The following is a 57,671-nucleotide window of genomic DNA, read 5'->3' as shown; positions in this document are numbered from 1 at the left end:
CCGGCTGAGCGGCCTCGTGCTCCACCACGAGGCGGACATCACCGAGAAGCGGGTGAGCGAGGCCGGCCTCGATCCGGACGACGTGCGCGTCCGGCAGGCCGTCCTGATGGCGAGCGCGCTGGAGGGCTTCCCGCGCCACCTCTCGATCCACGTCGGCGGCTTCGTGCTGTCGTCGGAGCCGCTCCACAAGGTGGCGCCGGTCGAGCCGGCCCGGATGGAGGGCCGCACGGTGATCCCGTGGGACAAGGACGACCTCGACGATCTCGGCTTCTTCAAGATCGACGTCCTGGCCCTCGGCATGCTGACGGCGATCCGCAAGGCGCTCGCGCTGATCCACGCGGACGGGTACGCCGCGCTCTCGGGGGCGCAGGCCCGCGCGGAGCCGGCGCAACGAGGCGCCGCCCCCGCGGGGGCAATGGGCCATGCGGCGCGGGACGCCGCGTTCGATCCGATCGCGGCGCTCGCGCGGATCCCGCCGGAGGATCCGGCCGTCTACGAGGCGATCTGCCGGGCCGACACGGTCGGCGTGTTCCAGATCGAGAGCCGCGCGCAGATGGCAATGCTCCCGCGGCTCAGGCCGAGCAAGTTCTACGATCTGGTGATCGAGGTGGCGATCGTGCGCCCCGGGCCCATCCAGGGCGGGATGGTGCACCCCTACCTGCGCCGGCGGACGGGGCAGGAGCCGCCGGTGTCCCCGCACCCGTGCCTGGATCCCATCCTGGAGCGCACGCTCGGCGTGCCGCTCTTCCAGGAGCAGGTGATGCAGATCGCGATGGTCGGCGCGGGCTACACGCCGGGCGAGGCCGATCAGCTGCGCCGTGACATGGCGGCGTGGAAGAAGCACGGGCGCCTGGAGCGGCACCGCGGGCGGCTCATCCAGGGCTTCGCGGAGCGGGGCATCCCGGCCAGGTTCGGGGAGATGCTCTACCAGCAGATCCAGGGCTTCGGGGAGTACGGCTTCCCCGAGTCGCACGCGGCGAGCTTTGCGCTGCTCGTCTACGCGTCGGCCTGGCTCAAGGTCCACCACCAGGCGGCGTTCACCTGCGCGCTGCTCAACGCGCAGCCGATGGGGTTCTATAGCCCGTCGGCGCTGGTGCAGGACGCGCAGCGCCACGGCGTGGAGGTGCGGCCGGTGTGCGTGGTGCACAGCGCGTGGGACTCGACCCTCGAGCCCGGCGCCGATCCCTCGGCGGGCGCGGCGATTCGGCTCGGGATGCGCCTCGTGAAGGGGCTCGGGGAGGCGGCCGCGGCGGCGCTCGTCGCGGCGCGGGAGGAGGCGCCGTTCACGAGCCTGCCGGAACTCGTGCGCCGCGTGGCGCTGAAGAAGAACGAGGTGGAGGCGCTGGCCGAGGCGGGCGCGCTCGCCGCGCTGGTGCCCGCGCGGCGGGAGGCCCTGTGGCGGGCGCGCGCGCCCCGCGTGGAGGGCCTGTTCGACGGCGTGCCCATCGAGAAGGACAGGGACGTGGGGCTCCCCCCGCTCAGGCCGCTGGAGCAGCTCGCGCTGGACTACGGCCGGGTGGGCCTGTCGCTGCACGATCACCCGATGCGGCACCTGCGGCCGGCGCTCAAGCGGCGGCGCGGGGGCGGGCGCGTGCGCACCGCGGAGGAGATCAAGGCGTCGCGCAACGGGGAGCGCGTGCGGGTCGCCGGGATGGTCGTCGGCCGCCAGCGGCCGGCCACGGCGAGCGGCGTGACGTTCATGACGCTCGAGGACGAGACCGGCGTGGTCAACGTCATCGTCCAGAGGCAGGTCTTCGCGGATCACGAGCAGGTGGCGCGGCACGCCGCGCTCCTGCTCGTGACCGGGCAGGTGGAGCGGCAAGGCGAGGTGATCCACGTGGTCGCGCGCGAGCTCGATCGGCTGGAGCTCCCGGACGGCCACGAGGTGTCGCTCAAGTCGCGCGACTATCACTGAAGGCGCGCGCAGCGGGCGGCGCGCGACGTCAGGGCGAGGCGACGACCTCGTCGATCATCGAGAGCAGCGTCGGCGCGTCGAACGGCTTCAGCAGCGTCCGGGCGCTGACCTGCTCCAGGAACGCCTTGCTCCGCTCCGTGAAGGCGCCGCCGGTCAGGAACACGATCCGGCGCTGCTGCTCGGGCGCGTGCTCCGCGAGCGACGCGTAAAAGTCCATTCCCGTCATGTCCGGCATCATGAGATCGCACAGGATGGCGTCGTAGCGCTCTCCGGCGCGGATGCGGGCGAGCGCGTCGCGCGCGCTCGCCGTCGCGATCGTCTCGTGCCGCGGCTCGAGCGTCCCCGCGATCGCCCGCGCGAGGAGCGGCTCGTCGTCGATGATGAGGACCCGCCGCCGCGGCGCCGAGCGCTGCTCGGGCGCGGCGGGCCCGCCGCCCTCGCGCAGCCAGCGCGAGGCGCCGGCGCCCGGCGCGGGCGGGGCGCGCTCGGCGCCGGCGCTGGCCGCGGGCAGGGCGACACGGAAGACGCTGCCCTCGCCAGGGCGGCTCTCCACCTCGATCCGACCCCCCAGCGCCGTGACGATGGCGTGGCAGATCGCGAGCCCGAGCCCGAGGCCCTCGCCCTCCCCCTTGCTCGTGTAGAACGGCTCGAAGATCCGCCCGAGCGACTCGGGCGCGATCCCGGTGCCCGTGTCGCGCACCTCGACGACGACCCAACCGGCGGGGTCGTGGCGCGTCGAGAGCGCGATCTCGTTCTGCTCGGCGAGCCCCTCCGGGATGGCCTGCGCGGCGTTCACGATGAGGTTCAGGAAGACCTGCGCGAGCCGCTGCTCGTTCGCCTCGACGGGCGGCACGTCCTGGAAGCTCCGGACGACGCGGGCGCGGTGCCGGATCTCGTTCATCGCCATGTGGACGCACGAGTCGAGCACCCGTCTGATCTCGACCGGGCCCCGGCGGTCGCCCTCGGCGCGCGAGAACGTGTGGAGGTCGCGCACGATGATCCGCACCCGCTCGGCGCCCTCCCGGGCGTCTTCCAGGAGGCTCAGCACCTCGGAGAGCTCGCCCGATGGCCCCCGGCCGTCGCCGTGGGAGCGGCCCCAGGGCCCGCCGCGCGAGGCGCCGCTCCGCCGCTCGAGCGCGCCGATGCGCCGGATGGCCGCGTCGACGTTCGTGATGACGAAGGCGAGGGGGTTGTTGATCTCGTGGGCGACGCCGGCGGCGAGCGTGCCGACGCTCGCCATACGACCGGCGAGGACGAGGCGGGCCTGCGTCTGCGCGAGCGCGCGGCGCGAGGCGGACTCGCGCGCGGCGCGCTCGCGGACGACGGAGAGCCGCGCCGCGGCGCCCGCGCCCTCGCCGCTCACGAGCAGGAAATCGCTCGCGCCCGCCGCGACGATGCCCTCGATGTCCGCGTCGCGCTCGGTGATCGCGAGGAGGAGCACCGCCTCGCCGCCCGGCTGAGCCCGCAGCCGGCCGCAGAACGCCGCGGCGCCGGCCGGCTCGCTCCAGTCCACGGCGAGCACCGGCGGCTGCTCGCGCAGGCAGCGCTCGAGCGCGTCCTCCGGGCTGGAGGCGACGCTGACGTCCGGCACATGGCGTCGCACCAGCGCTTCAACTCGATCGCTCGCCGCGGTGCGCCCGCGGAGGAGCAGGATGGCGGCCGGCTCCGCGCAGCCCATCGACGTCCTCTCAGCGTGTCCTTCGCGGACCTTTTACCGCATCTCCACGCCCGCGTGCAGGTGGGGTGATCCGCCGCCCTCCGTTGGCCTCGCCCACCTCACAGCGTCCCGGCTTCTCCGGGCTCACCCGCTTCGCGACGGGCTCGCGGTCGCGTCGTCGTCCGGGTCGCCGTCGTCGGCGACCCGCGACGCCCCGTCCGTGAGCGGCGGGTACAGGCTCTCGACGAACGCCGCGGAGAGCCGCTCCGCGATGCGCGCGTCCATCCGCGCCATCGCCTCGCGCAGCCGATCGATCTCCTCCGAGAGGCTCGCCTTGAGCGGCCGGCGCTGCGCCGCCTCCATCGCGGCGAGCGCCGAGCGCGCCTCCTCGAGGCGGGCGCGCGCCGCCTCGTCCGCGCCGGACTCCCGGAGCAGGTGCTCGGCCACGCGCACGCGCCCGCGGTAATGCACCCGCGTCCGCTCGAGGAAATCCCGGTACGGCTTCACGGCCCCGCTGAGTGCCTGCACCGAGGCCGCGAGCGCGCGCGCCTCGCCGCGGAGCGCCTCGCGATCGGCGTCGCCGAGGGCCGGGTTGTGCGCGACGTGCGCCTCGAGCGTCGCGAGCACCTCGCGGGCCCAGCGCAGGTGCCGTAGCCCCGAGGCGCCACGGGAGAGGCGCGGCCCGGGCGCCTCCTCCGGGGCCCGCCGCGCGCTCACGCCACCGCCGCCGCCGGCGCCGCCTCGCGCTCCGGGCGCTTCGCGGTCTCGTTGATCCGCACGCTGACGAGCTTCGAGACGCCGGGCTCCTGCATCGTGACGCCGTAGAGCACGTCGACCGACTGCATCGTGCGCTTGATGTGCGTGATCAGGATGAACTGCGAGTGGCTCGTCATGCTCCGGATCGCCTCGTTATAGCGGGCCACGTTCGCCTCATCGAGCGGCGCGTCGACCTCGTCGAGGATGCAGAACGGCGACGGCTTGAACTGGAAGATCGCGAAGATCAGCGACACCGCGGTGAGCGCCTTCTCGCCGCCGCTCATGAGCTCGATGTTCCCGAGCTTCTTGCCGGGCGGCTGCGCCAGGATCTCGATCCCCGTCTCCAGCATGTCGTCGGGGTTCGTCAGCCTGAGCTCCGCCTGCCCGCCGCGGAACATCTTCGGGAACAGCGCCTTGAAGCGCGCGTTGATGCCGTCGTACGTCGTCTTGAAGAGCCGCTTCGACTCGCGGTTCATCTGGGCGATCGCCTTCTCGAGGTCGTCGAGCGCCTTCTCGAGGTCCGCCTTCTGGCCCGAGTAGTACGTGTGCCGCTCCTCCGCCTCGGCGTGCTCGCGCACGGCGTCGAGGTTGACCGGGCCCATGCGGTCGAGCAGCTCCGTGAGCTCCTGGATGCGCGCGCGGTGCGAGGCGTCGACCGGCGGCCGCTTGTGGTAGTCGCCGACCACGCGGTCGAGCTCCAGCCCGCGGAAGCGCTCGCGCACCCCCTCGATGAGGTGGTTGTGCTCGACCCGCAGCCGCTCCAGCGCGAGCTCGTGCTTGCGGAGCCGCTCCGTGACCTCGGCGAGCTCCTGCCGCAGCCCCCGCAGGTCGGCCTCGCGCCCCGCGTGCGCCTGCCGCGCCTCGTCCAGCGCGCGCCGCGCCTCGGTCAGCGCGGCCTGCGCCGCGTGCGCCTCCGCGACCGCGCTCACCAGCGCCTCGCGCGCCAGGACGATCGTCGCCGCGGCCTTGCCGGCGGCCGCCGCGCTCTCCGTCCGCTCCTGGTCGAGCCGGGCGATCCGGCCCTCGAGCTCGGTGCACGACCGCGTGAGCCGCTCGATCGTGCCCCGCGCCGCCGCGGCGCGCTCGCGCACGCGCGCCAGCTTCACCTTGCGCTCGGTCACGACCGACTGCTGCCCGAGCACCCGCTCGCGCCACTCGGCCGCGACCTGCTCGGCGTGCTCCAGCCCGGCCGCCGCCGCCTCGCGCGCCGCGCGCCCCGCCTCGAGCTTGTCCCGCGCCGCCTGCTGCTCGCTCCCGCCGGCGTCGAGGTTGTCGGCGAGGTCCTCGAGCTCGCCGCGCACCACGCCCTCGCGCTTCTGCGCCGCCGCGAGCTGCTCCTCCGCGCGGCGGAGGTCCTTCTCGGCCGTCACGAGCGCGAGCTCCCCCTCGTGCGCCTCGCTGCGCGCCCGCTCCAGCGCCGTCCCCACCTCGGCGATGCGCTGGCGCAGCTTCTGCTGCGCGTCGAGCAGCGCCGTCACCTCCTCCGACCTGGCCGCGACGAGCTCGTGCAGCGCGCGCATCTCGCGCTTCTGCTCGATCATGCCGGCCGCGACGGCGTCGCCCGAGCCGCCGCTCACCACGCCGTCCTCGCGCACGACCGTGCCGTCGAGCGCCACGAGCGCGCACCCCGCGCCCTCCCTCGCGAGCCGCGCGGCGACCTCGGCGGACTCGACGACCACCGCGTCGCCCACGAGGGCCCGCGCGAGCGCCTCGTCCTCGGGCGCGAACACGAGCCGGTCCACGAGCGGCCCCAGCACCCCCTCGCCGCGCGGCGGCCGCCGCGCCGCGCCGGCCACGAACGCCGGCCGCGCCGCGATCACGCTGGCGCGCCCGCGGTTGTTCTTCGACAGATCCGCGAGCAGCGCGAGCCCGCGCTCGACGTCGCTCACGACCGCGCATTGCAGCCGGTCGCCGAGCAGCCCGGCGAAGGCCGCGGTCAGCTCGGCCGGCGCCTCGATCCGGTCGGCCACGAGCCCGAGCAGCGCCGGGTCCTTGGTCTTGAGCAGGTTCTTCACCCCGGCGCCGACGCCCTCCAGCCGGGCGTGCAGCTCCTCGAGCGCGCGCAGCCGGTTGCGGCGCTGCCCGAGCTCGTTCTTCGCGTGCTCCACGGCGCGATCGCTCGCGACCGCCTGCTCCCGGAGCGCCCGCATCTCCGCGTCGAGCCGCGCGCGCTCCTCCGCGGAGATCCGCTTGCCCTCCGCGAGCTCCGTCACGTGCCGGGCCAGCGACGAGCGCCGCCGCTCGAGCTCCTCGGCCTCGACCAGGAGCCGGCCGAGCTCGTCCTCGAGCTTCGTCCGTCGCTGGCTCATCTCCGCCATGCGCCGGTCGAACCCCGCGAGGGACGCCTCGGCGGCCGCGACCGCCGCCGTGGCGTCGGCGGCCCGCCGGCGCAGCGCGGCGACCTCGTGCTCGGCGGTGCGCTCGCCGTGCCGCAGCTCCTCGAGCCGCTCGTGCTGCTCCAGGGCGAGCTCGCTCTCCCGCGCCTCCTCCTCCTCGACGCCGGCGAGCTGCGCCTCGAGCTGCCCCTTCTCGGCCCGGAGCTCCTCGACCGTCTTCTCGAGCTCGGCCTGCTCCTTGGCCGCGGTGACGAGCCGCTCCTCCATGTGCCGGAGCCGGTCGCGCGCCCGTGCGATCTCGGCCTCGTGGGTGCGCACCTGGTTGTCGGCCGCGAACGCCTCGTTCTGCGCCCGCTCGGCCCGCTCCTCGCAGGCGAGGGCCTCGAGCCGGGTGACCTCGATCTCGGCCTCGCGCGCGGAGAGCGCCGTCCCGGCCGCCTGCGCCCGCTCCGCGTGCTCGGCCCTGCCGACCGACTCGTGCTGCGTGAGCACCGTGATCTCGAGGAGCTTGTGCGAGGCCTCGTGGAGCACGAGGTCCTCGAGCTCCTTGCGGTAGTTCACGTAGCGCTCGGCCTTCGCCGCCTGGCGCTTGAGCGACGCGAGGTTGCGCTGGATCTCGGAGACGATGTCCCCCACGCGGAGCAGGTTCTGCCGCGTCTGCTCCATCTTCTGCTCGGCCTGCTTCTTCCTGGCCTTGTACTTCGTGATGCCGGCGGCCTCCTCGATGAGCAGCCTCCGGTCCTCCGGGCGCGCCGAGACGATGAGCCCGATCTTGCCCTGCTCGACGATGGAGTAGGCCTTCGTGCCGACGCCGGTGCCGAGGAAGAGGTCGGTCACGTCCTTGAGCCGGACCTGGGTCTTGTTGATGAGGTACTCGCTCGTCCCGTCGCGGAAGAGCCGGCGGGTCACGGCGATCTCCGCGTAATCCCGATATTCCAGCGGTAGCTGCGACGCCGACGCCGGATCGCTGTTGTCGAAGGTGAGCGTCACCTCCGCCATGCCGTGCTGGGCGCGCGTCTCGGAGCCGTTGAAGATGACGTCCGACATCGACTTACCGCGCAGGTGCTTCGCGCTCTGCTCGCCGATGGCCCACCGGATCGCATCGACGATATTCGACTTGCCGCAGCCGTTCGGCCCGACGATGCCCACCACGTCGGTGTCGAAATGGACCACCGTCCGGTCGACGAACGATTTGAACCCGCTGATCTCGAGCTTCCGAATGCGCATGACGTCCCCGGGACCGGCCAGACGGACCTGAACGTATCGTCACAGCACGCCACGTACCGTCACGCCTGGCGTTCCTGGGTCTACGTGTACTGGCACCGGGCGGCAAGACCGGAAGCCGACCGTCCCCCCGCGGTTCGCGGACCAGGTCTTGCCCCTGCGCCGATGGCGCTTGCCGAGGATAACCCAGCATCGGGCGCGGTACGTGCTCTTTGGCAGCCACCTTGACAGGTGGCTAACGTGACCATATCCCTCGCGTTGTTCGAGGAGTACAACGCCATGCCCACTTACGAGTACGCCTGCACATCCTGCGCGCATGAATGGGAAGCTGAGCAATCCATCAAGGAGGCGCCGCTTTCGGAGTGCCCGGCGTGCAGCCAGGCGACGGCGCGCCGGCAGATCTCGCGCGGGACGGGGTTCATCCTGAAGGGCGGCGGCTGGTACTCCGACCTGTACGCCTCGAGCTCGAACAAGCCGGCGAAGTCGGATGGCGGCTCGGGGAGCGCCGGGTCGGAGGGGAAGGGCTCGGGCTCGGACAGCTCCTCGTCGGCCGCCGGCAGCACCAAGAGCGACGCCAGCGCCTCGTCCGCCACCGCGACAGCCTGACGCCGGCCCGGCCGGGCGCCGGCTCGGCGGGCACCGACGGGCGGCGGTGTGGTCAGCGCGGCGGCATCGCGCCGCCCGGCGGCGTCCTTGCGCCGTCCGTGGCGCTGCGCGCCCCGGGCGCTGCGTGTCCACCTGCGCCGGGGGCGGTGCTAGGGTGGCCGGGATGGATGAGAGAAAGCGACTTGAGGAGCTCCGCCGGCAGCTCACGGAGCTGGATCAAGAAATCCTGCGCACCATCGAGCGCCGGGCGCGCATCGCGCACGAGCTGGCCTGGCTGAGGACGGGCACGGCCCGCTTCGCCCCCACGGCAGACGCCGCGCACGTCCAGGCGCTCGAGCGGGCCGTGACGCCGCCGTTCCCGGTGCGCGCCGTCCGGCCCATCTTCGTCGCCATCGACGCGGCCTCCCGCGCCTACGAGGTCGCGCCCCGGGTCGCGTACCTGGGCGCCGAGGGCGACTATGGCTGGACCGCGGCGCACGATCACTTCGGGGTCGGCGGCGAGTTCGTCCGCGCGGAGAGCCCCCTCGCCGCCATCGAGGAGGTCGCGCGCTCGCGCGCGGACTTCGCCGTGGTCCCGTACGAGTCGCTCAAGGAGGGGCCGATCTTCCCGACGATCCAGGCGATCGGCGGCGCCGATCTCAAGGTGGTCGGCGAGCGCCACCTGGCGCAGGCGCTCGACCTCGTGAACCGGAGCGGCAACCTCGCCGACGTCGAGCGGGTCTATGCCTCGCCGCAGGATCACGTGGCGTGCGTGAACTACCTCGAGCTCCAGCACCCGCGCGCGCTGGTGCTCGACGTGCGGGGCCCGCAGGCGGCCTGGGAGCTCGCGGCCGAGGACGGCGGCAGCGCCGCCATCGTCCCCCGTGGTTTCCGCGGCGGGCAGGAGCTCCGGGTCGCCCGCGAGAACGTCGGCGACGAGGGGGAGGTCCGGATCCGCTACGCGGTGCTCTCGCGCCTCCCCTCGCCGCGCTCGGGCCACGACGCCACGGCGATCCTGTTCAGCGTCCAGGATCGCCCCGGCGCGCTCCACGACATCCTCCAGCACTTCAAGGAGCGCAGCTGCAACCTCCGGCGGGTCCACTCCCGGCCCGTCCCCGGCGAGGGCTGGGACTACGTCTTCTACGTCGAGGTCAGCGGTCACACGACCGATCGCGCGCTCGTCGCGGCGCTCGAGGGGGTGAAGCGCGAGACCAAGATGCTGAAGATCATCGGCTCCTTCCCCCTGGAGCGCCCCGACACGCCGCACGAGCGCGCTTGATGGCGAGGACGATGGTGCGGACGCTGCTGCATGCCCGGACCGCCGCGGCCCTGCGCCGCGCGGCGGGCGCGCTCGCGCTCGTCGCGCTCACCGCCCCGGCGCTCGCCGGCTGCGGCGGCGCGGACGACAGCCTCGCGCTGGTCGGCGGGGAGAAGATCGACGCGACGGCGATCGATCGCGATCCCCTCGCCGTCCTGCCGAGCGGCGCGGTGATGCTCGGCTACCTCGACGCGGCGGCGTTGTTCACCTCCAGCCTGGGAGGCGAGGTGAACCAGATCATCACGAGCCTGCTGCCGCTGGGCCCGGAGTCGAACTTCGTCCCCGCGCGCGACGTCGTGAAGATCCACGGCGGCCTCTATGCGATGCAGGGCGCGGACTTCTGCGCCGTGATGCAGGGCAACTTCGACGTCGACGCGATCCGCCGCGCCGCCGACGCGCGGACCGTCACCGTCATCGGCGCGCCGCTCGTGAAGACGCGCTACGCCGACAACGACCTCTTCACGGCCGGCAACGTCGGCTTCGTGGTGCTCACGCCCCACACGATCCTCACCGGCAACGAGACCGGCATGCGGCGGGCGCTCGACCGGCTCCGCTCCGGCAAGCTGGAGCGCTCCGTGCCCGCGTGGATGGTCGATCTCATCGGCACCAGGGGCGCGTCGTTCGCCGTGGCCGGCGACCTCTCGAGCCAGGCCGCCGTCGCGTCCGCGGCCGGGCAGCTCCCGTTCCTCGCGGGCCTGCAGTACGTGCGCATCATCGGCAACTTCCAGCCGCCCGGGGTGAATTTCGCCGGCGCGCTCACGTACGCCGATCCGCAGAGCGCGGCGAGCGGCGCGGTCGCGCTCCGCAACCTCGAGCAGATCGCCAAGATCGCGAGCGTGCTCTCGTCGTGGGGGTTCGGCTACGGCTCGGTCCCGCCCATGCAGGTCGCGCAGCGCGAGAGCGATGTCGCGTTCACGGTGCCCCTCGGCGAGGGGATCGTGCGCATGCTGCTCCGCACGACCGCCGAGACGGCGAGGAGCGTGGCGCTCCTGCGCTGACTCACGCCTTCCGGAGCGGCGCGCGCGACGGCGGCGCGGCGTGGGCGGGGTCGTCCGGCCACGCGTGCTTCGGGTAACGGCGGCGGAGCTCCTTCGCGATGGCCGGGTAGTGCCGGGCCCAGAACCCCGACAGATCGGTCGTGACCTGCACGGGGCGCTGGTTCGGCGCGCACAGGTGCAGCACCACGGGCACCCGCCCGCCGGCGACCCGCGGCCCCTCCGCCATGCCGAAGAAGTCCTGCAGCCGGGACGCGAGCGACGGCGGCGCGCGTGCGGTGTACTCCAGGCGCGCGCGCCGGCCGCCGGGCAGCGTGATCGCCTCGGGGGCGAGCTCGGCGAGCGCTCGCGCCTGCGCAGGGCTCAACGAGGCGTGCACGGCGCCCGACAGGTCGGCGTCGCGGAGCTCGGCGAAGCTCCTCCGGCCCTCGCAGAGCGCCTCGAGCGCGGTGAGCACGGCGTCCTCCCCGACGTCGGGCAGCCCGGCGTCCGGGCAGTGCGCGCGCACGAACGCGACCCGCGCGAGCCAGCGATCGAGCGCGTCGCCGTGCGCGAACGCCCGCCACCCCTTCGCCCGCGCCTGGGCGGCGAGCTCCCGCGCCGCCGCTTGCGACAGCGGCCCGCCCGCGTCCAGGGCCGGGCGCGCCTCGTCGAGCACCAGGGCGTCGTACGAGAGCCGGCGCACGACCTCGACGCGCTCCGCGGCGGCGCTCCACGTCGCCTCCGTGGTGTCGCGGATCGCGTCCGTGAACAGGTCGAGCAGCCAGTCCGCCTCGATCGCGCTCGCCGCCCGGACGACCGTGCGCGCCGAGCGCCCCTCGCTGCGCTCCTCGATGTCGACCGCGACCACGAGGTCGACGTCATCCACCGCGCTCGCCTCGGAGAGCGCGGCGGTGCCGCCCGCGGCGAGGACGATCTCCCGCCCGCTCCGCCCCGAGGCGTTCGCCGGGCGGCGCAGCCGGCCCACCCGGTCGGGGTAGCCGGTGAGGATCGCGATGCGCTGCGCGATCTCGCGGGCCTCCGCGGTCTCCGGCGGCGCCGCGCGCCGGGGATCGGCGAGCCGCGCGAGCTGCTTGCGCGTCCGCTCCACGGCGAGCGCGCGCGCCGGGTCGACGCCGAGCCACCGCAGCCGGTCCGCCGCGAACCGCGCGCGCGCCGCCTCCTCGAAGGTCTGGAGCGACGCGAGCAGGTCGGAGCTGTGCCGCGCGTCGCCCCTCCGCCCGTGGGCCTCCCGCGGGCCCCCGGGCGCGCCGAGGTCGCGCTCGGCGACGAGCGCCGCGAGGGCGCACCCGTCGTCGGCGACGCCGCGCCGCTCGGCCTCGACGATCATCCGCGCTTGCCGCGGGTGCGCCGGGAAGCGCAGCATCCGCCGCCCGGTCGGCGTCACGCGCCGCCGCTCGTCCAGCGCGCCGAGCCGCACGAGCAGCGCCTCGGCCGCGGTGAGCGCGGCCGGGGGCGGCGCCTCCAGCCACCCGAACCCCTCGAGATCGGCGACCCCCGCGGCGCAGAGCTCGAGCACCGTCTCCGCGAGATCGAGCCGGCGGATCTCGGGCGCCTCGTGCTCCGGCCGCGAGGAGAGATCGCCGCGCGTGTAGAGCCGCAGGCAGCGGCCGGGGCGCGTCCGCCCGGCGCGGCCCGCCCGCTGCGCGGCCGAGGCGCGGGCGATCGGCGCGACGCGGAGCGTCGGCAGCCCGGACCAGGGCGCGTGCGCGGCCACGCGCGCGAGCCCGCTGTCGATGACCGCCACGACGCCGTCGATGGTGACGGAGGTCTCGGCCACGTTGGTCGAGAGGATGATCTTGCGCCGATCCGCGGGGCGCACCGCGCGGTCCTGCTCCGCGGCCGACAGCGAGCCGTGGAGGGGGAGGAGCAGGAGATCCGCGCTCCTGGCGAGGGCCGCGCACGCCTCCATCGACCGCCGGATCTCCGCGGAGCCTGGCAGGAACACCAGCACGTCGCCGTCGAGACCCTCGTCGACGAGCTGCTTCACCGAGGAGGCGACCAGGCTCTCGAGCGTCCGGTCGCCCCAGTGCGCCGGGGCGCGGCGATCGCCGGCGAGGGCCGCCGCGCTCGCGCGGGCGCTCGGCAGGTGCTCGATCGCGACGTCGAACATCCGCCCCTCGGCGCGCACGACCGGCGCCATGGGGCCCGGGGCCGCCGGCGCGCCGTGCCCCTCGGCGGCGCCGGCGAGCGCGTCGGGCTGCGCCGGCGCGCCGCCGAGGAACGCCGCGATGGGGCCGGCGTCGAGCGTCGCCGACATGACCACGATCCGGAGATCGGGCCGCGCGCCGCGCTGCAGCCGCCTGAGCAGCGCGAGCGCGACGTCGCCCGCGAGGTGCCGCTCGTGAAACTCGTCGAGCACCACGGCGCTGACGCCCCGGAGCTCGCGATCGACGAGGAGCCGCCGCGTCAGCACGCCCTCGGTGACGAAGCGGATCCGCGTGGCCGGGCCGGCGGCCTCCTCGAAGCGCATCGTGTAGCCCACGGTCTCGCCGACGCGCTCGCCGAGCTCCTCGGCCACGCGGCGCGCCGACAGGCGCGCGGCGAGCCGCCTCGGCTCGAGCACCAGGATCTCGCCGCGCTCCGCGAACCCCGCGTCGAGCAGCGCGCGCGGCACGCGCGTCGTCTTGCCCGCGCCGGGCGGCGCCTCGAGCACCACGCTCGGGTGCGCGCGCAGGGTGGCGCAGAGATCGGGGAGGATCGGATCGATCGGCAGCGGCTGCATGGCTTCGGCGCGCGCCCCTCGCAGGGGGCGGGGCGCCCGGAGCCTAGCAACCCTGGGCGCGCGCGGACCTGTGATACTCGTCGAGGACCGTGAGCGCCTCGACCGATCCGACCCATCTTTCCGCCACCGCCCTCTCGGCGCTGCTCGCGGCGCGCGAGATCAGCGCCGAGGAGGTCGTGCGGGCGCACCTCGCGCGCATCGACGCGCTCGATCCGGAGGTCCGCGCCTTCACCCAGGTGTTCCGCCGCGAGGCGCTCGTGGCCGCCCGCGGCCTCGACGACGAGCGCCGCCGCGGGGACGTCCGGGGGCCGCTGCACGGGCTCCCGATCACGGTCAAGGAGTCGCTCGACATGGCCGGCATGGCCTCCACGCTCGGCGTCGCGGCCAGGAGCGGCCACCGGGCCGAGGGCGACGCGGGCGTCACCGCGCTGCTCCGCCGCGCGGGCGCGGTGATCCTCGGGCGCACGAACGTGTCGCAGATGCTCCTGTTCAACGAGGCGCGCAACCCCCTCTTCGGCCAGACGGCGAACCCGTGGGACCTCGACCGCAGCCCGGGGGGCTCGTCCGGAGGCGAGGCCGCCGCCATCGCCGCGGGGATGTCGCCGCTCGGCATCGGTACGGACATCGGCGGCAGCATCCGCGTCCCCGCGCACTGCTGCGGCATCGCCGGCCTCAAGCCCACGCTCGATCGCTGGACCAACAAGGGCAGCAACACGGCCCTGCTCGGGCAGGAGGCGATCCGCTCGCAGGTCGGCCCGATGGCCAGGAGCGCCCGCGACCTCGCGCTCGTCATGGCCGCGCTCGATCCGGCCGCCATGGCCGAGCTGGACGTGCGCGTGCCGCCGTTCCCGCTCACCGCGCCGGCGAGCGTCGAGGTGGCCCGGCTGCGCGTCGGGTTCTACTGCGACGACGGCCTGGTCCCCTCGTCGTCCGCGGTCGCCCGCGCCGTCGTGAAGGCGGCGTCGGCCCTGCGCGCGCGGGGCGCCACCGTCGTGCCGTTCACGCCGCCCGGCATCCCGGACGCGATCTATGCGTACTTCGCGGCGCTCTCCGCGGACGGCGGCTCGACGGCGCTGTCGCTCATGGAGGCGGGCGACGGCGCGGACGTCGACGTCTCCCTCCGGTCGCTCCGCACGCTGGCGTCGCTCCCGCCGTTCGCGCGGCGCGCCGCCGCGCGCGTCGCCGGCCTCGCGGGCGAGCGGAGGCTCCAGCGCCTGCTCGAGGTCAGCGGGGCGAAGTCCGTCTCCGAGCTCTGGCGCATCACGCACGCGCTCCGCGAGGCGCGCGCCGCGATCGCGTCGGCGATGCGCGCCGAGGCGCTCGACGTGCTGCTCTGCCCTCCGTACGCCACGCCGGCGCTGCCGCACACCGCGTCGCGGGACTTCGTCCTCGCGAGCAGCGCCGCGATGCTCTGGAACCTCGCGCAATTCCCGGCCGGCGTCGTCCCGGTGAGCCGCGTGCGGGCCGAGGAGGCGCGCCGGGAGCGGCCGCGCGACCGCCTGGAGAGGCGGGCCGCCGAGGTCGATGCGCGGAGCGAAGGGCTGCCCGTCGGCGTCCAGGTGGTGGGCTACCCGTTCTGCGACCACGTGGTGCTGGCCGCCATGATCGCCCTCGAGGACGAGCTCGCCGGCGAGCCGGATCGTCCCATCACGCCCGTCTCGCCGCCCTCGCCCGCCGGCTGACGCGCGAGCTCCGGGGCGCGCCAGCGACACCGGGATCCCATCGCGGCGCCGCGCGACGCTGCCACGATCCGGCTCAAATACAGGCCCTACAAAGCCGAAAGGTCCGCCGGAGAATCATCTCCGCCGGACCAGTCGGGGCGAGTGGATTCGAACCACCGACCCCTTGACCCCCAGTCAAGTGCGCTAACCAGGCTGCGCTACGCCCCGGGCCACTCCGCCGCCTCGTTTCGGTGCGGAGCGAGGGCGCACCGTAGTCGAAGCTTCGAGAATTGCAAGGACATCGCGACGCGCATCGCAAGGTCGCTCCGGACGGGGCGCCGGCGCCGAGCAAAACCGCGCGGGGCGGGCCCTGAAATGCTCCGGAGGAAGGCCGCGGTCCCTCAGGAGGACGGCGCGAGCGCGGGCGCGCGCTCCGAGCGGCGCGATGGGATCGTCCGGAGCGCGGCCGCGAGGCTGTCTCGGGTGCCCGCCGTGACGACGATCCCGTCGTCGCTCCTGGCCCATGCGGTCACGTCGCCGGCGTCGCACGCGATGACCGGCACGCCGAGCGCGCGCGCCTCGCGGATCACCGTGGGGGCGGCCTCGTGCGACGACGGGTGGAGCAGCACGTCCGCCGCCGCGATCCACGCGAGCGCCTCGCGCCTCGGGAGCGCGCCCGTGAAGCGCACCTCCGCGCCGACAGCGCCGCCGCCACCCGGCGAGCTCCCCTGGGCGCCGTCGCCTCGGCGCGCGAGGCGCTCGAGCGCGGCGCGCTCCGGGCCGTCGCCGATCACGACGAGCCGCAGCCCGGGGCCCACGGCGCGCGCCGCCTCGATCGCGAGCTCGACCCGCTTGGTCGTGATCAGCCGGCACGCGACGACCGCGAGGCGCTCTCCAGGGCCTCGCAGGAGCTCGCGCCGGAGCAGGCGCGCGCGCTCCGCGACGGGGGGCAGCGCGATCGCGGGGGGCTCGACGCGCGACGCGTCGACGAGCGCGCGGGCCTGCTCCGGCGCGAGCGAGCTCGCGAGCGCGTCGCGGAGCGCGCGCGCGGCGAAGGCGAAGCGCGCGCCGCGCCGGAGGAGCGCGCCCACCACCGCCGCGCGGAGCGCGCGCGGCGCGCGGAGCAGCAGCCGCACGTCGGCGCCGTGCGCGCACGCCTCGAGCGGCGCGCGCGACCCGGCGAGCAGGAGCGGCCACGCGCAGGGGACGATCCAGTGCGCCACCGCGCGATCGACGGGCCCGAGCGCGCGGAGCCGCTCGAGCACGCCGGCCGCGAACGGGGCCACGGAGAGCAGCCGGAGCGGCGACTCGAGCGCGCGCGCCGCGGCGCCCGGCCACGCGAACAGCGCGCCCCCGCCCGCGCGATGCACGGTGAGCCCGCCGTCCTGCGAGGGAGGGGAGAGGAGCGAGCCCCCGGCGGCGATCACATGGACATCGGCCCCGCCGCGCGCGAGCGCCTGCGCCGACGACCTCACGAAATGGCCCGAGGGATCCTCCGAGCCGGCTGGATAGGACGTCGTGACGACGACGATGCGCATCGGACCTCGGGGACCGGGGCGCGCCGTGCTCCACGCTCGGGTCGAGCCGAGGCGCAGCCGGTCACGCCGCTGAGCGTGGCTGCTGAAACAAGAAAGCCAGGACCCAGAGCCCACGCGATCCGCCTGAACAGGCGGACCCCGCGTCCTCTGCGTCCTGGCCGTAGCTCTGGCGAGGACGACGATCGCGTCAGGCTCTGTCCATCGAGCGACTGCGCGCCCCGGTCTACCGGTCGAGCTCGCTCGTCAAGCCGCAGGATCCCTCGCCCGCTCTCTCCGGGCGTGAGCCGCTCGCGATGTTCGTCCGCCGGAACCTAGGCGACCATGTCCATCTTGGACCGCTTCCGGCGGCGCCGCGCGGCCTCCGAGGCCTTCTTACGTCGCTTCACGGACGGCTTCATGTAATGCCGACGCCGCTTCAGCTCGCGGAGGATCCCCTCGGCGGCCATCTTCCTCTTGAGGTGTTTGATGGCGCGCTCGATACCCTTGTCGCCCACGGCGACCTCGAGCGGTTTGCACTGGATGGCGTCGGTCGGCATGTCTCGAAGCGTCCTCTTGATCAGATGAAAACGGGCCCAGTCTTGGAGGCCGGACTGAAATTGCAAGCCGGCAGGAGGCCGGCAGCGCGGGGCGCGCACTATGGCAGAGGCCCCCGAGCCTCGCAAGAGCCATCCCGGTGAGGCCGGCCTCATCTTCATCCTCATCGCCCTCGTCAATCGCCGCACCAGGCACCGTCCGGAACATCCTGATGCGACGCGTTGCCATGCCCGCCGTCGATTGTCAGGACTTGCAATTGAGAATCTTTCTAAGTATCTACCCCCCATGGCCGCCCCGCGAACGCCTTCTGCGAAGGGTTCCGCGCCCCGTCCCTCTCCCCGGGGGCGTGTGGGCAGCTTCGACCGCGAGGCGGTCGAGGAGGATGCCCGGGTCGCGTCCATGCTGGCGTGTGTCAGGTCCTCGGGGCTCAAGCTGACGCCGCAGCGCCTGGCGATCGTCCGCGAGCTCGCGGTCGATCCCACCCATCCGACGGCTCAGGAGCTCTTCGAGCGGCTCCGGCCGGCGCTGCCGACGATGAGCTTCGCCACCGTGTACAACACGCTGGACGCGCTGGCCTCCGCCGGGCTCTGCGCCGCGCTGTCGCTGTCGCCCGGCGCGGCCCGCTTCGATCCGAACATGGCGGCGCATCACCACGCGGTGTGCGACCTCTGCGGGCTCGTGCGCGACGTGCCGTGCGAGCCCCCGAGCGAGCGCGCGGCGGAGCCCCTCTCCGCGTCGCTCGCGGCCGCGCCCGGCTTCGAGGTGCGCGCGGTGGAGCGGATCTACCGGGGCGTTTGCGCCGACTGCGCGAGATCGGCCCCGGGCGAGGCGCGCGCGCACGCGCAGCCTCGAGGTGCCGGGCACGCCGGCGCGGGCGAGCCACGCCCGCGCGCGGGAGCGCGACGCGCGCGGCGCCCGGAACGTGTCTAGCGGAGCCCCCGCGCCGCCGAGCGGATCTGCGCGGGGCATCAGCGTCTCATCCCAGCCGTTCAACGAAGGAGAACGAACACGATGACAACCAAGCAGCTTACGGGCACCAAGACGCACCAGAACCTGAAGGACGCGTTCGCCGGCGAGTCGCAGGCGAACCGCCGCTACCTGTACTTCGCAAAGATCGCGGACGTCGAGGGCCGCCCGGAGGTCGCGGGCCTCTTCAAGGACACCGCCGACGGCGAGACGGGCCACGCGCACGGCCACCTCGACTACCTCAAGGCGGCGGGCGACCCGGCGACCGGGCTGCCGATCGGCAACACGGAGAAGAACCTGAAGGCCGCCGTCGCCGGCGAGACCCACGAGTACGAGACGATGTACCCGGGGTTCGCCAAGGAGGCCCGCGAGGAGGGCTTCGACGACATCGCCGAGTGGTTCGAGACGCTCGCGAAGGCCGAGAAGTCGCACGCGGGGCGCTTCACGAAGGCCCTCCAGTCGCTCGACTTCTGAGCGGATCCGGTGAGAGCGCAGGCGCCCAGGATCGGCCGAGCCGCCGGCGGCTCGATCCGGGGCGCCGGCGCGGCCGCTCGCTTCATCGCCTCGCGTCGAAGCCGCGCGGCAAGCGGCCTGTTCGCCACGAACCCCAGGTGATTCCCAGGTGATCACGAACCCCAGGTGATTCCCAGGCGATGTTGAGAGGAACCGACCCGTGAGCGTCATCCGGCGTGCCCCCGATCGTCCACCGGCGACGTCGCCGAACGACGAGCGATACCTCGATCCCCGCGATCTCGAAGCGGAGCTGCGGCGGACCTTCCAGATCTGCCACGAGTGCCGCATGTGCGTCGGCTACTGCGGCTCGTTCCCCGAGCTGTTCGCCCGCGTCGACAGGGACATCGAGGCCGGCGTCGCCGAGGGGGCCGAGGCCCTCACCTACGAGGACTTCAAGGCGATCGGCGACGAGTGCTGGCAGTGCAAGCTCTGTTATATCAAGTGCCCCTACACCGCCGACGAGCACGCGTACGAGCTGCTCGATTACCCCCGCGCGCTCGCGCGCGAGCGCGCCGTGCGGGCGCAGCGCGAGGGCATCCCGCTGGTGGACAGGATCCTCGGCGAGCCGCAGCTCATCGGCGAGCTCGGCTCCGGCGTCGTCGCGCCGCTCTCGAACCTCGTGCAGGCGAGCCGCCTGCTGCGCAAGGTGCAGGAGAAGGTGACCGGGATCTCGTCGGAGTTTCCGCTCCCGGAGCTCGCGCGCAAGCCGTTCTCGTCCTGGTTCGCGGAGCACAGCCCCGCGGCGGACGCCGGCAAGCACGGCTCGGTGGTGCTCTTCGCGACCTGCTACGGCGAGTACAACACGCCCGGGGTCCCCGAGGCAGCGGTCCGCGTCCTCGAGCACAACGGCTACGCCGTGCACGTCCCCGGCTGCTCCTCGACGGGGGGGGATCCGCGGGACGCCGAGACCGGCAGGCTGACGTGCTGCGGGATGCCGAACCTCGACGGCGGCGATCTCGACGCGTTCATGGCCAAGGTGAAGGAGAACGTCGCGCTCCTGCTCCCGCATGTCCGCATGGGGAGGAAGATCGTCGTGGTCGGCCCGACGTGCGGCTACACGATGAAGAAGGAGTGGCCGGAGTACCTGCAGACGGCCGAGGCGCGCGAGGTCGCGGCCGCGACGGTCGACATGATGGAGCTCCTCGTCCAGCTCGGGCGGGAGAAGAAGCTGAACCGCGAGTTCAAGAAGGGCCTCGGCACGATCGCGTACCACGCCGCGTGCCACCTGCGCGCCCAGAAGATCGGCTTCCCCGGCGCCCGGGTGCTCGGCGTCGTCCCCGACACCGAGGTGCGCGTCGTCGAGCAGTGCTCGGCCGTGGACGGCACGTGGGGGATGAAGGCGGCCCACTACGAGACCGGCCGCAAGTACGCGTCCAAGCTCGTGCGCGGCGTCGCGGACGCGGACGTCATCGTCAGCGACTGCACCCTCGCCGGCCTCAGGATGGTCAAGGAGAACGGCGCCACGGTGCTGCACCCGGTCGAGGCGCTCGCCCACGCGTACGGGCTCGGCCCGACGTCGTCCCTCGGCCCGAAGTCGTAAAGGAGAAGAGCAGTCATGCGCCCCATCGATCGCAACGAGGTGCTCGGGATCGGCGATTACGAGGCGATCCGAGAGCGGTTCCGCAGCCGCGTCATCGAGGAGAAGCGGCCCCGCCGCGTGCGGATCGGCGACCACCTGACCGCGGTGTTCGAGAACCGCGACTCGGTGCTGTTCCAGATCCAGGAGATGCTCCGCACCGAGCGGATCACGAGCGAGAGCGGCATCCTCCACGAGATCGAGACCTACAACGATCTCATCCCGGGCGAGGGACAGCTCAGCCTGACGCTCTTCATCGAGATCCCCGACCGGTCGCTGCGCGACCGGATGCTCGTCGAGCTCGCCGGGATCGAGGACACGGTGTCGATCGAGGTCGACGGCGTCGCTGTGCGGGCGGTCGGCAAGCGCGACGGGGCCGTGGAGGGGCGCACGACCGCGGTGCACTACCTCAAGGCGGATCTGCCGGCCGACGCGCAGGCGGCGATCAAGGCGAGGAGGGCGGCGGCGTCGCTCGTCGTCTCGCACCCGCGCTACGCCGTGAAGGTCCCGCTCGGGAGGGCGACGCTCGACAAGCTCGCCGAGGATCTCGCCTAGGCGCGATGGTCTCCTTCGAGCGCCCGATCCGGTTCGAGGAGGTCGACGCCGCGGGCATCGTGTTCTTCGCGCACCACCTCGCCTACGCGCACGAGGCGATGGAGCGGTTCTTCGCGCCGCTCGACGGCGGCTACGCGGGGCTCATCCTCGGGCGGCGGATCGGGCTGCCGGCGGTGCGGGTCGAGGCCGACTACGCGGCGCCGGCGCGGTACGGCGAGGCGCTCCGGATCGAAACGTCCGTGGTCCACCTCGGCGGGAGGAGCGCCACGCTCCGGTACCGCATGATCCGCGTCCATGACGGCGTGCTGTCGGCCGATCTCCGGCACACGGTGGTGACCACCGATCTCGTGCGGCTCGCGTCGGTCCCGATGCCCGAGGACGTCCGCGCCCTGCTCCGCGCGCACCTCGAGCTCGATCCGGCGCCCGCCGACGCCGGTCGGTCAGGGTGAGCGCGCGGCCGCGGCCGGCGCGGGCGCGCGCGCCCGCCGCCGCGCAGGTGGGCGAAGCGGCGCCCGGCGCGTCGCTCAAGCGGCGCGTCGAGCTGACGCTGCTCCGCGACAGGGCGCACTACGACGCGCTCGTGATGGGCGCCGTCGCCAGGGCGCGCGTCTCGGTGTGGATCGCGACGGCCAACGTGAAGGAGCTGCGGGTCGAGGCGCCCATCGGATCGAGGGCGCGCGCCCGCGGCAGGACCATGTCGTTCCTCGACCTGCTCGACGCGCTCGCCGCCCGTGGGGTCGAGCTGCGCCTCTTGCACGCGGGCGTCCCGTCGCGGGCGTTCCGCGCCGAGCTCCGCCGCCGGCCCCGGCCGCCGATCGAGCTGCGGCGCTGCCCGCGGGTCCACCTGAAGATGATCGCCGTCGACGGCGCGCTCCTGTACCTCGGCTCGGCGAACCTCACCGGCGCCGGGCTCGGCGCGAAGGGCGAGGGGCGGCGCAACTTCGAGGCGGGCGTGCTCACGGACGACGACCTCCTGCTCGACGAGATGCAGGCCGCCTTCGACGCCATCTGGACCGGGGCCGAGTGCAAGGGGTGCAAGCTCCGGCCGCTGTGCCCGGGGCCGCTCGATCTGCTCCAAAAATCCCGTTGCGCTGGCGGCCCCGATCGCCGATGAGCAACGCATGAGCACTCCGGGACCGGACCCCTCCGACCTCGATCGTGTCGCTGCCGCCGCGCTCGCGCGCGTGGAGAGCGGGATGCTGCTCGGGCTCGGCACCGGGCGCGCGTCCGAGGCGTTCATCCGCCGCCTCGGAGAGCAGGTCCGCCGCGGCCTGCAGATCCAGGGCATCGCCACGTCGGAGCGCTCCGAGGCGCTCGCCCGTCGCGAGAACATCCCGCTCGTGTCGTTCGAGCAGATCGAGCGCCTCGACCTCGCCGTCGACGGCGCCGACGAGGTGACGCCCGATCTCGGCCTCACGAAGGGCCTCGGCGGCGCGCTCCTCCGCGAGCGCGTCGTCGCCTACGAGGCGGAGCGCTTCATCATCCTCGTCACGCCCGAGAAGCTCGTCGAGAAGCTCGGCTCACGCGCGCCGATCCCGATCGAGGTGGTGCCGTTCGCGGTCCCGACGGTCACGCGTCACCTCGCGGCGCTCGGCGGCAAGCCGACCGTCCGCAAGAACGCGGACGGGTTCCCCTTCCAGACCGACAACCACAACTGGATCCTCCACACGGTCTTCGGCCCGATCGACGCGCCGGCGGCGCTCGACGCCGACATCCGCAAGATCCCCGGCGTCGTGGACAACGGGCTCTTCCTCGGCATGGCGAGCGCCGTGCTGGTGGGAGAGCCCGGCGGGGTCCGGGAGCTCACGCGGCGACGCTAGCGGCTCGCGCCAGGGATCCCGGAGGGGATCCCTGACGCCGCACGGCCGCGCTACCGCGCCTGCTGACCCTCCAGCCTGCGGGCCAGGTCGTCCAGCGCGAGGTTGCCCGGGGCGCCGAGCGACACGCGCGCGCGGAGGCTCGCGGCGGCGTCGCCGGCGGGGAGCGCCGCGATCTCCGCCGCGACCTTCCGGTACGCCTCGCGGAACGGGACGCCCTGCACGGCGAGCTCGACGGCGCGATCGGTCGCGAAGCACTCCGGCGTGATCGCGCGGGCCATGCGCTCGCGGTCGAGCTCGAGCCCCGCGACGAGCCGCGGCAGGAGGCGGGAGGTCGCGAGCGCCTCGTCGAGGCCGCGCATCGTGGGCCCCTTCGTGAGCTGGAGATCGCGGTGATAGCCCGACGGGAGCGCCACGATCGACTGCACCTCGGCGAGCGCGCCCTGCACGACGGAGCAGGCCGCGCGCATGAGCTCGACGACGTCCGGGTTGCGCTTCTGCGGCATGATCGACGAGCCGGTGGTGAACGCCTCCGGCAGCCGGACGAACGCGAGCTCGCTCATCGCGAACAGGCTGAGGTCCCATGCGAGCCGGCGGCACACCGCGACCACCTGCCACGCGGCGGCGAGGATCTGCGCCTCGATGAGGCCGCGCGACGTCTGGGACGCGAGCGGGTTCAAGGCCACGCCGGCGAACCCGAGCTCGCGCGCCACGCCGACGCGATCGAGCGGGAGGTTCACGCCGAAGCCCGCGGCGCCGCCGAGCGGGCAGCGGTCGACGAGCGCCCGCGTCGCGCGGACGACGTCGACGGCGTCGGCGAGCCCCTCGACGAAGGAGGCGGCCCAGTAGCCGACGGACGACGGCACCGCCCGCTGCAGGTGCGTGTAGCCGGGCATCGGCGTCTCCGCCTCGCGCCGCGCGAGATCGAGCAGCGCGCGGGCGCCGGCCGACGCGTGCTCGGCGAGCTCGTCCAGGGCGTCGCGCTCGTAGAGGCGCATCGCGACGAGCACCTGATCGTTGCGGCTCCGGCCCGTGTGCACCTTCTTGCCCGCGTCGCCGATGCGGGCGACCAGCGCGGCCTCGATCGCGCTGTGGCCGTCCTCGTCGTCCTCGGTGAGCCGCAGCGCGCCGGCCTCGTTCTGCGCCGCGAGCGCCTCGAGCTCGCGGACGAGCGCGTCCCGCTCCGCCTCGCTGAGCACGCCGATCCGCGCGAGCCCGCGGACGTGCGCGATCGTGGCCCGCAGGTCGTACGCGAGCAGGCGCTGATCCAGCTGCCAGTCGTCCCGCGACGTGTAACGGAGCATCTGGGCGTCGGTGGCGCCCCCTTTGTCCCACAGTCGTGCGCTCATTCAGCTCCCCAGGCTCTCGTCCACGAGAGCACGGATCTCCGCAAGCTTCTTGGCCTTGCTTTCGTCGAGCGGCCGCGGCCTCGCTGCCCCGGCGGCGCCCTCGTCCACGCGCGAGAGCTCTCGCTCGAGCGCTCGCAGATCGTCCTCCGGCGTCCGCGACGGCCGGCGCTTGCCGAGGCCGAGCGCGCGGGCCAGCCAGCTCCTCGACGCGCCGATCACGAAGTCGTCCGCGGCGATCCGCTCCGGCGCGGCGCGCAGCATGCGGACGAGCGCAGCGTTGGAGCTGGCCCAGACGGCCGACTCGTCGAAGTGGGCGCGCGGCGTCACGTCGAGGTGCCGCGCGGCGATCCGGTCGGGCACGCCGTGCAGCCGGCAGTAGACGGCGAGCGCCAGGGCGAGCTCGTCGACGGGCATCTTGGTCGCCGAGTGCACCTGCACGCCGCCGCAGCCCTTCGCGTACAGGTAAGAGCCGTTCGCCACGAGGACGCCGAAGCCGAGCATCACCGCGGCGAGATCCACGGCGGGCTCGCGGTCGGGCGGCACGAGCTCGTCGAAGGCACAGGCCTCGCTCAGGAACATGAACGACACGGCGCGCACGAGGGCGGTCGTGAGCACCGTGGGGTTGCGGAGCTCCCCCGCGGAGAGGGCGACCCGGTAGCCGCCGTCGTCGCGCCGGGCGACCCGCTCGAGCTTCGTGGAAAGCGGCATCCCGCCGCACGCGCCGCTCGAGCAGCTCACGGTGCTGGCCTGCCCCTCGGGGGTGACCACCGCGAGCTCGACCTCCAGATCCTGGAGGCCGGCGTGCTCCTGCACCCGCAGCATCAGGGCGGCCACCGCCTTCGGTGAGCCGTCGTACGGATCGGGAAAGAACTCGGCCGTCGGCTGCACCAGCCCGTGGACCGGCTCGGCGCCATGCTGGAGGAGCGCGGCGATCGTACGAAGAATCCAGCGGATCTGAGATTCGTCCGGAAGGTCCATCACCCTAATGTACGCCACGCGCGCCGGCCGGTCGCGCAGTAGCTTCCAGCAGAAGGGGCGCCCGGCGTCAACGGCGCCGACATCGGGGCCTTCGGCGCGATTTTTGGCGATTGTTTGTCCATGCCACTTCCTTTGTGACGGCGGTCAGCGACCGCGTAAAGTTGGGCCCCCATGACGGATGAGGCGAAGGACATCTCCGAGAGGAAAGCCGACCACATCGAGCTCTGCGCGACGGGGGACGTCGGATTCCGGACCAAGACCACGCTCCTGGAGCAGGTCGAGCTGATCCACGACGCGCTGCCGGAGCTCTCCCTCGACGCCGTGGACACCTCGGCGCTGCTGCTCGGCAAGCGGCTCCGCGCCCCGCTCCTGATCGCCGCCATGACCGGGGGGACCGAGCGGGCGCAGTCCATCAACCAGGAGCTGTCGCGCATCGCCGAGGAGCGCGGGTACGGCTTCGGCCTCGGGAGCCAGCGGGCGATGCTGAACGGCGACGCCGCCGCGACGTACGAGGTCCGCGCCCACGCGCCGACCGCCCTGGTGCTCGGGAACATCGGCGCCGTGCAGGCGCGCTCGCTGTCCACGGACGCGGTCGCAGAGCTCGTGGCCCAGGTGGGCGCCGACGCGCTCTGCGTCCACATGAACCCCGCGATGGAGCTGGTGCAGCCGGGCGGCGATCGGGACTTCTCCGGCGCGCTGGAGGCGATCAGCCGGCTCTCGAACGAGCTCAGCGTGCCGGTCGTGGCGAAGGAGACCGGCTGCGGCATCGGCCCGGGGACGGCGTATCGCCTGGTCCGGGCGGGGGTGCGCAACGTGGATGTCTCCGGCGCCGGGGGCACCTCGTGGGTCGCCGTCGAGACCGCGCGCGCCGACGGGGCGGCCCGCTCCCTCGGCGAGACGCTCCGCGATTGGGGCGTGCCAACGGCCGCATCGGTGCTCGTCGCCCGCACCATCCGTCCTCGGTTCAAGACGATCATCGCGACCGGGGGCATCACGACCGGCCTCGACATCGCCCGGGCCCTCGCGCTCGGGGCGCATGCGGCCGGGATCGCGCGGCCGGTGCTCCAGGCCTTCATTTCCGGGGGGCGGGACGCCGCGGTGAAGTACCTGGAGAACGTCGAGGCGGAGCTCCGGGCCGTGATGTTGCTCGTCGGGGCCCGCGACATCGCCTCGCTCCGGAAGGCGCCCGCGCTGCTCGGCCGGGATCTGCGCCGGTGGAGCAAGCTGATGAAGCAGATGAAGCAAATGGAGAAGGACTGAGCGGTGGAGAGGGGGGCGGGCGGACCGGGAGGGCGGGTTTCCCGTCCCCAGGGTAGGGCGTTCGGGGCCGGTGCGCCGCCGCTGGGGGCGGCGGGGACGTCGGGCGCTCGTCTCCGTGGTGGGAGGCGTGGCGCGGCGCGGCTGCGGCCCGCGCTCGACGCTTCCGTCCGGTCAGCCCCGCATGATACGGTCCGAAGCTCTGGAGAACCCCGGGATAAAATGACGGAGAAAAAAGGGCGTCCGAGCGATCGTCCCCCCGAGGACCTGAAGAAGGAGCGCGATGCCTTCATTCAGCAGTTCTTCCGCAAGGGGGCGCAGCTGACCGAGGAGCTCCTCCGCGAGAACGAGCGCCTTCGTGACAAGATCACGGAGCTCGAGTCGGAGAACGGCAAGCTCCGCGCGCACCTTGCGAGCGACTCGGCCATCCGCGATCTGCTCCGCAAGATCGAGGAGCTCGAGCAGGAGAAGCGCGACCTCGTAACGCAGTCGGTGCGGATGGTGGCGGCCTCGGACCGCTTCAACAGCCGCTATTCGGAGGCGGAGGGGGAGCTGGCGAACCTGGCGAACCTGTACGTCGCGCTGTCGCAGCTGCACGCGGCGCGCAACGTGCGCCATGTCCTCCGCAACCTGAAGGAGCTCCTGGCGCAGTTCCTCGGGGCGGGCGCCTTCTCCGTGTACCTCGCGTCTCCTGATGGTAAGGAGCTCGTCTCGATCGCGAGCGAGGGCGTGGCCGTAGAGGAGATCGCGCGCATGCCGGTGACCGAAGGCGTCGTCGGCCAGGCATTCTCGAAGGGGGAGATCTTCTTCGACGAGACCAAGGACGTCTCCAAGGGGAGCATCGAGGACCCGGCGGCCGTGATCCCGCTCGACTTCAACGGGCGCACGGTCGGCGTGATCGCGATCTTCAGCACGCTCCCGCAAAAGACGGAGTTCGTGAACGTGGACACCGAGCTGTTCAAGCTCCTCGGGGCCCAGGCCGCCCCCGCCCTCATCAACGCGCGGCTCTTCACCGACGCCGGCCGGAAGGTGCCCGGCGTCCAGGCATTCCTGGACCTGGAGGACTGATCATGGCCGAGTATTCGTGTCTGATCGTTGAAGACTCGCCCATGATGCGGCAGCTCTTGGTCTTCGCGCTGGCGCGCGTGAAGAACCTCCGCGTCACCGAGGCGGACGACGGCGTCGATGGCCTCCGCAAGCTCGCCTCGACCAAGTACGACGTGATCATCACCGACATCAACATGCCGATCATGGACGGGCTCAAGCTCGTCAAGCGCGTGCGCACGGATCCGGTCCACAAGGACACCCCGATCATCATCATCACCACCGAGGGGTCCCAGGAGGATCGCCAGCGCGCGCTGCAGCTCGGCGCGAACGCCTACATCACGAAGCCCATCCAGGCTCCGCAGGTCATCGCCAAGGTCAAGGAGCTCCTCAAGATCGACTGAGGCGCGCGCCTTCGGGCGCGCGCCCCGTCCACGCAGGCGCCTGGCCGCCCGCGCCACCCGCGAACGCGCCCTGCCGGCTCTCCACGTCTACGGCCGCGGGCCGAACTTCAGGAGCACGCGGTTGCGGCCGGTGCGCTTCGCCTCGTAGAGCGCCTCGTCGGCCGCGGCGACGAGCTGCAGGCCGTTCTGTACGGGGATCTCGGGGTGCGCCGCGACGCCGACGCTGACCGTCGTCGGCACGCGGACCCCCTCGTGCTCGAAGACCGACCCCTCGATGAGGAGCCGCAGACGCTCGCCGAGGATGCCCGCGCTCTCGAGCCCCACGCCGCGGCACAGGATCCCGAACTCTTCCCCGCCGTAGCGGGCGAACACGTCCTCCGTGCGCACCGTGCTGCTCGCGAGCTTGGCGATCCTCGCGAGGACGTAGTCGCCGGCGAGGTGCCCGAAGGTGTCGTTGATCCTCTTGAAATGATCGACGTCGAACATGAGGAGCGACAGGTGCGCGTTGTGCCGCCGCGCATACGAGACCTCGGTCTCGATCCTGTCCAGGAAGTACTTTTTGTTGAACGCCTTCGTGAGGCCGTCGCGGAGCGCCGCGTCGTACATCTGCTGCTGAAACGACTCGTCCAGGTGGTCGTGGTAGGTGAACTTGAGGATGGTCGTCGACCCCAGGCGGATCTTGTCGCCGTCGTGCAGCGCGGCGCGCGTCACCTGCTCGCCGTTCAGCAGCGTCCCGTTGGAGCTGTTGAGGTCCTCGATCACCACCTGGCTGTCCATCTGCAGGAGGCGGGCGTGGCGCCGCGAGATGCCGTCGTCGTTCAGCCGGATGGTGGCCCCGGACGCCCGGCCGATCACGATCTCGGCGCCCTCGACGCGGTACATCTCGCCGACGTTCGAGCCGGCGAGCACGATGAGGTAGGCGCGATCCTTCGGCGAGCGCGCCGGGAGCTCCTTCTGAAGTTCCCCCATGTTGGCCACCCGCGTGGCCTCGAAGTCATCGTCGGGGGGGTGGCGGCCCATGCTCCCTTGGGATGATCCTAAATCCTTGAAGTGGGTTCAAGCGCGAGGGCATCGCGCAGGCGATGTTCCCTGTCGGGTGGGATGCGTGACGCGAGATCCCGCGCGCACGCGCGCCCGCCGCGGTCACGCGGCCCTGCCGAGCGGCACCACGAGCTGCTCGACACGGAGCTCGCCCGCGCGGAGCTCGACGAACGTCGCGTCGGCGTGGCTCGTGCCGCCCGCGCCATGGACGGCCATGCCCCGCGCGAGCGTGCCGGAGCCGCCCGCGTCGATGCACACCCTGTCGGCCTCGCCCCGCATCGAGCACGGCGCCTCGCCCACCGATCCAACGTTGATGATGCGCACGCCGCCCACCATGCGGTCGAACGGCACGTGAGAGCCGCCACAGATCACCACGTCCGCCGGGTCGTCGCCGAGGAGCGAGAGCACCTCCTCGTCGGTCATGTCGTGAGAGATCGGCTCCATCGGATCCGCCGGGGAGCCGTGGACCAGGACGAGCTCGCCGCCGTCCTCGAGCGGAAGGCGGAACGTCGGGGCGAGCCGCGCCAGCCGGGCCAGGATGAGCTCGCCCAGCTCGGTGCGCGTCGCGGCCAGCCGATCGAGCCGCGCCCGCTCGTGCTCGCTCCTCGGCCTGACCCTGTCGATGTCCAGGGTTGCCAGGGCGCGATCCGATACGCCCTGCACACAGACCGCCTTGGCCTGCGTGAGCCGGCGCCAGGTCTCGAGCGGCTTCGGACCAGGAAAGCAGAGATCTCCCGCGACGAGGAGCTGGCTGTACCCCCGACGCTCGGCGGTGGCCAGGACCGCCGCGAGCGCGTCGGCGTGGCCGTGGATATCCGAAACGCAGAGCAGTCGCACCCAGCGAGCATAGGATCCGGGAGCCATGCCGCCAAGGCGCGAGGTGGGATCCGGTCACGATAAACCGGCGGTCGGGCGCTGCGGAATCGAGGTTCGCGCCCCCACGTCTTGCTAGCCTCGGGCCATGCAACCGGTATCGAGGCTCCTGGAGATCGCGCGCGCGATCGACGAGCAACGCGTGGAGGAGCGCGCGGCGCGGCTGTCGCCTCGCCTTCCGCCCGGCTCGATGGCCTTCGCCGTCGCGGCGCTCCTCACGGCCGCCTACCCCGCGATCGGCGCGATCATCGAGGCGAACCCGGAGATCGCGGAGCGGCTCGCAGCCGAGGGGCACCTGGCGGCGCGCGACCGCGCCACGTACCTGTCCCGGATCCACGCCCGCGTCGGCGATGTCTCGGACAGCGCCCGCGTCCGCCGGGAGCTCCGGCGCGTGGCGCGCGACGAGCGGATCCGCATCGCGCTGCGCGAGCTGCTCCCGCCGTCGGTGGGCGGCGCGGACATCGACGTCACCGCGCGCGAGCTCACCGCGCTCGCCGAGGCCACGATCGAGGTCGCGCTCGCCGAGGCCGTCGCCGCCGTCACCGCGCGGTTCGGGGAGCCGCGCACGGCGGCGGGCGCGCGGTCGAAGTTCGTCGTCCTCGGGATGGGGAAGCTCGGCGGCGAGGAGCTCAACGCGGGCTCCGACGTCGACCTCATCTACCTCTACGACACCGACGAGGGGCACGTGGACCCGTCCAGCGACCGCGCCGCCTCGATCACCCTGCACGATTTCTGGGCGCGCGTCGCGCGCCGCCTCACCTCGACGCTCGAGGAGGTCACGGAGGACGGCTTCGTCTGGCGCGTGGACCTGCGGCTCCGCCCCGAGGGCAGGAGCGGCCCGCTCGTCAACTCGCTGGCCGCCGCCGAGCGCTATTACGAGGCGTTCGGCCGCCTGTGGGAGCGCGCCGCGCTGCTCCGCGCCCGCGCGATCGCCGGCGACCTCGACTTCGGCGCCGAGGCGCTCGGGGTGCTCGGCCCGTTCGTGTGGCGGCGCCAGGTCGATCCGCAGATCGCCGTCGACATGATCGAGCTCGTGGAGCGCGCCCGCACCGAGCTCTCCCACGACCCGTCGCGCGATCTCAAGCTGGGCCCCGGCGGCATCCGGGAGGCCGAGTTCTTCGTGCAGTCGCTGCAGCTCGTCTGGGGAGGGCGCGAGCCGCGGGCGCGCGCGCAGGGCATGCTCGACGGCCTGCGGCGCCTGCGCACGCTCGGGTACGTGACGGACCGGGAAGGGCGGGAGCTCGTGGAAGGCTACCTCGCGCTCCGGCGCGCCGAGCACGCCGTCCAGTCCGCGACCGGCTTGCAGACGCACCTGCTCCCCGACGGCGAGCTCGAGCTCGAGCGCCTCGCCCGGACGTTGCGCTTCAAGGACGCCGCGGCGTTCCTGGCCGATACGGAGCGGCGCCGGGGCCGGATCAAGGCGCGGCTCATGTCGCTCCTTCCGAAGGGGAGCACCCGGCCGTCGCGGTGGATCGAGGTGATGGCGGCCCTCGATCGCGGCGATCGCGACGCGTTCGCCGAGGCGCTCGCGAAGCACGCCGTGCTCGTCCTCGGCAGCCCGGGCGCCGAGCCGGAGGCCGCCGCCGGCGCGCCAGCGGCCGCCGGCGCCGCGGCGGGCGAGCTCATGGCGGACGAGCTCACGGCCGACGAGCTCGCGGCCGACGAGCTCGCCTCGCCGGGCGGCGCGCCGCCGGAGCAGGCGGCGCGGGCCACGCTGACCGCGCGCTTCCGCGACGTCGCCGACGATCTCTTCGAGCTCTCGCGGCACCCGGACGGCCTGCTCGGGGCGCGCAGCCGCGAGGCGTCCTCGACGCTCGCGGAGACGCTGCTCGCCGCGGTCGTCGACGCCGCGGATCCGGAGCAGGCCGCGCGCTTCCTCCGGCGGTGCTTCTCCCGCATCAAGCACTCCGCCGTCTACGCGCACATGCTCGGCGACGATCCGCGCGCGCTCCGCCGGCTCGTCGAGGCGCTCGGGTCGAGCGCGTTCATCGGCGACGCGATGGTCCGGTACCCCGAGCTCGTCGACGTCGTCCTGTTCGCCCGCGGCGCGCCCGGGCCCCACCTGATCCGGCACACCATCGAGGAGAGCCTCAGCGAGGCCTCGCCGGACGACGATCCCGAGGAGGCGCTCATGGCCGCGCTCCGGCGGGCCAAGGCGCGCGTCACCATCGAGGTCGGCCTCGGCGATCTGGGCGGCGAGGTCGGCACGCGCGAGGCGACGCTCGCGCTCTCGGACCTCGCCGACGCGTCGCTCGAGGCCGCGACGCGCTTCGCGCTGGGGACGCCCCCGGGCGAGCCGGTCCGGGGGCTCGCCGTGATCGCGATGGGCAAGCTCGGCGGCCGGGAGATCGGCTACGGCTCGGATCTCGACGTCTTCTTCCTGTTCGATCCCGCGTGCGCGCCGTCGGACGAGCGCGGGCCGGTGTCGGATCCCGGCACGTACTACGCGCGGCGCGCCCGCCAGATCATCCGGCTCATCTCGATGTCGCACGCCGCGGGCCCCGGCTACGAGCTCGACACGCGCCTGCGCCCGTCGGGCAGCCAGGGGCTGCTCGTCACGTCGCTCGACGCGTTCGCGCGCTACCACGGCATCCGCCAGGCGGGCGAGCCGGTCGCGGCGTCGACGGAGCCGGAGCCGCCGTCCGGCCCGCGGCCCGCCCGCGCCGCGGTGTGGGAGCGGCTCGCGCTGATCCGGGCGCGCGCGGCCGCCGGGGACCCCGCGCTCGGGGCGGAGGCGATCGCGATCGCGCACGACGCCGCCTACCTCCAGGCGGACGACTTCGATCGCATCGCCGAGGAGATCCACCGCCTGCGGCTCCGCATGGAGCACGAGCTGTCGCACGAGCGCCGGGGCCGGCGCGACTTCAAGCTCGGGCGGGGCGGCCTCGCGGACATCGAGTTCGCGGTGCAGCTCCTGCAGATGCGCCACGGCGCCGATCCTCGCGTGCGCACCACCGAGACGCTCGCGGCGATCGACGCGCTCGCCTCGGCCGGGTACCTGTCCGCGCAGCACGCCGAGACCTTCCGGGACGGCCACGCGTTCCTGCGCAAGCTCGAGCAGCGGATCCGCATCGTGCACGCGGACGCGTCGCAGCTGCTCGAGGAGAACGCGCCCGGGGTGCCGCTCCTGGCGCGACGGATGGGCATCCGGGGCCGCACCGCGGCCGAGGCCGCGAGGGAGCTGCTCGCGCGCTACGGCGAGATCACGAGGCGCGTCCGCCGGGCGTACGACGCCATCGTCGCGCGCGGGGCGCGGGAGGCGGACAGGGCCGCGAGCGGGGCGCCAGGCGGCGAGGGGAGCTCGCCCGGCGAGGCGCGCTGACGGTTGCCGTTGACCCTCGCCGGGCGCGGTGGAATGCCTGGCGCGAGCCGATGACCACCCAGAGCGAGCAGCCCCGAGAGCCCGCGGCCGGGCGCCGTTGCAACACCCAGCCGATCTCCCTCGACAGCCTCATCGCCGCGCACCCGGATGCGCTGGAGCAGATCTACGCGACCGGCAGGCCCGCGGATCCGGCGGAGCTCGGCGACGCGCCCCGAGGGCGGCTCCTCGCCCTGCACCCGACGGCCAGGGTTCACCTGGCGACACGCCCGCTCGTCTCGGCGCTCGCGTCGGACTGGATGCCCTGGAAAGGCAACGAGTTCGATCACGGGGGAAACTCCGGCACGAACGTGGTCTTCGGCAGCAAGGTGTGCCGCTTCAAGGCGCAGCTCGCGCCCTCGGAGGTCGACGGCATGCCGACGCTCGCGCTGACGTACGGCGAGAAGGCCTTCGGCAATCCGTGGCCCGTGAGCGCGCTCAAGGACGAGCTGCGGACCGTGGGGAACGGGTTCGCGATCGGCCCGGTGCTGCTGCGATGGCAGGACCGATGGCGCGTTGTCCTCTGGTTCGGGCTCGCGCGTGTGCATTGACACCGATCTCCCGCCCGTCCGGCGCCCCGCCCCCCGGGCGGGCCGCCGGACCAGCGCTGGCGCCGCCGTTCCCAGTCCGCCGCGGGCGCGCGAAGGAGGGGTTCCCGCGCGACGCGTGTCATGAATCGTGACACGTCGAAGGTGTGTGATCGCGTTACACACCCTCTCGCCATGTCGCATGGCGAGAGCTGCTGTCTGGATCGCCCGATACGCCACGCGCGTGTCCTGCGCGGAGGCGGCAGGTCGAGAAATCAGGGCTCGCCCGGATCCACCATCGCTCCATCCCTGCTCTTGCATGGACATGCTTCCCGATCTCTACCCCCTCGCCTACCATGGAGAGTGGGCGCAGCAGGGTACCTTCGCCCGCATCGCCCGGGAGGCTCGATATGTTGACTTGGGCACGCAAGGCGGGCGTCTGGATGGCTGCGATCGCCGCGGCGCCGAGCGTCATCGCCGGCTGCGCCTGCGGTGATACCGGGGGCACGGCGATGTCGGCGACCGGCGGCGCGGGGCCTTCCGGGAGCGGGAGCGGCGGCGGGTTCGGGACCCTCGCGTCGGTAGGCGGCAGCGGCGGCGGCGAGGGCGGCGACGGCCCGTGCGAGGGCCTCGAGTGCCAGCAGGTCGTCTGCTCGGGCGGGGCGAAGACCACGGTGAGCGGCACGGTGTACGACCCGGCGGGGCGGCTGCCGCTCTACAACGCGATCGTCTACGTCCCCAACGCGCCGCTCGACGAGATCACGGACGGCGCGACGTGCGAGCAATGCGGCGCGGAGCTCTCGGGCTCGCCGATCGCGACGGCGCTGACCGACACGCACGGGAATTTCGTCCTGGAGGACGTCCCGGCCGGCGAGGACATCCCGCTCGTGGTCCAGGTCGGCAAGTGGCGGCGCCAGATCACGCTCCCGGTGGTCAACGCGTGCGAGGACAACCCGACCGAGGCCGGCACCATCCGGCTGCCGCGCAACAAGGCCGAGGGGCACATCCCCAAGATCGCGCTGACGACGGGCGGCGCCGATCCGCTCGAGTGCCTGCTGCGGCAGCTCGGGATCGACGACAGCGAGTTCACCCTGGAGACCGGGGACGGGCGGATCAACCTGTTCGCCGGCCAGGCGCCCGCGAGCTTCCGCGTGACGACCCAGTACACGAGCTCCCTCAACGAAGGCGCGGAGTTCACGCCGGCCACGAGCCTCTGGGGGACCGTCGAGAGCCTGCAGAAGTACGATATGGTGATCCTGGCCTGCGAGGGGGATCCGTTCGCCAGCAGCAAGCCCGAGAGCGCGCGTCAGGCCCTGTTCGACTACACGTCGCTCGGCGGGCGCGTGTTCGCGTCCCACTGGCACAACCACTGGCTGAAGCAAGGGCCGGAGCCGTTCCCGGACGCGGCGGTCTGGGACAACAACATCGAGGACCCGGTGAGCCCGCTGACGGCGACCGTGGACACCAGGTTTCCGAAGGGCGAAGCCCTCGCGGACTGGCTCTTCAACGTCGGGGCGTCGACCGTGCGGGGCGAGCTCGAGATCCACGAGCCGCAGCACACGGTCAGCGCGGTGAACGGCGACATGGCGACCCGGTGGATCTACTACGATGAGCCCGAGCCGGCGGGGGTCCAGTATTTCACGTTCAACACGCCCATCGGCGTCGAGGAGGAGGAGCAGTGCGGCCGCCTCGTGTTCACCGACATCCATGTCTCTGCGGGGGGGATCATGGGCGCGGAGGACATGACGGGCCCGCCGTTCCCGGAGGGCTGCTCTGACACGGAGCTGACGCCGCAGGAGAAGGCGCTGATCTTCATGCTGTTCGACCTCTCCGCGTGCATCGTGCCCGACGATGAGCCGCCGCCGGTCCCCGTGCCGAGGTGATGGCCCAGAGGGCCGAGCGCCCTCGAGCGCCGGCCCTGGGGCGCCTCCCAGGGGCGCTCTACGATCGTCAGCGCCTCCCCGATGCAGACCGGCTCGCCCCGGGCCGCCTCGACCGAGCCTCCGGGCCCGGGAGGCCTGTCGAGGCCGCTGCGCGCTGGCGCGGGCGCACATCGGATCTCGTCGGGTCGAGCCTTAACCCATCTCCGGAACATCCTGTCGCGGTCCGCCGCGCCCGATCTCGCGTACGCGCCGCTGGGGCTCGGCGCCCGGCATCCGGCGCGATCGGAGGCAGATTCACGCGGGCGGCGCGCCGTGCCGCGCGGCGTCGCGCGCTCCGGCCGATGGCCATCGAGCAGAGGAAAACGACAACAATGACAAGAGGCTGTCGCGGTGGGAAGCACCACGCAGATACGGAATGTCATCCATGCGTGGTCCGGGGATCCTGCTAGGATGATCCTCGGCCGCGGTGCGGCGCCACATCCCGGAGCCTGGGTCGTTGGCTATCGGCCAGTCCGAAGGAGCGTGCCTACGATGGTCCAGCATCGCCCTACGCCAGAGGCCGCATGTCGGGCCATCGAACGCAGGCCTCGCGAGGACTGCAGCGCGCTCCGGCCGCTCGGGGGGTCGCAGGACGTCGGGCGCACGGAGGCGCCCTCGCTGCAGAGCGCGATGGGGGCGATGTGCGGCGTGATCGAGGTCGACGGGGCTCAGGTCGGTCCTGCGTCGCCCTCGCCGTCGTCGTGCCGGTACTTCATGGGCCGGCGCGGCGACGCGAGCTGCCCGCTCTGCGCGAGGCGGGCGCGCTCGGGATCGGCGCCCCATGGCCTCGCGGGGGCATCTCGCCATTTCCTGACCGCCACGTGGGTGGTCCTCATGGTCGGCGAGCCCTCGTGAGCGCGGCGCTGAGCGAGCCTCGTGAGCGCGGCGCTGAGCGAGCCTCGCGAGCGCCGCGCTGAGCGAGCGCTGCCGGGAGCGAGCCGCTGCGCGCGCTGTCGGGGACGAGCGCTCGTGGGCGCCGCGCTGCGCGAGCGCTGCTGGCGCCGGGCGGCAGCAGGCCCGCGCGCCGGTCGAGCGGGACGGGCGACGGATGCCGGCGACCGACGCTGTCGACGCGTCGATGCGCCGAGGAGGAAGAAGAAGATGACGATGAGGATGGGCGCCCCGCGGGGAGCGACGCGCCCGGTGCTGCGGCTCAGCTGGCCGCCGAGCGCTTTCCGCCGGTCGCGCGCTTCTGCCCGGCCCTCGGCGCGCCTGGCCGCGCTGCCCCTGGCCGCCTTGCCCCGGAGCGCCCGGTCGTCGAGCGCTGCTTCGGCGCCCCCGGTCGCTGCGGCGCCGCCCTCTTCGCCCCCGCTGCCTTGCTGCGCACGGTCTTCCGTGTGGCCGTCGTCCCTGCCGCGCCCCGCGCGCGCCCCGCCGCCCGGCCGGCTTCGGACCTCTTCCTCGTGGTCGACGCCTTCTTGGGGGCAGCGCCCCGCTGCCGGCTCGTCTGCGCCGCGCCCGTCTTCCTGGTGGCGCCCGTCTTCGTGGTGCGCGTCTTCTTCGGCGAGGCGCCGCGCGTCGCGCCCGACCGCGTCCCGGCGCCTGTCTTGCGAGGCCCCTTCCTGGCCTGGGTTGCCCTCCGGGCCTGGCTCGCGGTCTTCCTCGTGCTGCCGGCAGCGGCCCTGGTCTTCTTTCCCGGGGCCGTCTGCCCGGCCTCTCCCCGGGATGTCGCGGGCGCTGGCTGATCCCGCTCGCCGCTCCCGACCCGCTTTCTCTGCCTGGACGTATCCTTCGTCGTCTCGCCTCTCGGCATTGAGCCCTCCCTCCGAGCTCTCTCGACATGAGCTCGCTCGTGGACTCATGGTGCCACAGCCTTCCCTCTTTCCCGGTCGGAAAGTCGGCGGGGGAGACCGGAATCGAAATCAGGATCTGCTGTAGCCCACCCCGGCGGAAGCGCCTATTGCGCGTCAGGCCATCGGCAGATCGCCTCTGCGAACCGCTCAGAAATCCCAGTCGAAGCCGAGCCGGGCGCCGGTCTTGAGGTTCCACTGGGCGGGCCGCCGGTGGGTCTCGAGCACGTGCTCGAGCGCGATCCCGATACCGGCCCAGGGCATGATGTTCCGCACCCGCAGGGCGGAGACGCCGACCAGCGCGCCGAGCCGCAGCCCGGGGCTCACGCGGGGGTCGTCCTGGGTGAAGTACGCGAGCGAGGCGATCTCGGCCTCGTAGTGCCAGGTGAGATCGTTGTGCCGCAGCACGAGCGGCAGCGCGGCGACGAAGCTGATGGGGAAACGGGTCTTGGTCTCCGTCTGATCGAGCTGCGCCGTGCCGCCGAACTCGCCGCCGGCGAGGAACGTCCAGCGCTCGTTCAGCCCCCGGCCGAGCAGCAGCCGCGCCGAGCCGCCGGCGCCGAGGAGCGCCCGGCCGTCGGCGCTCTCCAGGACCACGAGGCCGCCCCCCTCCAGGTTGAGCGTCGTCCGGTAGGCGTCGGTCTCGCGCCCCCGGAACGCGGGCGACGGGCGGAGCCAGAACGGGCACTCGGCGTCGGGTCCGTGCGCGCGGCGCATCGCCTCCGAGAGGAGCGCGCGCACCCGCGTGGCGAACAGGAGATCCGCGACCTCGCCGAGGTCTCCCCCGCGCCGCCGGAACGCCTCCTCGACGGGCCCGCCGAGGTCGCGGATCCGCGCGTCGAGCACGTCGAGCGCGGCGACGCGCGCCTCCGGGGGCGCCGAGCACACGCTCATGAGCGCCGGCGACATCATCTCGTCGATCTCGTACCGGTCGATCGTCCAGCCGAGCGACTGCTGCATCTCGACCATCTTCTCGAGATCGACGAGCAAGCCGACCACCGCGAGGTCGCGCGGCGCCTCCCCCGGCGGCGCGGCCGTGGCGTCGCGCGCGGCGGTCGCCGCGAGCAGCGCGGCGAGCACGAGGCCCGGCGCCTTCACGGCGGCCTCTCCCGGCGGCGCTCGCGTCGTTCGTCCCGTGCGGGCGACGCCGCCGCAGCGCCTGCCCAGGCCCGGTCGGCCTCGCGGCCGTCGTCGACGCACCTGCCGCTGCCGCAGGTGCCCTGCGCGCACGCGGCGCAGCAGCGGTCCGTCGCGCCCTCGCGACGGAGTCGGTTCGCCCGATCGACCGGCGCGTCCAGCCATGCGTCGAGGGCGCTTGCGTCCGTGCGCTCGGGCAGCCCGGCGAGCTCCTCGCCGGAGCCGCTGCCGCGGACCGGGAGAGCGAGGACGACGGCGACGGGCGCACCGGCGCGAGCGATCACGCCCCGAGGCTATCATGGGCGCGGTCCACGGCGGGCGGGCGTGAGGGCGGGGCGGGGGCGACGTGGGACGACGGCATCGCGCCGAACGTGCGGACCGGAGACCGATTCCGATGCTACACTCGTCGGCGTGTCGTTGAAGATCGACCAGGATCACGGGCGCTTCCGTCAGATCGTTCGCGGTCGCATCCGCGAGAACCTGCGCAAGTACATCTCTCAAGGCGAGCTCATCGGCCGCAAGGGCAAGGACCTCGTCTCGATCCCCATCCCCCAGATCGACATCCCGCGCTTCCGCTTCGGCGACAAGCAGCGGGGCGGCGTGGGGCAGGGCGATGGCAACCCCGGCGACCCGGTGGGCGGCTCCGATGACAAGCAGCCGGGGCAGGGGCAGGCCGGCAGCGGCGAGGGCGACCACCTCCTCGAGGTCGACGTCACGCTCGAGGAGCTCGCCAGCATCCTCGGCGAGGAGCTCGAGCTGCCCGACATCCAGGACAAGGGCAAGAGCAAGATCTCGAACGCCCACGATCGCTATTCGGGCATCCGCCGGGTCGGCCCGGAGTCGCTGCGCCACTTCAAGCGCACCTACCGCGAGGCGCTGAAGCGGATGATCGCGAGCGGGACGTTCCGCCCGACGGCGCCGGTCGTCGTGCCGATCCCCGACGACAAGCGGTACCGCTCGTGGAAGACGATCACCGAGCCGGTCGCGAACGCCGTCATCATCTACATGATGGACGTCTCGGGCTCGATGGGCGACGAGCAGAAGGAGATCGTGCGCATCGAGTCGTTCTGGATCGACGCGTGGCTGACCCGCCAGTACAAGGGCCTCGAGTCGCGGTTCATCATCCACGACGCGATCGCCCGCGAGGTCGACCGGGAGACGTTCTTCCACACGCGCGAGTCCGGTGGCACCATGATCTCGAGCGCCTACAAGCTCTGCTCGCAGATCATCGACAACGACTACCCGCCGGACGAGTGGAACATCTACCCGTTCCATTTCTCCGACGGCGACAACTGGTCGATGGACGACACGCTCTCGTGCGTGGACGTGCTCAAGACCCAGATCCTGCCGCGGGTCAACATGTTCGCCTACGGGCAGGTGGAGAGCCCGTACGGCTCGGGGCAGTTCATCAAGGACCTGAAGGAGCACTTCTCGCACGACGATCGGGTCGTGGTGAGCGAGATCAGGGACAAGGACGCCATCGTGGGCAGCATCAAGGACTTTCTCGGGAAGGGGAAATAAGCGGCATGAGCAAGTTCGCGCTGAACACCGCGCTGCCCCGTTACCTGCGCACCGAGAAGGAGCGCATCGAGAATATCGCCCGGGGCTACGGGCTCGACTTCTTCCCGGTGATCTTCGAGATGCTGACGTACGACCAGATGAACGAGATCGCGGCGTACGGCGGCTTCCCGAGCCGCTACCCGCACTGGCGGTTCGGCATGGAGTACGAGCAGCTCTCGAAGAGCTACGAGTACGGCCTCTCGAAGATCTACGAGATGGTCATCAACAACAACCCCTCGTACGCCTACCTGCTCGAGGGCAACTCGCTGACCGACCAGAAGCTCGTGATGGCGCACGTGTACGCGCACGTCGACTTCTTCAAGAACAACTTCTGCTTCCGGTCGACCGACCTCGATCAGCGCGGCCCGCTCGTCGACCCCGTCCGGCGGAGCGAGGGCTACGACCCCGACCGCAAGTGGATCGACAAGATGGCGAACCACGGCGCGCGCGTGTCGCGCCACATCGAGCGCCACGGCATCAACAAGGTCGAGGCGTTCATCGATCACTGCCTGTCGCTCGAGAACCTGATCGATCCGTGGGCCCCGTTCACGGGCCGCCCCGCGCCGAGGGAGGAGGAGGAGCCGGCGGAGGAGCCGCTCGACACGTACAAGCTCCGCGCGAAGGAGTACATGGACTCCTTCATCAACCCCGAGGAGATCCTCGCGGCGCAGAAGCGGAAGCGGCAGGAGCAGAAGAAGCCCGAGCGCAAGGTGCCGGAGCGCCCCGAGCGCGACGTGCTCAAGTTCCTGCTCGATCACGCGCCGCTCGATCGGTGGGAGCGCGACGTGCTCGACATCATCCGCGAGGAGGCCTATTACTTCGTGCCGCAGCGCCAGACGAAGATCATGAACGAGGGGTGGGCCTCGTACTGGCACTCCAAGATGATGACCGAGAAGGTCCTCGATGCGTCGGAGATCATCGACTACGCCGAGAACAACGCGGGGGTCATGGCGACGGCGCCGGGGCGCTTCAACCCGTACAAGGTCGGCGTGGAGCTCTACCGGTACATCGAGGAGCGGTGGGACAAGGGCCGGTTCGGCCGCGAGTGGGAGGAGTGCACCGACCTCGACGCGAAGCGCACGTGGGACATGCGCCTCGGCCTCGGCCGCGAGAAGATCTTCCAGGTGCGCGCGCTCTACAACGACGTCACCTTCATCGACGAGTTCCTGACGCCGGAGTTCGTGATCGATCAGAAGATGTACACGTTCGGCTTCTCCGGGCGGAACGACCGGTTCGAGATCGAGAGCCGCGAGTTCAAGGAGGTGAAGGACAAGCTCCTCTTCCAGCTCACGAACTTCGGTGACCCCTACATCCGCGTCGTCGACGCGAACTACGGCAACCGCGGCGAGCTCCTGCTCGAGCACGTGCACGGGGGGTTCGACCTGCGCGCCGACTATGCGCGCGAGACGCTCGTGGCGCTCGTCCGGTGCTGGAAGCGGCCGGTCGGCGTGGCGACGAAGATGGACAACAAGCCTGTGCTGCTCCGCTACGACGGCAAGGAGCACTCGATGACCCCGTACAAGCTGTGAGCGGCGGCGGATCGATGCGGCGGCTCGCGTGGCTGCTCGCGGTCGCCGGCTGCGCCGCCGCGCCGCCGCAGGCGTCCGCTCCATCCGTCCCGTCTGGAACGCCGACGCCGGCCGAGAGCGGCGCAGCGTCAGCCGCGGCGCCGGCGGAGAGCGGCGCGGCGCCGGCGGGGAGCGGCGCGACGCCGGCGGGGAGCGGCGCGGCGCCGGCGGGGAGCGGCGCGACGCCGGCCGCGGCGCCGGTCGGCTCGGGCGTCCCGCTCGACGCGCCGTCCACCAGCGAGGAGGCCGCCGCGAGCCCTCCGCCGCGGGTCGCGCGCGGCACCGGCACGGCCGCGGACAGGAAGCTCGAGGAGGGCGACGTCGCCTACGCGAACGGGGATTTCGCCGCCGCGGAGGCGGCGTATCGCGCGGCCGTCCGGCTCGACAGGAAGGACGCCGCGGCCATCGTGGGCGTCCAGCGCGCGGCGATCGCCAGGGCGGGCGTCTCCGCCGAGTACAACGGCGCCCCCAACGACAGGACGCTGCTCGCGGCGATCCCGGAGCTGCGTCGCGCCGCGGCGCTCGAGCCCGGTTATGCGCCGGCGCACCTCGAGCTTGGCCGCGCGCTCCTCGTCCTCGGCCGCGCGGACTCCGCGCTCGTCGAGCTCACGCGGGCGGCGGAGCTCGCTCCGGGCGACGCCGAGGCCCGCTCCGCGCTCGGCGTCGCGCACCTCGCGCTCGGCGACCTGCAGGACGCCGTCCGTGAGCTCACGCGGTCCGCCGAGCTTGCCCCAGGCGACGCCGAACGGCAGGCGAACCTCGGGACAGCGCTCCTGGCTGCGGGGAGGACCGCCGACGCGATCCGCGCGTACGAGCGCGCCGCGAGGCTCTCGCCCGCCGACGCGCGCCTGCAGAACGACCTCGGGACCGCCCTGCTCGCCGCGAACGATCCGGCGCGCGCCGTCCCGCACCTCGAGGCGGCCGTGGCGCGCGATCCGGCGCGCGCCACCTACCGCTCGAACCTCGGCTACGCGCACCACCTCCGCGGCGATCTGCAGAAGGCGACCGCGCTCTACCGCGAGGCGCTGAAGCTCGACGAGCGGCTCGGCAGCGCGTGGATCAACCTGGGTAACGCGCTCGCGCAGTCGGGCCAGCTGAAGGAGGCGCGCGCCGCGTACGAGAGGGCGCGCGCCATCGACCCGTCGGATCCGCGCGTGAAGGCCGTGATGGACGAGCTCGACGCGATCGAGCGGCGCCGCGACGCGCCGAGCCGCGCCGCGCCGAGGTGAGAGGCGGTCACTCCGCCGCGCCGCGCTCGGTCGCGACGGACTGCCCTCCATGTCAAGCCCAATCGCCCCAGGATCGTCCTGGGTCGACCTGCGTTGTCGCGCCCACGCGCGCTCCCCGGGCCCCCGCGGCGGCAGCGCGCGTTGCCTGGCCGCGCGTGCGCCTGCCCGAGAGAGGCCGACTCGGCGTCACGATCCGTCGCAGGCGACGCCGTGGGCGCGCGCACCGATCTCCGCGCACTTCCGTGGCCATTCGCGATCGATCCACGATGGGTGAGCCCGCCCGCGCCGGCCCGGCAGGAAACGGTTGACAGGGGCGGTGCGCCTTCGATTCCCTCTCTCCCACGGCATCGAATGCCTCGCTGCTCCAGCCGCTCTCCGCGCAGCGAGGGCGCTCCAGGGTGAACCGTGTGGCACAACCCACAGATCGATCCGGCGACAGTCGGTCAGCCCCTGGACAGGGGCGCCCAACAGGACCGGACCGCACCAGGACGCCGCGGTGGGGCCGCGCCACGCGCGACGAGGTGCCCCGCTGAGACAGGGCGACGAGGATCAACGGCGCGACACGCCCGCCCTCGGCGCTCCGGCGACGCGAGGCCCAAAGAGGCGCTCTGCGCCATCCGGGCCGTCGAGGCCGCGATCCCGGTGCGAATTTCCCCCCGCGGCCGCCACGGATCCGTGGCTGCGCGCACGCGAGCACGCTGGAAAGATCAGTCCGAACCGTAGTTTGTATACATGGGACCACATGATAATCGGAGCAGTGAGTGGAGATTATGTTGTATGGCTAACAACTCTGTCGCGATATCGTGGCATGCCCGGTGCTTGCCGGGCCCCGCTGACGCTCGCTTCGTGAGCTTGCCGCCGTTTGAGCCAGAGTGGCGCCCGCTGGAGCCGCGCGATGCACTCGACGGCGCACCCCAGACCCGGGTACTCTCCTTCGTGCCTCATCTTGTCAACCAACCCCCGAGGCTTTGATGTCCGTTTCCAAGCAGGCCGACATAGCCCCGACGCTGCGACCGCCGCCGGCACCTGTGGCGGACGGCATGATCATCTCTGCGAACTTCTCGGTCAGTGGCTTCAGCAAGCGCTGGAACCACTGTCATCAGCTGGCCAATTTCCTAGCGCGGTACGCCAGCGCCAACGAGGACGACCCCGAGCGCCATGCCACTCTCCTGTCGACCTTCTTCAACGAGCTGCTCGAAGCCGTCTATCGCAATCATGGGCCCAGTGGTGAAATAAGGATACGGTTCCGGAAGAGCCAGAGTCACATCTCCGTCGAGGCGGAGGTCCCTGTCAACGAACAGAGCGCCAGGTTTTACAACCACGCCGTCCAGCTCGTCAATCAGCCCGATCCGATGTCGTGGTATCGAGAGCAGCTCGAGAACGACGTCCCGGATGACGACGCGCAGGCCCTCGGGCTCTTGGAGCTCGCCGTCGTGTATGGCTCGAAACTCAGTATCACAGAACCCACGGGCGGGGGCTCGCTACTGCTGGCCATTCAGTTCCCGTTCACTGAGGTAGACGAATTATGACTGCTTCGATCGGTCGCGAATCCGTCATCCCGCCTTCGTCCTCGAGCGGCCTCCCGTCGTGGCGCTCGCAGGTCACGTTCAGCATGCGCGTGGACCAGACGGACCAGGAGGTCGCGCTGTCGGGCATGCTGCGGCCGTTTGGCGCCGATCAGATGAGGGCCATTCGAGGCACGCTCGAGACGGCGGCCAAGAACGCGAGGGGCGAGCTGTGCCTGGACTTCAAGCGCCTCAAATACATGAACAACGTCGCGTTCCTGGAGATCAACAGGTTCGTGCGCTGGGCCGTCGAGGCGCGGCCCAACCTCAAGATAAAGCTCATCATCTCGAGCGTCATCCCGTGGGCCATCCGCAAGTTCCAGGTCATCGCGGAGATCTACCCCAACGTCTCCGTCGAGATCTACGACATGGCGTTCTACCCGATCCAGCGGATGCTGGAGGACGCCGAGTTCATCGACGTGCTCCGGCTCCAGGAGCGGATCATCTGGGAGCACGAGCGGAAGATCCTCCCGCACCACGGCCTCATGCCGGGGATGAGGATCGCGGACATCGCGTGCGGCCTCGGGTACTTCGCGGTGATGCTCCAGAAGGACTTCAAGCCCGAGTACCTGGTCGGCGTCGACCACTCCCGCCCGTCGCTCCGGTACGCGCAGGAGATGGCGAAGCGGCTCGGGATGGAGGACGTCGAGTACCAGTACGGCGACGCCGCGACGCTCCTGTTGCCCGACAACTCGTTTGATTTCGTGGCCTGCCGCCTCGCGCTGCAGGTCTTCCATCAGCCCGAGATGATCATGCAGGAGCTCTATCGCATCTGCAAGCCGGGCGGGCGCATCTACATCACCAACGAGATGATGTCGTGCAACTACGGGTGGCCCGACTACGAGCTCATCCGCGCGACGTACCAGCGCATCCTCGAGCTGGGCAAGATGGTGGGGATGGATCTCGATATCGGGATGAAGACCCGGCAGGTGCTCACGGACGCCGCGCTCGAGGACATCAAGATCAACCTCATCGACATCACCAACATGAACACCGACTGCTACGACTTCGCGCGGGTCGTGGAGAGCTGGATCAACGGGACGAGCCAGATGGCGGCCACCGCCGGCACGCCGCCCGAGTTCCACCAGGAGATCAGCGCCGGGCTCAAGGTCCACATGGCGACCATCACGAACCCGAAGGGCCTCGCGTCCTGGCCCATCTACGCGGGCTCGGGGCGCAAGCCCGTCAAGATGGTGTAGGCCGCGCCGCGGGGTTGCCGCAGCTTTGGTGGGAGACAGGTATACGTGAGCTCGCCTGCAGATGGGACCCCGAAGACGCCGCGGCCGCGCGGGTTCTTCGCCGGTCTCAAGAAGTTCAACACGAAGTTCATGCTGGTCACCGGGTTCAGCGTGCTGCTCGGCGCCATCCTGAACGTCCTCGTTGCCCGGCAGGGCCTGCATGAGCTCAGTCAGAAGTCCGCTCGCGAGATCGAGGCGGGGCTGAACGCGGCCAACCGCGAGTACCTGACGAACCACCTCGGCGACACGGCGCATCACGTCAACCTGAAGCTCGGCCACGCCTACGCCGACCTCCGGATGCTCGCGGCCATCGTGCAGGCGATGGTGGACAACGGGGAGGAGCTCGAGGAGCTGCACGCGAAGGTCGCCAGCATGGCGTTCTTCCAGGACAAGCTCGTCCACAACGCGCAGAGCAACTGGTGGCAGAACGGCCCCGACGAGCCGACCGTGGTCGGCGTCTGGGGGTACCTCGGCAAGGACGGCCAGATCTTCCCGGAGGTGCGGCGGGCGGTGGACAGGACCGCGCTGCTCGACCTCATCTTCCCGGCCTTCCAGAAGTACGGCGCCGACAAGCTCCAGATCTACTACGCCGGCAGCGAGGAGCACCCGTTCGTGCGGGTCGCGCCGTACCTCGACATGGGGGGGACGTTCGACAAGCTGTACCCGGGCCACAACGAGAAGGGGTGGTACGACTTCTTCTATCCCGGCCTGGTCGAGAGCTGGAACGACTGGCTGAAGCAGCCCGGGGGGCTCAAGAGCTATCCGAACCAGACGACGGTCACGGCGCCCTACGACGACGCGGGCGGCGGCGGCATGATCATGACCGCGTTCCACCCGATCTGGAGCAAGGAGCGGGACAGGTTCGCGGGCGCGGTCGGGCTGGATTTGACGCTCGCGCAGCTCGTCGAGTCGATCAAGGACGTCCGGCTGGCGAACGCCGGCTTCGCCTTCCTCACGCAGGCGGACGGCAACGTGCTCGCGGTGAACAACCTCGGCGCCGCGACGCTGCGCCTCCGGGCCGAGGGCGGGGCGGGGCAGAGCGAGGGCGTCGGCGTCCTGCAGCGGAGGCTCAAGGACAGCAGCGAGCCGTCGGTGGCGTCGATCGAGCTGCCGAAGGACGACAGGGTCGATTACCATGAGCAGATGATCGCCGGCGAGGCGTACATCCTCGCTCTCCAGCGGCTCACCCCGGTGAACAGCTGGGCCGGCCCGGGCGCGCGGATCGACGCGCAGCACTGGACCCTCGGCTTCGTCGTGCCGAAGAAGGAGCTCTACGCGTCGCTGCTCGCGTCCCAGCGGGCCATCGAGGAGAGCCGGACGAGCATCGTCACGACGCAGATCGTGGTCACGATCGCCTCGTTCCTCGCGCTGATGCTCGGGGTCTACCTGGTCTCCCGCAAGATGACGGGCGCGCTCGTCGCGCTCTCGACCGGCGCGACGCGGATGCGCGAGGGCGACTACGGCGTGCGCATCGACGTGAACTCCGCGGACGAGATCGGTCAGCTCGGCGTCGCCTTCAACGACATGGCGAGCGAGATCGAGGCGTACACGAACAACCTCGAGGAGCTCGTCGGGGAGCGGACGCAGGCGCTCGAGAAGGCGAACCAGGAGATCAGCGAGCTCAACGCGAAGCTCGCGCAGGAGAACATCCGGCTCGGGGCGGAGCTCAACGTCGCCCGCCAGCTCCAGCTCATGGTGCTCCCCGCGCCGACCGAGCTCCAGGAGATCCCGGGGCTCGACATCGCGGGCTACATGGCCCCGGCCGACGAGGTCGGCGGGGACTACTACGACGTGCTCCGGAGCGACGGCATGGTCAAGATCGGCATCGGCGACGTCACGGGCCACGGGCTCGAGAGCGGCGTCCTCATGCTGATGGTCCAGACGGCCGTCCGGACCCTGCTCGCCAGCAACGAGCGGGATCCGAAGAAGTTTTTGAACATCGTCAACAAGGTCATCTACCAGAACATCCAGCGCATCCGGTCGGACAAGAACCTGTCCTTGACGCTGCTCGACTACAGCGACGGCGCGCTGCAGCTCACCGGCCAGCACGAGGATCTGATCATCGTCCGGAAGGACGGGAGCCTGGATCGGGTCGAGACCATGGGGCTCGGGCTGCCGATCGGCATCGAGCTGGACATCAGCGACTTCATCTCCAGCATCGAGGTGAAGCTGGAGCCCGGGGACGTCGTGACGCTCTTCAGCGACGGCATCACCGAGGCAGAGGATTCGTCAGAGGAACAATACGGCATCGACCGGCTGTGCCAGGTGATCTCGCGGAACCATCAAAGAACCTCGAAGGAGATCAAGGACGCTATCATCGAGGACGTCTTGGCGCACGTAGGCTACAACAAGATCCATGATGACATTACGGTGCTTGTCATTAAGAGGGTATGAGCAAGGGGGAGACTGGGCATTACCATGAGCGAAATCATCGGCGTCTACTCTTTAGACGATTCGTTCAGCGAGCACATGTCGCTGACGTTGTATCCCGACTCGTTCGCGGTGAGATGGAGCCTGTGTAACCTGACGGCGAATTTCATGGCCGAGTACTTCGGCGAGCTCTTTCCCGAGATAGACGGCGAGGACAGGCTCATCAGCCGGGACGAGGTCTCTGGTGCCATCGGATACGTTCTGAACGAGCTGGTCGAGAACGCCGTCAAGTTCAATCAACACGGTGACATCACCGTGACCGTCGGGATCGGGCGTGAGGATCTGGTGTGCCTCGTCAGCAACCAGATCACCAACGCGGCCGTGCCCTCCCTGCGCGAGAAGCTCCTGGAGCTCACGCAGGAGGACCCCGGTGAGCTCCTCAGGCGGCAGGCGGAGGCGAACGCCGAGGACGCGGAGAACGCGGGGTCAGGGCTCGGGTATCTCATCATCATGAATGATTACGGGGTCAGCCTTGGGTGGAAGCTGGACCCGATCTCGGTCAATAGCTTCAGCATCAAGACGATGGCCAGGATTCCTATTTTGAACGAAAGGTCGAGAATGGAAATCAAAGGTGGTAACTATCGGGTTTGGTACGATCCCTCTGAGGTTGTGGTGTACCTGGAGGGGATCCTTCGTCTTGGCGGGACCACGGAGTACGCCCCCATCGAGGAGCTGCTCGACAAGGTCCTGGCCACGAACCCCCCTACCATCACGCTCGATGTCCGGGCGCTGAACTTCCTGAACAGCTCGGGGATCAACGTCCTGTACAAGTTCGCGATCGCCACCCGGAAGAAGGGCGAGCTCCAGCTCATCGTCCGCGGGTCGAAGTCGATCCCCTGGCAGGGGAAGTCTCTGCCCAACTTGAAGAAGTTCAACCAGAACTTCGAGATGATACTCTGTGATTGAGCTGGGATGGGATCCTCCGTCCAACCCGAATCGCGTCCAGGTCGATCCATGACTGCACCCAAGGACATCAGCTCGATGCACTCCAGAGGCTTCATACAGAAGCAGAGTAATCTGGATGCCGTCAGGGCGATCGTGAAGGAGCGGCAAGCGTGGAACACGCTGCTCCGCGAGGAGGGTAACTTCACGGACTTCATGGAGCGCTGCAGCGCGCTCCTGGAGTACGTCGACAAGCTGAAGCTTGACTTCGACGACCTCTCCCTGGTTCACGAGGCGATCCTGGAGCACGCGACCAGCATCGAGAACGAGCTCGAGGGGTACAACCGGGCCATCGACGACGACCTCGCGGTGGCGCGGCAGGTGCAGCGCGCGCTCTTGCCCGAGGCGAGCGGCGCCATCGCGTCGGCGTTCGACATGGCCATCTTCCACAAGCAGCTGGCGCAGGTTGGGGGGGACTACTACGACTTCTTCTATCTTCCCGGCGAGCGCCACGCCATCGGTGTTTACGATATCTCGGGTCACGGAGTATCGTCGGCGCTCATCATGGCATTCCTGAAGGCCCAGTTCGCGCACGCCACCAAACGGCTCGACAGCCCGGGGGCGATCGTGGACTGGGTCAACCGGAGCGCCTACTCGTTCCTACGTGAGGTCCGTCGATACGCGACGGTGAACTTCGTCATGTTCACGGACCGATTCCTTCGCTACGTCTCGGGCGGAGGCTACGGATTGCTTGTCCGTCGCGGGACGCCTCGCTCGTTCAACCGGGTGAGCAACTTCATCGGTCTTCGCATCAAGCCGTTCCACGAGTTCGAGCTGCCGTTCGAGGAGGATGACGTCCTCGCCTTGTACACTGACGGGATGTTCGAGGCGCAGGACGCGAGCGGGGAGATTTATTCCGTGCAACGTCTCAACGAAATCGTCGTCAAGCACAGCGAGGAGCCGGTGCAGGTGATCCTCGACCGGTGCATCGAGGACTACACGCGGTTCCGAGTGGCGGACGCGGACGACATCACACTGATCATCCTGCGAAGGTGCGCCTGATGAAGCCCGAGAAGAATCATTCGCAGACGTCGGTCGGTGCATCGATATATATAACTCCGATCGATCACATCACGGGCGACGTGGCCGGCCTGCTCGCGAACTTTTTGGACGCGCTTCTGGTGAGGTTCTATCCCAGACGGATCTGCCAGAAGGTCAACGTGGTCGTCACGGAGCTGGTCACCAACGTGATCCAGCACGGGACCGAGCGTGAGAGCGAGGTTCGGCTCGATCTGAGCATCGATCCTGACCGATTGCTCATCAAGGTTTCCAACCGCGTTACGCCGGAAGAGTACCGAACCGTCAAGGCCGTATTCGACGAGATCTTCGCCGCGGAGGACCCGAGGGAGCTCTTCGCCAGGACGGTGCGCGAGCGGCGCAACGACCGGCGCAGGGGCGGCCTCGGCCTGATACGGCTGACTGCCGAGAACAAGTTCCATCTCTCGACGCAGTACGTCGATGGGACCCTCGTCGTCCAGGCAACTTTCCCGTGAAGAGGCTGCGTATGTTTTCCACGAAAGGTCGCGTATGAAGGCTCTCAGCTATGGAGAAATCACGGATGGCGGGCTGAGCGTCTTTCAGTCGGTCGCCCGGCTCGATGACGACAACCGCCTCGTCCTGACCTTCGAGGGTGCCATCCGGATCGATAACCCGTACCGGTACCTGTCCAGCTACCTCGACGAGCTGGCGAGGGTCCTGCCGCAGCACCCGATCACGTCCACGGTGATGGATTTCGTGAAGATGCGGTTCTGCAACTCGAACGGCTTCTACGTCATCATGGACATCGTGGACGCCGTGTACAACCTCGTGCCCGGGCGGGTCGTCGTGCGGCGGATCCTGGACGACGACTGGCAGCACGAGACGCTGCCGATCCTCCTCAACCTGAACGAGGAGCATGTCGCCGCGAGGACGACGTTCGAGGATGTCAAAGAACCCTAGCCGTGGGGTGTGGGCTGGATAGGGCGAGCTGCCATGGGCGCACCAGCGTACCACGCGGACACGGAGCGGTTCTTCGCGGTCTGTCCCGATCCGCTCTGCCTCTTGCGGATCGACGGATCGTTCGTCCGGGTGAGCGGCGCCTGGGAGCGCACGCTCGGGCTGAGCGCCGAGGATCTGGTCGATCGGAACCTCCTCGATCTCGTGCATCAAGACGACCTCGCGTCGACCCGCGAGCAGCTGGAGCGGCTCCGGCAGGCGCCGGTCTCCCTCGGGCTCGAGAACCGATGCAGGAGCAGGAGCGGCCTCTATGTCTGGCTGTCCTGGTCGCTCCTGTCGGTGCCGGGCGAGGGGCTCATCTACGCCTGGGCGCGGAACGTGGGGAAGCAGAAGCGCCTGGAGCGGGCGCTGATGCAGCGGATCGAGACGAAGATGCTGGTCGCGTCGATCTCGGCGCACTTCGTCAACGTGAAGCTCGCGGACATCGATCGCGGTTTTCACGCGGCGCTCGCGGAGCTCGGCAAGGCCCTGCGCGCGGACCGGGCGAGCCTGTTCCTCCTCTCGGAGGACGGGCGGCGGTTCCTGAGGACGCACGAGTGGTGCGCCGGGGGGGTGCCCTCCCTGCTCTCGGAGCGCGCCGTCATCGCCAGGGACGCGGTTCCGTGGCTGACGGAGCGGCTGTTCCGCCTCGAGCTGTGCGACGTCCCGCGCGTCTCCGAGCTGCCCGATGAGGCCGAGCGCGAGCGGCGGGCGTTCTCGGAGCTCGGGATCGTGTCGCTCGTCCGGATGCCGGCGGCGTACGCGGGCCGGCTGATCGGGGTCGTGGGGCTCGACGCCGTCCGCGCGCACCGGACGTGGGACAAGAGCATCCGGGCGCTGCTCCAGGTCGTGGGCGAGATGTTCGCGATCACGCTGGAGCGCAAGCGCGCCGAGGAGTCGCTGCGCGAGGTGATCGAGCAGCAGGAGTCGCTGCGCGAGGTGATCCAGCGGCAGGAGTGCGCGATCCAGACGCTGTCGACGCCGATCATCCAGGTCTGGGACAGCGTGCTCGTGCTGCCGCTCGTGGGCAGCATCGATCGCCTCCGCGCCTCCGAGATCACGGAGAAGCTCTTGCGGGCGATCGTCGAGACGAAGTCGCGGTACGCGATCGTCGAGGTGACGGGGGTCGAGGAGGTCGACGCGGCCACCGCGCAGCACCTCATCGGCATGCTGCAGACGATCGAGCTGCTCGGCGCGCAAGGGGTCGTGGCCGGGGTGCAGCCCCAGGTCGCGCAGACGGCGTCGTCGCTCGGGTTCGATCTCTCCTCCGTGCAGGTGCACCGGGACCTCCAGGAGGCGCTCCGGTGGTGCATCCGGGCGATCCGGGCGGACGGGCGGCCGAGACCGCGGCGGCGGGCGTCGCGTCGCAGGTAGAGCAGGTAGATCCGGGCTGCCCGGCGCTTGACGGGACCTTCGCGGGAGAATATTTCGTACACGAAGCATCGTGACGACGACCCTTCCGCCGCCCGACAGGCCGGAGATCGACGCCATCGTGGAGATGATCATCTATCTCTACACGGAGTCGCGCCGGCTCACGAAGGGCATGGCGAGCGAGTTCGGCCTCACCGGACCTCAGCTCACCATCCTGAAGCTGCTCGAGTCGTTTCAGGATCTCTCGCTCTCCACGCTCTCGGAGCGGATCCGCGCGCAGAACAGCACGGTGACCGGGATCGTCGACCGGATGGAGCGGGAAGGGCTCGTCCGGCGCGAACGCTCGAAGACCGACCGGCGCGTCGTGCACATCCGGCTCAGCGAGAAGGGCGCGCGGCTCGCCCGCGAGATCCAGGTCGAGCCGATGGAGATCTTCCGGAGCGCGCTGCTCGGCCTGAGCCCCGCCGACCTGCGCGATCTGCTCCGGATCCTGACGAAGCTGCAGAAACAGGTGCTGTCGCGCGTCGGACAGGGCGGGCAGAAGAGGGGCGAGGGCGGCGACAGGACGTAACACGGAGGCAGGGGGTCATGAGAGAGAGGCCGACGTTCACCGGAGAGCCGAGAAACCCGAACGAGCGAGATCCCGATATCTGCGTGGTCACCTGCGCGCTGTCCGGGGTGCTCGCCAGCCGGAAGCAGTGTCCGGCGATCCCGTACACGCCCGTCGAGATCGCCGAGGAGGCGAGGAGGGCCCACGACGCGGGGGCCGCGGTGGTGCACATCCACGCGCGCAACGACGACGGCTCGCCGACGTTCTCGCCGGCCGTGTTCGCCGAGATCAAGGCGGAGATCCGGGAGCGCTGCCCCGTGATCCTGAACTTCTCGACGGGCACCCTCCTCGACGACGTCAGCGAGCAGTGCGCGACCCTCCGCGAGAGCCGCCCCGAGATCGCGGCCCTCAACATGGGCACGATGAACTACTCGAAGTACTCGCGCGCACGGAAGAGCTTCGACTTCGACATGGTGTTTCCGAACACCTACGCGAAGATCGGCAAGCTCCTGTCCGCCATGAACGACGCCGGCGTGAAGCCCGAGCTCGAGTGCTTCGACACGGGGCACACCCAGGGCGTGTGGCCGCTCATCGACATGGGCCTCCTCAGGCCGCCGCTGCAGTTCTCGTTCATCGTCAACGTGCTGGGCGGCATCCCGGCGCACGTGGAGTCGCTCCAGCTCCAGACCAAGATCATGCCGAGGGGCTCGGAGTGGGAGGTGATCGGGATCAGCCACGGCCAGTGGCGGATGCTGGCCGCGGCGCTCGTGCTCGGCGGCAACGTGCGGTGCGGGCTCGAGGACCACTTCTACCTGCCGAGCGGCGAGATGGCGCGCAGCAACGGCGAACTCTGCGAGGTCGCCGTGCGCATGGTGCGCGACGTCGGGCGCCGGCCGGCGACGGTCGACGAGGCGCGGCGGCTCCTCGGCCTGCATCAGGGCGACGCGCCGGCCCCGGCAGGGGGGGCGGCCTCGTGACGGCGCCGGCGTACACCCTGATCCAGGCGGCGTCCGCGGGCGGCGTCCTCCGGCTCACGCTGAACAACCCGTGGCGCAAGAACGCGATCGGCCCGGTCATGGTGAACGAGCTCCTCCACGCGCTCGAGGCCGGGATGGCGGACGACGCGGTGCGCTCGGTGGTGCTGACCGGCGCGGGCGACGCGTTCTGCGCGGGCGGCGACTTCGCGCAGATGGCGGGCGCGGAGGGGGCGCCCGCGCTCGAGCCGAAGGGCGACTACGCCGATCTCCTGCTCGCCCTCGCGAACGCGACGAAGCCCGTCGTGGCGCGGGTGAACGGGCACGCGCTGGGCGGCGGGCTCGGGCTCGTCGCCGCGTCGCACTTCGCGATCGGCGCCCGCGGCGCGAAGCTCGGGACGCCGGAGATCAACGTCGGCCTGTTCCCGATGATGATCATGGCGGTGCTGCAGCGGCACGTGAGCCGCCGCAGGCTGCTCGAGATGATGTTCTTCGGGGAGCGCATCGACGCCGACGAGGCCGTCCAGTGCGGCCTGCTCAACAAGGCGGTGGAGCCCGACGCGCTCGACGCGGCCGTCGACGCGGTGACCTCCGCCATCGCCGCGAAGAGCCCGATCACGGTGCGGCTCGGGCTCGAGGCGTTCGCGGCGCAGGACGATCTCGACCTCGAGTCGGCGCTGCCGCTCCTGCGCGAGCGGCTCGCCGGCTGCCTCGCGACGGACGACGCGCGCGAGGGGGTCATGGCCTTTCTCGAGAAGCGAAGGCCCCGCTGGTCGGGCAAGTAGAAAGGGGTGGCCCGTGAACATGCGAGAGCTCGTGAAGGATCTCGAGGCGCGCCGCGAGGCGGTGCGGCGGATGGGCGGGGAGGAGCGGGTGGCGCGGCAGCGCGCCCGCGGGAAGATGACCGCGCGGGAGCGGCTCGCGGCGTTCTTCGACGACGGCGTGCACTTCGAGGTGGGGATGCACGGCACGCAGATGGGGCTCGCGGCCGGGCCGGACGGGAGGGACCGGCCGCCCGCGGACGCGGTGGTGTGCGCGTTCGGCAAGGTCGACGGCCGGATGGTGTGCGCGGCGGCGTACGACTTCACGGTGAAGGGCGGCAGCATCGGCCAGACCGGCGAGGAGAAGGTGACGCGGCTCCGGCAGATGGCGCTCCGCGGGCGCTGGCCGATGGTGTGGTTCATCGACTCGGGCGGGGCGCGCATCGATCCCGCCTCGATGCACCCGGACACCGTCTCGCTGTTCGCCGGCTCGGGGCACCTGTTCCGCGAGCAGGTGCACATGAGCGGCGTGGTGCCGCAGGTCGCCGCGATGGTGGGGCCGGGCGCCGCCGGGACGGCCTACATTCCGGGGCTCGCGGACTTCGTGCCCATGGTGAAGGACGTCGGCTCGCTGGCGCTCGGCGGCCCGCCGCTCGTGCGCGCGATGACGGGCGAGGACATCTCGGAGCAGGAGCTCGGCGGGAGCCGGGTGCACGCCACGAAGAGCGGCGTGGCCGACGCGGAGTACCCGAGCGACGCCGAGTGCCTCGCCGCGGTGAGGCGTTATCTCTCGTTCTTCCCTTCGAGCTGCGACGAGGAGCCCCCGCGCCTCCCGGTCACGGACCCTGTCGAGCGGCGAGAGGAGTCGCTGCTCGATCTGTTGCCGGAGAGCTCGCGGCGCGCGTACGACATGTACAGGCTGATCGGGGCCATCGTCGATCATGGCGAGTGGCTCGATCTGAAGCCGCGGTGGGCGCGCTCGATCATCACCTGCCTCGCGCGCATCGGCGGGCAGAGCGTCGGCGTCGTGGCGAACCAGCCGAGCCACATGGGCGGCATCCTCGACGTGGACGCGTCCGACAAGGCCGCGCGCTTCATGCAGATCTGCGACGCGTTCAACATCCCCCTCGTGTTCCTGCAGGACGTGCCCGGGTTCATGATCGGGTCGAAGGTCGAGCACGAGGGGATCATCCGCCACGGGGCGAAGATGCTGCATGTCATGGCGGCGGCGACCGTGCCCAAGATCACGGTGGTCGTGCGCAAGGCGTACGGCGCGGGCTATTACGTGATGTGCGGGCGCGCGTACGAGCCTGATCTCATCGTCGGGTGGCCGACCGCGGAGATCAGCGTGATGGGCCCGGAGGGGATGCTCGGGATCGCGGCGAAGAAGATGTTCGGGGACGCGCCGCCGCCGCCCGAGGTGAAGCAAGGGCTCGTGGACATGATCCAGAAGAACATCGACGTGATGAAGGTCGCCGGCTGGGGGCTCATCGATGACGTCATCGACCCGCGGGACACGCGCAGGGTGATCGCGTGGGGGCTCGATCTCGCGCGGAAGAAGCACGTCGAGCGGCCGCAGAAGAAGCGGGGGATCATCCCGGTCTAGGCGCGCGTCGTCCGGGGTCGGGCCTGGCTGGCCGGGCAGGAGGTCTCTGCCGCGCCGCCCGGGGGGGATCGTGGGGCGGGGGATGGTGAACGGGCCGGGCTCCCGAGGGAGCCGGCCTGTTCACTCGTTATCGTGTTCCGGGTCGTGCTCCGGCGCCTCGCTGCCTTTTGGCGCCGGCGTCGGCACGGCCCGCGGCGCGGCCGAGTAGAACGGCCCCGGCGCGCTCTTCACGCGGAGGAGCGTGCTGCTCTTGGCGGGCACGACGGCCGTGTAGGCGTCCAGGCCGACGCCGCTGCCCGATTCGTTCGCGTGCAGCGTGGCCGTGACCTCGTAGAGACCCTCCCGGTCGAACGTATTGCCAGGACAGGCCTCCTTGAGGAGGACTGACATGCTGCTCGACGCGCCCGGCTTCAGCGTCCTGTACATGTCACGCGGGATCGCGTTCGTCGGAGGAGACGCCTGGCACACCGTCGTGCCGTTCGGGCCGTCCACCCGGAACTCGAGCATGCGTGGACGGAGGGCGACTGTCATGGGGCGTCTGCCAGCGTTCCTGGCCCTCACCCGGATGACGATCGAGCGAGGGCTCGCCGCGTCGGACCAGGGCTCGCTCGTGAGCTCCAGGCGCGGGGCGTTGGCGTCCACGATCGGTCCGTTCGATGAGGCCGTGACGCGGCTCCTGTCGGGCGGCGCATGCTCCCTGGCGGCCGGATGCGCGCCCCTGTCGGCCTCGGGCGGAGCAGCCTCGTCGGTCGTCGGAGGAGCCGGCTTGTCGGTCGTCGGAGGAGCCGGCTTGTCGGCCGCGGACGGAGCCGACCTGTCGGCCGCGGATTGATCTCCCTTGTCGTCCGCGTCCGGATGCGGTTCGGCGCCGCCGGCCGGGTCGGTCGCGGCAGCCGCTCGGGCCGGGGGCCGTCCGTGGCTCAGCACCATGGTCGGCGCCGCGAGCCCGACCGCTGGAGCGAACGCCGGGGGATTTTCCGTCGACTCCGCGGCGAACGGCGCGGCGGGGGGCTTCCTCGACCACCTGGGCGGCGGCCCCCACCCGTACCAGGCCCTCACCACCGCGCCGCCGGTGAGCGCGGCCTCGTCCTTGCCGAAGCAGAGCAGGCGCGGGTCGAAGCGCTCGATGAACGATTGCCCGGGCGCGAGCAGGAGCGCGCGCCGCTCGGGGAAGCCGCTCGGCTTGAGCCCCGCGGGCGCGGCGCAGCGGAACGTCTTCTTCTTTCGCTGGTCGAACGTGTCGATCTCCAGGCGCAGCAAACGCACGTCCGCCGGGATGCGCATCGGGCGATCCCCCTCGTTGTCGATCCGCAGCGTCCACGGCCCGCGAGGCGTGGGCGCGATGAGCCAGACGCGCGCCGGTGCCGGCGGAAGGGGCGGGGGCTCCGGCGCCTTCGCCTTCTTCGCGCTCGCCCTCGATGCGGTGGCCCTGGCCCCCGCAGGCGGAGAGGCGGAGCCGGCCTTCGGCGCCCCCGGCGGCGCGGCCCTCGGTGCCCCCAGCGGCGCGGCCCTCGGCGCCCCCGGCGGCGCGGCCCTCGGCGCCCCCGGCGGC

Annotated in this window: 48 protein-coding genes and 1 tRNA gene (2 of these 49 running past the window's edge); 35 read left to right on the top strand and 14 right to left on the bottom strand. The window is 71.6% G+C overall.

Annotation, left to right across the window (positions count from 1 at the left end; genetic code table 11):
- Nucleotides 1-1,915, top strand: the 3' portion of a protein-coding gene (locus WMF31_RS28745; RefSeq protein ID WP_436605009.1) for an error-prone DNA polymerase. The gene continues 1,355 nt to the left of window position 1, outside the view; 1,915 of the gene's 3,270 nt are visible here — the last part of the coding sequence; its start codon lies beyond the left edge, outside the window; the stop codon is at nt 1,913-1,915.
- Nucleotides 1,916-1,943: 28 nt separating this feature from the next.
- On the opposite strand, the gene WMF31_RS28740 is transcribed toward WMF31_RS28745, so the two are convergent.
- The 3 genes from WMF31_RS28740 to smc form a co-directional block, all read right to left on the bottom strand.
- Nucleotides 1,944-3,593: an ATP-binding protein gene (locus WMF31_RS28740; RefSeq protein WP_436605008.1), complete on the bottom strand. Its 1,650-nt coding sequence runs from the start codon at nt 3,591-3,593 to the stop codon at nt 1,944-1,946.
- A 123-nt stretch (nt 3,594-3,716) separates the two neighbouring features.
- Nucleotides 3,717-4,289 (bottom strand): hypothetical protein, encoded by a 573-nt coding sequence (locus WMF31_RS28735; protein ID WP_436605007.1) that lies wholly within the window; start codon nt 4,287-4,289, stop codon nt 3,717-3,719.
- Nucleotides 4,286-7,891 carry a chromosome segregation protein SMC gene (gene smc, locus WMF31_RS28730; RefSeq protein ID WP_436605006.1) on the bottom strand — a complete coding sequence of 1,202 codons (3,606 nt, stop codon included), beginning with the start codon at nt 7,889-7,891 and terminating at the stop codon, nt 4,286-4,288. The genes WMF31_RS28735 and smc overlap by 4 nt, the downstream gene beginning before the upstream one ends.
- A 237-nt stretch (nt 7,892-8,128) precedes the next feature.
- On the opposite strand from smc, the gene WMF31_RS28725 reads away from it, so the two are divergent.
- From WMF31_RS28725 to WMF31_RS28715, 3 genes are all read left to right on the top strand, one after another.
- The gene (locus WMF31_RS28725; RefSeq protein WP_436605005.1) at nt 8,129-8,494 is read left to right on the top strand and encodes an FmdB family zinc ribbon protein; all 366 of its coding nucleotides are present in this window, start codon (nt 8,129-8,131) and stop codon (nt 8,492-8,494) included.
- Between the two features lie 163 nt (nt 8,495-8,657).
- Nucleotides 8,658-9,752, top strand: a complete 1,095-nt coding sequence (locus WMF31_RS28720; RefSeq protein ID WP_436605004.1) for a bifunctional chorismate mutase/prephenate dehydratase — start codon at nt 8,658-8,660, stop codon at nt 9,750-9,752.
- Nucleotides 9,752-10,789, top strand: coding sequence for a hypothetical protein (locus tag WMF31_RS28715; protein ID WP_436605003.1), 1,038 nt, complete (start codon nt 9,752-9,754; stop codon nt 10,787-10,789). The genes WMF31_RS28720 and WMF31_RS28715 overlap by 1 nt, the downstream gene beginning before the upstream one ends.
- Before the next feature lies 1 nt (nt 10,790).
- On the opposite strand, the gene WMF31_RS28710 is transcribed toward WMF31_RS28715, so the two are convergent.
- Nucleotides 10,791-13,511, bottom strand: a complete 2,721-nt coding sequence (locus WMF31_RS28710) for an ATP-dependent RNA helicase (RefSeq protein WP_436605002.1) — start codon at nt 13,509-13,511, stop codon at nt 10,791-10,793.
- Between the two features lie 89 nt (nt 13,512-13,600).
- On the opposite strand from WMF31_RS28710, the gene WMF31_RS28705 reads away from it, so the two are divergent.
- On the top strand, nt 13,601-15,193 hold the full coding sequence (locus tag WMF31_RS28705; protein WP_436605001.1) for an amidase: 1,593 nt from the start codon (nt 13,601-13,603) through the stop codon (nt 15,191-15,193).
- A gap of 132 nt (nt 15,194-15,325) precedes the next feature.
- On the opposite strand, the gene WMF31_RS28700 is transcribed toward WMF31_RS28705, so the two are convergent.
- From WMF31_RS28700 to rpsU, 3 genes are all read right to left on the bottom strand, one after another.
- Nucleotides 15,326-15,400, bottom strand: a tRNA-Pro gene (locus WMF31_RS28700).
- Between the two features lie 173 nt (nt 15,401-15,573).
- Complete coding sequence (locus WMF31_RS28695) at nt 15,574-16,710, bottom strand: glycosyltransferase family 4 protein (protein ID WP_436605000.1); 1,137 nt, start codon at nt 16,708-16,710, stop codon at nt 15,574-15,576.
- Between the two features lie 311 nt (nt 16,711-17,021).
- Nucleotides 17,022-17,246: a 30S ribosomal protein S21 gene (rpsU, locus tag WMF31_RS28690; protein WP_012234386.1), complete on the bottom strand. Its 225-nt coding sequence runs from the start codon at nt 17,244-17,246 to the stop codon at nt 17,022-17,024.
- Between the two features lie 346 nt (nt 17,247-17,592).
- On the opposite strand from rpsU, the gene WMF31_RS28685 reads away from it, so the two are divergent.
- The 7 genes from WMF31_RS28685 to rpiA all read left to right on the top strand — a co-directional run bounded on the left by WMF31_RS28685 (nt 17,593) and on the right by rpiA (nt 22,674).
- Nucleotides 17,593-18,174 carry a Fur family transcriptional regulator gene (locus WMF31_RS28685; protein WP_436604999.1) on the top strand — a complete coding sequence of 194 codons (582 nt, stop codon included), beginning with the start codon at nt 17,593-17,595 and terminating at the stop codon, nt 18,172-18,174.
- An 81-nt stretch (nt 18,175-18,255) separates the two neighbouring features.
- The gene (locus WMF31_RS28680) at nt 18,256-18,684 is read left to right on the top strand and encodes a rubrerythrin family protein (protein WP_129346499.1); all 429 of its coding nucleotides are present in this window, start codon (nt 18,256-18,258) and stop codon (nt 18,682-18,684) included.
- Nucleotides 18,685-18,883: 199 nt separating this feature from the next.
- Nucleotides 18,884-20,263 carry a heterodisulfide reductase-related iron-sulfur binding cluster gene (locus WMF31_RS28675; protein WP_436604998.1) on the top strand — a complete coding sequence of 460 codons (1,380 nt, stop codon included), beginning with the start codon at nt 18,884-18,886 and terminating at the stop codon, nt 20,261-20,263.
- Between the two features lie 15 nt (nt 20,264-20,278).
- Complete coding sequence (locus tag WMF31_RS28670; RefSeq protein WP_436604997.1) at nt 20,279-20,854, top strand: DUF3501 family protein; 576 nt, start codon at nt 20,279-20,281, stop codon at nt 20,852-20,854.
- A gap of 5 nt (nt 20,855-20,859) precedes the next feature.
- Entirely contained in the window at nt 20,860-21,303 is a 444-nt protein-coding gene (locus WMF31_RS28665) for an acyl-CoA thioesterase (protein WP_436604996.1), read from the top strand.
- Entirely contained in the window at nt 21,300-21,968 is a 669-nt protein-coding gene (locus tag WMF31_RS28660) for a phospholipase D family protein (RefSeq protein ID WP_436604995.1), read from the top strand. Before WMF31_RS28665 ends, WMF31_RS28660 begins: the two co-directional genes overlap by 4 nt.
- Before the next feature lie 7 nt (nt 21,969-21,975).
- On the top strand, nt 21,976-22,674 hold the full coding sequence (gene rpiA, locus WMF31_RS28655) for a ribose-5-phosphate isomerase RpiA (RefSeq protein WP_436604994.1): 699 nt from the start codon (nt 21,976-21,978) through the stop codon (nt 22,672-22,674).
- Nucleotides 22,675-22,724: 50 nt separating this feature from the next.
- Here rpiA and argH read toward each other — a convergent pair whose 3' ends face one another.
- Both argH and WMF31_RS28645 read right to left on the bottom strand, forming a co-directional pair.
- The gene (gene argH / locus WMF31_RS28650) at nt 22,725-24,020 is read right to left on the bottom strand and encodes an argininosuccinate lyase (protein WP_436604993.1); all 1,296 of its coding nucleotides are present in this window, start codon (nt 24,018-24,020) and stop codon (nt 22,725-22,727) included.
- Nucleotides 24,021-24,998: a hypothetical protein gene (locus WMF31_RS28645; protein WP_436604992.1), complete on the bottom strand. Its 978-nt coding sequence runs from the start codon at nt 24,996-24,998 to the stop codon at nt 24,021-24,023. It abuts the gene before it with no gap.
- A gap of 171 nt (nt 24,999-25,169) precedes the next feature.
- Between WMF31_RS28645 and fni the strand changes: the two genes are divergently transcribed.
- The 3 genes from fni (at nt 25,170) to WMF31_RS28630 (ending at nt 27,703) form a co-directional block, all read left to right on the top strand.
- Complete coding sequence (fni, locus tag WMF31_RS28640) at nt 25,170-26,258, top strand: type 2 isopentenyl-diphosphate Delta-isomerase (protein WP_436604991.1); 1,089 nt, start codon at nt 25,170-25,172, stop codon at nt 26,256-26,258.
- Nucleotides 26,259-26,477: 219 nt separating this feature from the next.
- The gene (locus WMF31_RS28635) at nt 26,478-27,323 is read left to right on the top strand and encodes a GAF domain-containing protein (RefSeq protein ID WP_436604990.1); all 846 of its coding nucleotides are present in this window, start codon (nt 26,478-26,480) and stop codon (nt 27,321-27,323) included.
- Between the two features lie 2 nt (nt 27,324-27,325).
- On the top strand, nt 27,326-27,703 hold the full coding sequence (locus WMF31_RS28630) for a response regulator (RefSeq protein WP_012234398.1): 378 nt from the start codon (nt 27,326-27,328) through the stop codon (nt 27,701-27,703).
- 87 nt (nt 27,704-27,790) lie between these two features.
- Here the strand turns inward: WMF31_RS28630 and WMF31_RS28625 are convergent, their stop codons facing one another.
- Nucleotides 27,791-28,723, bottom strand: a complete 933-nt coding sequence (locus tag WMF31_RS28625) for a GGDEF domain-containing protein (protein ID WP_129346509.1) — start codon at nt 28,721-28,723, stop codon at nt 27,791-27,793.
- Nucleotides 28,724-28,846: 123 nt separating this feature from the next.
- Complete coding sequence (locus WMF31_RS28620; RefSeq protein WP_436604989.1) at nt 28,847-29,581, bottom strand: metallophosphoesterase family protein; 735 nt, start codon at nt 29,579-29,581, stop codon at nt 28,847-28,849.
- A gap of 124 nt (nt 29,582-29,705) precedes the next feature.
- Between WMF31_RS28620 and WMF31_RS28615 the strand changes: the two genes are divergently transcribed.
- From WMF31_RS28615 to WMF31_RS28595, 5 genes are all read left to right on the top strand, one after another.
- Nucleotides 29,706-32,939, top strand: coding sequence for a bifunctional [glutamate--ammonia ligase]-adenylyl-L-tyrosine phosphorylase/[glutamate--ammonia-ligase] adenylyltransferase (locus WMF31_RS28615; protein WP_436604988.1), 3,234 nt, complete (start codon nt 29,706-29,708; stop codon nt 32,937-32,939).
- 50 nt (nt 32,940-32,989) lie between these two features.
- Complete coding sequence (locus WMF31_RS28610; RefSeq protein WP_436604987.1) at nt 32,990-33,526, top strand: hypothetical protein; 537 nt, start codon at nt 32,990-32,992, stop codon at nt 33,524-33,526.
- A gap of 386 nt (nt 33,527-33,912) precedes the next feature.
- Nucleotides 33,913-35,385, top strand: a complete 1,473-nt coding sequence (locus WMF31_RS28605; protein ID WP_436604986.1) for a carboxypeptidase-like regulatory domain-containing protein — start codon at nt 33,913-33,915, stop codon at nt 35,383-35,385.
- Between the two features lie 531 nt (nt 35,386-35,916).
- The gene (locus WMF31_RS28600) at nt 35,917-36,279 is read left to right on the top strand and encodes a hypothetical protein (protein WP_436604985.1); all 363 of its coding nucleotides are present in this window, start codon (nt 35,917-35,919) and stop codon (nt 36,277-36,279) included.
- A 461-nt stretch (nt 36,280-36,740) separates the two neighbouring features.
- The gene (locus tag WMF31_RS28595) at nt 36,741-37,109 is read left to right on the top strand and encodes a hypothetical protein (RefSeq protein WP_436604984.1); all 369 of its coding nucleotides are present in this window, start codon (nt 36,741-36,743) and stop codon (nt 37,107-37,109) included.
- A gap of 255 nt (nt 37,110-37,364) precedes the next feature.
- Here the strand turns inward: WMF31_RS28595 and WMF31_RS28590 are convergent, their stop codons facing one another.
- Both WMF31_RS28590 and WMF31_RS28585 read right to left on the bottom strand, forming a co-directional pair.
- Entirely contained in the window at nt 37,365-38,312 is a 948-nt protein-coding gene (locus WMF31_RS28590; protein ID WP_436604983.1) for a hypothetical protein, read from the bottom strand.
- Entirely contained in the window at nt 38,309-38,635 is a 327-nt protein-coding gene (locus tag WMF31_RS28585) for a hypothetical protein (RefSeq protein WP_436604982.1), read from the bottom strand. The genes WMF31_RS28590 and WMF31_RS28585 overlap by 4 nt, the downstream gene beginning before the upstream one ends.
- 127 nt (nt 38,636-38,762) lie before the next feature.
- Here WMF31_RS28585 and WMF31_RS28580 point away from each other — a divergent pair, with 127 nt between their 5' ends.
- From WMF31_RS28580 to WMF31_RS28510, 15 genes are all read left to right on the top strand, one after another.
- On the top strand, nt 38,763-39,872 hold the full coding sequence (locus WMF31_RS28580) for a DUF444 family protein (RefSeq protein WP_129346515.1): 1,110 nt from the start codon (nt 38,763-38,765) through the stop codon (nt 39,870-39,872).
- A gap of 5 nt (nt 39,873-39,877) precedes the next feature.
- Nucleotides 39,878-41,440, top strand: a complete 1,563-nt coding sequence (locus WMF31_RS28575) for a SpoVR family protein (RefSeq protein ID WP_436604981.1) — start codon at nt 39,878-39,880, stop codon at nt 41,438-41,440.
- Entirely contained in the window at nt 41,437-42,708 is a 1,272-nt protein-coding gene (locus WMF31_RS28570) for a tetratricopeptide repeat protein (protein ID WP_436604980.1), read from the top strand. The genes WMF31_RS28575 and WMF31_RS28570 overlap by 4 nt, the downstream gene beginning before the upstream one ends.
- A gap of 971 nt (nt 42,709-43,679) precedes the next feature.
- Nucleotides 43,680-44,237, top strand: a complete 558-nt coding sequence (locus tag WMF31_RS28565; protein ID WP_129346518.1) for a hypothetical protein — start codon at nt 43,680-43,682, stop codon at nt 44,235-44,237.
- Nucleotides 44,234-45,472, top strand: a complete 1,239-nt coding sequence (locus WMF31_RS28560) for a class I SAM-dependent methyltransferase (protein ID WP_129346519.1) — start codon at nt 44,234-44,236, stop codon at nt 45,470-45,472. The genes WMF31_RS28565 and WMF31_RS28560 overlap by 4 nt, the downstream gene beginning before the upstream one ends.
- A 45-nt stretch (nt 45,473-45,517) precedes the next feature.
- Nucleotides 45,518-47,905: a SpoIIE family protein phosphatase gene (locus tag WMF31_RS28555; RefSeq protein WP_436604979.1), complete on the top strand. Its 2,388-nt coding sequence runs from the start codon at nt 45,518-45,520 to the stop codon at nt 47,903-47,905.
- Nucleotides 47,906-47,929: 24 nt separating this feature from the next.
- Nucleotides 47,930-48,847 carry a slr1658 superfamily regulator gene (locus WMF31_RS28550; RefSeq protein ID WP_012234413.1) on the top strand — a complete coding sequence of 306 codons (918 nt, stop codon included), beginning with the start codon at nt 47,930-47,932 and terminating at the stop codon, nt 48,845-48,847.
- Nucleotides 48,848-48,895: 48 nt separating this feature from the next.
- On the top strand, nt 48,896-49,885 hold the full coding sequence (locus WMF31_RS28545) for a PP2C family protein-serine/threonine phosphatase (protein ID WP_129346521.1): 990 nt from the start codon (nt 48,896-48,898) through the stop codon (nt 49,883-49,885).
- Nucleotides 49,885-50,376 carry an ATP-binding protein gene (locus WMF31_RS28540; RefSeq protein WP_242515995.1) on the top strand — a complete coding sequence of 164 codons (492 nt, stop codon included), beginning with the start codon at nt 49,885-49,887 and terminating at the stop codon, nt 50,374-50,376. Before WMF31_RS28545 ends, WMF31_RS28540 begins: the two co-directional genes overlap by 1 nt.
- Before the next feature lie 34 nt (nt 50,377-50,410).
- Nucleotides 50,411-50,821 (top strand): hypothetical protein, encoded by a 411-nt coding sequence (locus tag WMF31_RS28535; protein WP_129346523.1) that lies wholly within the window; start codon nt 50,411-50,413, stop codon nt 50,819-50,821.
- Nucleotides 50,822-50,854: 33 nt separating this feature from the next.
- Nucleotides 50,855-52,231, top strand: coding sequence for an STAS domain-containing protein (locus WMF31_RS28530; protein WP_436604978.1), 1,377 nt, complete (start codon nt 50,855-50,857; stop codon nt 52,229-52,231).
- A gap of 70 nt (nt 52,232-52,301) precedes the next feature.
- Nucleotides 52,302-52,799, top strand: coding sequence for a MarR family winged helix-turn-helix transcriptional regulator (locus WMF31_RS28525; protein ID WP_436604977.1), 498 nt, complete (start codon nt 52,302-52,304; stop codon nt 52,797-52,799).
- Between the two features lie 17 nt (nt 52,800-52,816).
- Complete coding sequence (locus WMF31_RS28520) at nt 52,817-53,755, top strand: 3-keto-5-aminohexanoate cleavage protein (protein ID WP_436604976.1); 939 nt, start codon at nt 52,817-52,819, stop codon at nt 53,753-53,755.
- Nucleotides 53,752-54,537, top strand: coding sequence for an enoyl-CoA hydratase/isomerase family protein (locus tag WMF31_RS28515; RefSeq protein WP_436604975.1), 786 nt, complete (start codon nt 53,752-53,754; stop codon nt 54,535-54,537). Before WMF31_RS28520 ends, WMF31_RS28515 begins: the two co-directional genes overlap by 4 nt.
- A 19-nt stretch (nt 54,538-54,556) precedes the next feature.
- Entirely contained in the window at nt 54,557-56,119 is a 1,563-nt protein-coding gene (locus WMF31_RS28510) for an acyl-CoA carboxylase subunit beta (RefSeq protein ID WP_436606611.1), read from the top strand.
- 120 nt (nt 56,120-56,239) lie between these two features.
- Here the strand turns inward: WMF31_RS28510 and WMF31_RS28505 are convergent, their stop codons facing one another.
- On the bottom strand, nt 56,240-57,671 hold the 3' portion of the coding sequence (locus WMF31_RS28505) for a hypothetical protein (RefSeq protein WP_436604974.1). 206 nt of this gene lie beyond the right edge of the window; only the last 1,432 of its 1,638 coding nucleotides appear in the window; its start codon lies beyond the right edge, outside the window — the gene reads right to left on this strand; it ends in the stop codon at nt 56,240-56,242.

The sequence above is a fragment of the Sorangium sp. So ce1036 genome, from assembly GCF_051369805.1.
Lineage (GTDB): Bacteria > Myxococcota_A > Polyangia > Polyangiales > Polyangiaceae > Sorangium > Sorangium cellulosum_F.
This window is presented reverse-complemented; position numbering and strand designations above follow the sequence as displayed.

Excerpts from the sequence above, each read along its gene's own strand:
- WMF31_RS28740 (WP_436605008.1), bottom strand. The coding sequence starts at position 3,593 with ATGGGCTGCGCGGAGCCGGCCGCCATCCTGCTCCTCCGCGGGCGCACC.
- smc (WP_436605006.1), bottom strand. The coding sequence starts at position 7,891 with ATGCGCATTCGGAAGCTCGAGATCAGCGGGTTCAAATCGTTCGTCGAC.
- WMF31_RS28720 (WP_436605004.1), top strand. The coding sequence starts at position 8,658 with ATGGATGAGAGAAAGCGACTTGAGGAGCTCCGCCGGCAGCTCACGGAG.
- WMF31_RS28715 (WP_436605003.1), top strand. The coding sequence starts at position 9,752 with ATGGCGAGGACGATGGTGCGGACGCTGCTGCATGCCCGGACCGCCGCG.
- WMF31_RS28710 (WP_436605002.1), bottom strand. The coding sequence starts at position 13,511 with ATGCAGCCGCTGCCGATCGATCCGATCCTCCCCGATCTCTGCGCCACC.
- WMF31_RS28695 (WP_436605000.1), bottom strand. The coding sequence starts at position 16,710 with ATGCGCATCGTCGTCGTCACGACGTCCTATCCAGCCGGCTCGGAGGAT.
- rpsU (WP_012234386.1), bottom strand. The coding sequence starts at position 17,246 with ATGCCGACCGACGCCATCCAGTGCAAACCGCTCGAGGTCGCCGTGGGC.
- WMF31_RS28680 (WP_129346499.1), top strand. The coding sequence starts at position 18,256 with ATGACAACCAAGCAGCTTACGGGCACCAAGACGCACCAGAACCTGAAG.
- WMF31_RS28670 (WP_436604997.1), top strand. The coding sequence starts at position 20,279 with ATGCGCCCCATCGATCGCAACGAGGTGCTCGGGATCGGCGATTACGAG.
- WMF31_RS28665 (WP_436604996.1), top strand. The coding sequence starts at position 20,860 with ATGGTCTCCTTCGAGCGCCCGATCCGGTTCGAGGAGGTCGACGCCGCG.
- rpiA (WP_436604994.1), top strand. The coding sequence starts at position 21,976 with ATGAGCACTCCGGGACCGGACCCCTCCGACCTCGATCGTGTCGCTGCC.
- argH (WP_436604993.1), bottom strand. The coding sequence starts at position 24,020 with ATGAGCGCACGACTGTGGGACAAAGGGGGCGCCACCGACGCCCAGATG.
- WMF31_RS28645 (WP_436604992.1), bottom strand. The coding sequence starts at position 24,998 with ATGGACCTTCCGGACGAATCTCAGATCCGCTGGATTCTTCGTACGATC.
- fni (WP_436604991.1), top strand. The coding sequence starts at position 25,170 with ATGACGGATGAGGCGAAGGACATCTCCGAGAGGAAAGCCGACCACATC.
- WMF31_RS28635 (WP_436604990.1), top strand. The coding sequence starts at position 26,478 with ATGACGGAGAAAAAAGGGCGTCCGAGCGATCGTCCCCCCGAGGACCTG.
- WMF31_RS28630 (WP_012234398.1), top strand. The coding sequence starts at position 27,326 with ATGGCCGAGTATTCGTGTCTGATCGTTGAAGACTCGCCCATGATGCGG.
- WMF31_RS28625 (WP_129346509.1), bottom strand. The coding sequence starts at position 28,723 with ATGGGCCGCCACCCCCCCGACGATGACTTCGAGGCCACGCGGGTGGCC.
- WMF31_RS28615 (WP_436604988.1), top strand. The coding sequence starts at position 29,706 with ATGCAACCGGTATCGAGGCTCCTGGAGATCGCGCGCGCGATCGACGAG.
- WMF31_RS28610 (WP_436604987.1), top strand. The coding sequence starts at position 32,990 with ATGACCACCCAGAGCGAGCAGCCCCGAGAGCCCGCGGCCGGGCGCCGT.
- WMF31_RS28605 (WP_436604986.1), top strand. The coding sequence starts at position 33,913 with ATGTTGACTTGGGCACGCAAGGCGGGCGTCTGGATGGCTGCGATCGCC.
- WMF31_RS28600 (WP_436604985.1), top strand. The coding sequence starts at position 35,917 with ATGGTCCAGCATCGCCCTACGCCAGAGGCCGCATGTCGGGCCATCGAA.
- WMF31_RS28575 (WP_436604981.1), top strand. The coding sequence starts at position 39,878 with ATGAGCAAGTTCGCGCTGAACACCGCGCTGCCCCGTTACCTGCGCACC.
- WMF31_RS28565 (WP_129346518.1), top strand. The coding sequence starts at position 43,680 with ATGTCCGTTTCCAAGCAGGCCGACATAGCCCCGACGCTGCGACCGCCG.
- WMF31_RS28560 (WP_129346519.1), top strand. The coding sequence starts at position 44,234 with ATGACTGCTTCGATCGGTCGCGAATCCGTCATCCCGCCTTCGTCCTCG.
- WMF31_RS28550 (WP_012234413.1), top strand. The coding sequence starts at position 47,930 with ATGAGCGAAATCATCGGCGTCTACTCTTTAGACGATTCGTTCAGCGAG.
- WMF31_RS28545 (WP_129346521.1), top strand. The coding sequence starts at position 48,896 with ATGACTGCACCCAAGGACATCAGCTCGATGCACTCCAGAGGCTTCATA.
- WMF31_RS28540 (WP_242515995.1), top strand. The coding sequence starts at position 49,885 with ATGAAGCCCGAGAAGAATCATTCGCAGACGTCGGTCGGTGCATCGATA.
- WMF31_RS28535 (WP_129346523.1), top strand. The coding sequence starts at position 50,411 with ATGAAGGCTCTCAGCTATGGAGAAATCACGGATGGCGGGCTGAGCGTC.
- WMF31_RS28530 (WP_436604978.1), top strand. The coding sequence starts at position 50,855 with ATGGGCGCACCAGCGTACCACGCGGACACGGAGCGGTTCTTCGCGGTC.
- WMF31_RS28520 (WP_436604976.1), top strand. The coding sequence starts at position 52,817 with ATGAGAGAGAGGCCGACGTTCACCGGAGAGCCGAGAAACCCGAACGAG.
- WMF31_RS28510 (WP_436606611.1), top strand. The coding sequence starts at position 54,557 with ATGCGAGAGCTCGTGAAGGATCTCGAGGCGCGCCGCGAGGCGGTGCGG.